General features: G+C 70.9%; 51 protein-coding genes, 1 tRNA gene and 4 pseudogenes (1 of these 56 running past the window's edge). 31 read left to right on the forward strand and 25 right to left on the reverse strand.

Annotated features, from left to right (window positions below):
• The 3 genes from ACXAHD_RS03010 to ACXAHD_RS03020 all read right to left on the reverse strand — a co-directional run.
• Positions 1-292: helix-turn-helix domain-containing protein (locus ACXAHD_RS03010; protein ID WP_475048430.1), on the reverse strand; the 292-nt coding region annotated here is incomplete at its 3' end.
• Positions 289-468 (reverse strand): hypothetical protein, encoded by a 180-nt coding sequence (locus ACXAHD_RS03015; RefSeq protein ID WP_282230161.1) that lies wholly within the window; start codon positions 466-468, stop codon positions 289-291. The genes ACXAHD_RS03010 and ACXAHD_RS03015, both read right to left, overlap by 4 nt.
• 609 nt (positions 469-1077) lie before the next feature.
• Complete coding sequence (locus tag ACXAHD_RS03020) at positions 1078-2304, reverse strand: helix-turn-helix domain-containing protein (protein ID WP_282230160.1); 1227 nt, start codon at positions 2302-2304, stop codon at positions 1078-1080.
• A gap of 392 nt (positions 2305-2696) precedes the next feature.
• Between ACXAHD_RS03020 and ACXAHD_RS03025 the strand changes: the two genes are divergently transcribed.
• Positions 2697-4817, forward strand: coding sequence for a DEAD/DEAH box helicase (locus ACXAHD_RS03025; RefSeq protein WP_475048434.1), 2121 nt, complete (start codon positions 2697-2699; stop codon positions 4815-4817).
• Between the two features lie 77 nt (positions 4818-4894).
• Positions 4895-5566, forward strand: a complete 672-nt coding sequence (locus ACXAHD_RS03030) for a hypothetical protein (RefSeq protein ID WP_475048436.1) — start codon at positions 4895-4897, stop codon at positions 5564-5566.
• Positions 5567-5633: 67 nt separating this feature from the next.
• On the opposite strand, the gene ACXAHD_RS03035 is transcribed toward ACXAHD_RS03030, so the two are convergent.
• On the reverse strand, positions 5634-5768 hold the full coding sequence (locus ACXAHD_RS03035; protein ID WP_282230157.1) for a hypothetical protein: 135 nt from the start codon (positions 5766-5768) through the stop codon (positions 5634-5636).
• Positions 5769-6033: 265 nt separating this feature from the next.
• Between ACXAHD_RS03035 and ACXAHD_RS03040 the strand changes: the two genes are divergently transcribed.
• Positions 6034-6405: a DUF805 domain-containing protein gene (locus ACXAHD_RS03040; protein WP_281554221.1), complete on the forward strand. Its 372-nt coding sequence runs from the start codon at positions 6034-6036 to the stop codon at positions 6403-6405.
• A gap of 83 nt (positions 6406-6488) precedes the next feature.
• On the opposite strand, the gene ACXAHD_RS03045 is transcribed toward ACXAHD_RS03040, so the two are convergent.
• The 9 genes from ACXAHD_RS03045 to ACXAHD_RS03085 are packed head-to-tail and all read right to left on the reverse strand — an operon-like array spanning position 6489 to position 17129.
• Positions 6489-7712, reverse strand: coding sequence for an MFS transporter (locus ACXAHD_RS03045; RefSeq protein ID WP_289212580.1), 1224 nt, complete (start codon positions 7710-7712; stop codon positions 6489-6491).
• A 44-nt stretch (positions 7713-7756) separates the two neighbouring features.
• Positions 7757-8890 (reverse strand): sugar kinase, encoded by a 1134-nt coding sequence (locus ACXAHD_RS03050; protein WP_475048441.1) that lies wholly within the window; start codon positions 8888-8890, stop codon positions 7757-7759.
• Positions 8887-9648 (reverse strand): hypothetical protein, encoded by a 762-nt coding sequence (locus tag ACXAHD_RS03055; protein WP_281554218.1) that lies wholly within the window; start codon positions 9646-9648, stop codon positions 8887-8889. Before ACXAHD_RS03055 ends, ACXAHD_RS03050 begins: the two co-directional genes overlap by 4 nt.
• Entirely contained in the window at positions 9636-11687 is a 2052-nt protein-coding gene (locus ACXAHD_RS03060; protein ID WP_475048444.1) for a hypothetical protein, read from the reverse strand. Before ACXAHD_RS03060 ends, ACXAHD_RS03055 begins: the two co-directional genes overlap by 13 nt.
• Positions 11687-13261, reverse strand: a complete 1575-nt coding sequence (locus tag ACXAHD_RS03065) for a heparinase II/III domain-containing protein (RefSeq protein ID WP_475048447.1) — start codon at positions 13259-13261, stop codon at positions 11687-11689. The genes ACXAHD_RS03060 and ACXAHD_RS03065 overlap by 1 nt, the downstream gene beginning before the upstream one ends.
• A complete protein-coding gene (locus ACXAHD_RS03070) occupies positions 13258-14025 on the reverse strand; it encodes an SDR family NAD(P)-dependent oxidoreductase (protein ID WP_281554215.1) in 768 nt (255 codons plus the stop codon). The genes ACXAHD_RS03065 and ACXAHD_RS03070 overlap by 4 nt, the downstream gene beginning before the upstream one ends.
• A 12-nt stretch (positions 14026-14037) precedes the next feature.
• The gene (locus tag ACXAHD_RS03075) at positions 14038-14901 is read right to left on the reverse strand and encodes a carbohydrate ABC transporter permease (RefSeq protein WP_281554214.1); all 864 of its coding nucleotides are present in this window, start codon (positions 14899-14901) and stop codon (positions 14038-14040) included.
• Complete coding sequence (locus ACXAHD_RS03080; protein WP_281554213.1) at positions 14891-15820, reverse strand: carbohydrate ABC transporter permease; 930 nt, start codon at positions 15818-15820, stop codon at positions 14891-14893. Before ACXAHD_RS03080 ends, ACXAHD_RS03075 begins: the two co-directional genes overlap by 11 nt.
• 22 nt (positions 15821-15842) lie before the next feature.
• Entirely contained in the window at positions 15843-17129 is a 1287-nt protein-coding gene (locus tag ACXAHD_RS03085) for an ABC transporter substrate-binding protein (RefSeq protein ID WP_475048452.1), read from the reverse strand.
• Between the two features lie 255 nt (positions 17130-17384).
• Here ACXAHD_RS03085 and ACXAHD_RS03090 point away from each other — a divergent pair, with 255 nt between their 5' ends.
• The 3 genes from ACXAHD_RS03090 to ACXAHD_RS03100 all read left to right on the forward strand — a co-directional run bounded on the left by ACXAHD_RS03090 (position 17385) and on the right by ACXAHD_RS03100 (position 20470).
• Positions 17385-18446, forward strand: coding sequence for a LacI family DNA-binding transcriptional regulator (locus ACXAHD_RS03090; RefSeq protein ID WP_281554211.1), 1062 nt, complete (start codon positions 17385-17387; stop codon positions 18444-18446).
• Between the two features lie 10 nt (positions 18447-18456).
• Entirely contained in the window at positions 18457-19209 is a 753-nt protein-coding gene (locus tag ACXAHD_RS03095; RefSeq protein WP_281554210.1) for an IclR family transcriptional regulator, read from the forward strand.
• A 142-nt stretch (positions 19210-19351) separates the two neighbouring features.
• Positions 19352-20470, forward strand: coding sequence for a polysaccharide lyase family 7 protein (locus tag ACXAHD_RS03100; RefSeq protein ID WP_475048455.1), 1119 nt, complete (start codon positions 19352-19354; stop codon positions 20468-20470).
• 140 nt (positions 20471-20610) lie between these two features.
• Here the strand turns inward: ACXAHD_RS03100 and ACXAHD_RS03105 are convergent, their stop codons facing one another.
• From ACXAHD_RS03105 to ACXAHD_RS03115, 3 genes are all read right to left on the reverse strand, one after another.
• The gene (locus ACXAHD_RS03105) at positions 20611-21465 is read right to left on the reverse strand and encodes a fumarylacetoacetate hydrolase family protein (protein ID WP_475048458.1); all 855 of its coding nucleotides are present in this window, start codon (positions 21463-21465) and stop codon (positions 20611-20613) included.
• Between the two features lie 363 nt (positions 21466-21828).
• Positions 21829-21903 (reverse strand) — tRNA-Val (locus ACXAHD_RS03110).
• A 60-nt stretch (positions 21904-21963) separates the two neighbouring features.
• Entirely contained in the window at positions 21964-22449 is a 486-nt protein-coding gene (locus tag ACXAHD_RS03115; protein ID WP_475048460.1) for a TIGR02611 family protein, read from the reverse strand.
• Between the two features lie 384 nt (positions 22450-22833).
• On the opposite strand from ACXAHD_RS03115, the gene ACXAHD_RS03120 reads away from it, so the two are divergent.
• The 5 genes from ACXAHD_RS03120 to ACXAHD_RS03140 all read left to right on the forward strand — a co-directional run bounded on the left by ACXAHD_RS03120 (position 22834) and on the right by ACXAHD_RS03140 (position 25763).
• Positions 22834-23265, forward strand: a complete 432-nt coding sequence (locus tag ACXAHD_RS03120) for an SsgA family sporulation/cell division regulator (RefSeq protein WP_281554208.1) — start codon at positions 22834-22836, stop codon at positions 23263-23265.
• Positions 23266-23455: 190 nt separating this feature from the next.
• Positions 23456-24442, forward strand: coding sequence for a helix-turn-helix transcriptional regulator (locus tag ACXAHD_RS03125; RefSeq protein ID WP_475048462.1), 987 nt, complete (start codon positions 23456-23458; stop codon positions 24440-24442).
• A complete protein-coding gene (locus tag ACXAHD_RS03130) occupies positions 24397-24852 on the forward strand; it encodes an RrF2 family transcriptional regulator (RefSeq protein WP_123600883.1) in 456 nt (151 codons plus the stop codon). Before ACXAHD_RS03125 ends, ACXAHD_RS03130 begins: the two co-directional genes overlap by 46 nt.
• A gap of 89 nt (positions 24853-24941) precedes the next feature.
• Entirely contained in the window at positions 24942-25121 is a 180-nt protein-coding gene (locus tag ACXAHD_RS03135; protein WP_281554206.1) for a DUF4236 domain-containing protein, read from the forward strand.
• Positions 25122-25211: 90 nt separating this feature from the next.
• A complete protein-coding gene (locus tag ACXAHD_RS03140; protein WP_289212574.1) occupies positions 25212-25763 on the forward strand; it encodes a potassium channel family protein in 552 nt (183 codons plus the stop codon).
• On the opposite strand, the gene ACXAHD_RS03145 is transcribed toward ACXAHD_RS03140, so the two are convergent.
• Positions 25714-26679, reverse strand: a complete 966-nt coding sequence (locus ACXAHD_RS03145; protein ID WP_475048466.1) for a hypothetical protein — start codon at positions 26677-26679, stop codon at positions 25714-25716. The two genes, ACXAHD_RS03140 and ACXAHD_RS03145, sit on opposite strands and share 50 nt — an antisense overlap.
• A gap of 108 nt (positions 26680-26787) precedes the next feature.
• Positions 26788-27309, reverse strand: a complete 522-nt coding sequence (locus ACXAHD_RS03150) for a VOC family protein (protein ID WP_281554203.1) — start codon at positions 27307-27309, stop codon at positions 26788-26790.
• Between the two features lie 50 nt (positions 27310-27359).
• Here ACXAHD_RS03150 and ACXAHD_RS03155 point away from each other — a divergent pair, with 50 nt between their 5' ends.
• A complete protein-coding gene (locus ACXAHD_RS03155; RefSeq protein WP_475048544.1) occupies positions 27360-27833 on the forward strand; it encodes a MarR family winged helix-turn-helix transcriptional regulator in 474 nt (157 codons plus the stop codon).
• A 103-nt stretch (positions 27834-27936) separates the two neighbouring features.
• A pseudogene (locus tag ACXAHD_RS03160) lies at positions 27937-28794 on the forward strand (tetratricopeptide repeat protein); the annotation flags it as partial.
• A gap of 1671 nt (positions 28795-30465) precedes the next feature.
• Here the strand turns inward: ACXAHD_RS03160 and ACXAHD_RS03165 are convergent.
• Both ACXAHD_RS03165 and ACXAHD_RS03170 read right to left on the reverse strand, forming a co-directional pair.
• Entirely contained in the window at positions 30466-31920 is a 1455-nt protein-coding gene (locus tag ACXAHD_RS03165) for an ATP-binding protein (RefSeq protein WP_475048546.1), read from the reverse strand.
• 47 nt (positions 31921-31967) lie between these two features.
• Positions 31968-32624 (reverse strand): response regulator transcription factor, encoded by a 657-nt coding sequence (locus ACXAHD_RS03170; RefSeq protein ID WP_281554202.1) that lies wholly within the window; start codon positions 32622-32624, stop codon positions 31968-31970.
• A gap of 136 nt (positions 32625-32760) precedes the next feature.
• Here ACXAHD_RS03170 and ACXAHD_RS03175 point away from each other — a divergent pair, with 136 nt between their 5' ends.
• The 3 genes from ACXAHD_RS03175 to ACXAHD_RS03185 all read left to right on the forward strand — a co-directional run bounded on the left by ACXAHD_RS03175 (position 32761) and on the right by ACXAHD_RS03185 (position 36170).
• Positions 32761-33972, forward strand: coding sequence for a LolA family protein (locus tag ACXAHD_RS03175; RefSeq protein ID WP_289212573.1), 1212 nt, complete (start codon positions 32761-32763; stop codon positions 33970-33972).
• 257 nt (positions 33973-34229) lie between these two features.
• A complete protein-coding gene (locus ACXAHD_RS03180; RefSeq protein WP_281554200.1) occupies positions 34230-35594 on the forward strand; it encodes a cellulase family glycosylhydrolase in 1365 nt (454 codons plus the stop codon).
• A 135-nt stretch (positions 35595-35729) separates the two neighbouring features.
• Positions 35730-36170, forward strand: a complete 441-nt coding sequence (locus tag ACXAHD_RS03185) for an NUDIX hydrolase (protein ID WP_281554199.1) — start codon at positions 35730-35732, stop codon at positions 36168-36170.
• A 31-nt stretch (positions 36171-36201) separates the two neighbouring features.
• On the opposite strand, the gene ACXAHD_RS03190 is transcribed toward ACXAHD_RS03185, so the two are convergent.
• Both ACXAHD_RS03190 and ACXAHD_RS03195 read right to left on the reverse strand, forming a co-directional pair.
• The gene (locus tag ACXAHD_RS03190; protein ID WP_281554198.1) at positions 36202-36900 is read right to left on the reverse strand and encodes a DedA family protein; all 699 of its coding nucleotides are present in this window, start codon (positions 36898-36900) and stop codon (positions 36202-36204) included.
• Positions 36901-37359: 459 nt separating this feature from the next.
• Positions 37360-38025, reverse strand: coding sequence for an HAD family hydrolase (locus ACXAHD_RS03195; protein ID WP_281554197.1), 666 nt, complete (start codon positions 38023-38025; stop codon positions 37360-37362).
• A 143-nt stretch (positions 38026-38168) separates the two neighbouring features.
• Here ACXAHD_RS03195 and ACXAHD_RS03200 point away from each other — a divergent pair, with 143 nt between their 5' ends.
• From ACXAHD_RS03200 to pflA, 8 genes and pseudogenes are all read left to right on the forward strand, one after another.
• The gene (locus ACXAHD_RS03200) at positions 38169-39029 is read left to right on the forward strand and encodes a universal stress protein (protein WP_281554196.1); all 861 of its coding nucleotides are present in this window, start codon (positions 38169-38171) and stop codon (positions 39027-39029) included.
• Between the two features lie 109 nt (positions 39030-39138).
• A pseudogene (locus ACXAHD_RS03205) lies at positions 39139-41566 on the forward strand (pyruvate, phosphate dikinase).
• A 33-nt stretch (positions 41567-41599) separates the two neighbouring features.
• Positions 41600-41782, forward strand: a complete 183-nt coding sequence (locus tag ACXAHD_RS03210; protein ID WP_475048472.1) for a hypothetical protein — start codon at positions 41600-41602, stop codon at positions 41780-41782.
• A gap of 96 nt (positions 41783-41878) precedes the next feature.
• Positions 41879-42169: pseudogene (locus tag ACXAHD_RS03215) on the forward strand (helix-turn-helix transcriptional regulator); the annotation flags it as partial.
• Between the two features lie 206 nt (positions 42170-42375).
• Positions 42376-42825, forward strand: coding sequence for a universal stress protein (locus ACXAHD_RS03220; RefSeq protein ID WP_281554195.1), 450 nt, complete (start codon positions 42376-42378; stop codon positions 42823-42825).
• A 16-nt stretch (positions 42826-42841) separates the two neighbouring features.
• Entirely contained in the window at positions 42842-43714 is an 873-nt protein-coding gene (locus tag ACXAHD_RS03225; protein WP_281554194.1) for a universal stress protein, read from the forward strand.
• A 90-nt stretch (positions 43715-43804) separates the two neighbouring features.
• Positions 43805-46060: a formate C-acetyltransferase gene (gene pflB / locus ACXAHD_RS03230; RefSeq protein ID WP_475048476.1), complete on the forward strand. Its 2256-nt coding sequence runs from the start codon at positions 43805-43807 to the stop codon at positions 46058-46060.
• Between the two features lies 1 nt (position 46061).
• Entirely contained in the window at positions 46062-46793 is a 732-nt protein-coding gene (pflA, locus tag ACXAHD_RS03235) for a pyruvate formate-lyase-activating protein (RefSeq protein WP_281554192.1), read from the forward strand.
• Positions 46794-46823: 30 nt separating this feature from the next.
• Here the strand turns inward: pflA and ACXAHD_RS03240 are convergent, their stop codons facing one another.
• Both ACXAHD_RS03240 and ACXAHD_RS03245 read right to left on the reverse strand, forming a co-directional pair.
• Positions 46824-48131: an FAD-dependent oxidoreductase gene (locus ACXAHD_RS03240; RefSeq protein ID WP_281554191.1), complete on the reverse strand. Its 1308-nt coding sequence runs from the start codon at positions 48129-48131 to the stop codon at positions 46824-46826.
• A gap of 227 nt (positions 48132-48358) precedes the next feature.
• A complete protein-coding gene (locus tag ACXAHD_RS03245; protein WP_281554190.1) occupies positions 48359-48892 on the reverse strand; it encodes a cyclic nucleotide-binding domain-containing protein in 534 nt (177 codons plus the stop codon).
• Between the two features lie 244 nt (positions 48893-49136).
• Between ACXAHD_RS03245 and ACXAHD_RS03250 the strand changes: the two genes are divergently transcribed.
• The 6 genes and pseudogenes from ACXAHD_RS03250 to ACXAHD_RS03275 all read left to right on the forward strand — a co-directional run bounded on the left by ACXAHD_RS03250 (position 49137) and on the right by ACXAHD_RS03275 (position 55039).
• Entirely contained in the window at positions 49137-50117 is a 981-nt protein-coding gene (locus ACXAHD_RS03250; RefSeq protein ID WP_475048481.1) for an Acg family FMN-binding oxidoreductase, read from the forward strand.
• A gap of 43 nt (positions 50118-50160) precedes the next feature.
• Positions 50161-50688 (forward strand): annotated as a pseudogene (locus tag ACXAHD_RS03255) (P-type ATPase actuator domain-containing protein); the annotation flags it as partial.
• Between the two features lie 85 nt (positions 50689-50773).
• Positions 50774-51244: a cation transporting ATPase C-terminal domain-containing protein gene (locus ACXAHD_RS03260; protein ID WP_281554188.1), complete on the forward strand. Its 471-nt coding sequence runs from the start codon at positions 50774-50776 to the stop codon at positions 51242-51244.
• A gap of 24 nt (positions 51245-51268) precedes the next feature.
• Positions 51269-52369, forward strand: coding sequence for an Acg family FMN-binding oxidoreductase (locus ACXAHD_RS03265; protein WP_281554187.1), 1101 nt, complete (start codon positions 51269-51271; stop codon positions 52367-52369).
• Complete coding sequence (locus ACXAHD_RS03270) at positions 52366-53244, forward strand: universal stress protein (RefSeq protein ID WP_281554186.1); 879 nt, start codon at positions 52366-52368, stop codon at positions 53242-53244. Before ACXAHD_RS03265 ends, ACXAHD_RS03270 begins: the two co-directional genes overlap by 4 nt.
• 118 nt (positions 53245-53362) lie before the next feature.
• On the forward strand, positions 53363-55039 hold the full coding sequence (locus ACXAHD_RS03275; protein ID WP_475048549.1) for a sensor histidine kinase: 1677 nt from the start codon (positions 53363-53365) through the stop codon (positions 55037-55039).
• Positions 55040-55102: 63 nt separating this feature from the next.
• On the opposite strand, the gene ACXAHD_RS03280 is transcribed toward ACXAHD_RS03275, so the two are convergent.
• Positions 55103-55741, reverse strand: a complete 639-nt coding sequence (locus ACXAHD_RS03280) for a response regulator (RefSeq protein WP_123600861.1) — start codon at positions 55739-55741, stop codon at positions 55103-55105.
• A 177-nt stretch (positions 55742-55918) separates the two neighbouring features.
• Between ACXAHD_RS03280 and ACXAHD_RS03285 the strand changes: the two genes are divergently transcribed.
• On the forward strand, positions 55919-56720 hold the 5' portion of the coding sequence (locus ACXAHD_RS03285) for an Acg family FMN-binding oxidoreductase (protein ID WP_475048485.1). 176 nt of this gene lie beyond the right edge of the window; only the first 802 of its 978 coding nucleotides appear in the window; it begins with the start codon at positions 55919-55921; the stop codon falls past the right edge of the window.

The following is a 56720-nucleotide window of genomic DNA, read 5'->3' on the forward strand; positions in this document are numbered from 1 at the left end:
CCCCCACAAAACCACCTCCCCCCCCCACCTCCCCCCCCCTAGGGTTCCCCCCCCCCCCCCCCCCCCCCCCCCCCCCCCCCCCCCCCCGCAGCACCTGAGCGATCTGGTGGATCACCGAGAACCTGTCCAGCCTGCGGACACCGCGTTCGACCTTGTCGACCCAGCTCTTCGACTTGCCGATCCGGTCGGCGAGCACCTGCTGGGTCATCCGCCGCCGGGCCCGCCACTGCGCCACCCGGCGACCGATCGGCAGGTCGGCGCGGAACCGAACGGCACCACCGTCGACCGTCATTGCCGCTTCACCTCGGGTGCCGGTGCGGCCGCGCCGACGAACGTCCACGAGACGAACCGTTCGTGCAGCTCCGCCGGGTCGACGATGCCGGTCTCGTCGGCAACGCGCGGGAGCATCGCCGCCAGGTCGGCCGCCAGACCGATCGGATCAACGGCGTACGCCTCGGTCAACTGCACCCGCGCCGGGGAACACGGCCACGGCGTGCCGTCCGGGCACACCGTGCAGGTCCATGCGGGCCGGCACGGTTCGTGCGCCGGCTCACCCGACCCGAGTGGTCGCGGTGGCTCCGACTGTCGGGAAGCCTCCGGCCCGGTCACGGCAGGTAGTGCCGGCCAGCGTTACCACCCCGCCGCGACGCCCGATCAGTACGGGTCGCCGGCCGCCGATCCACCGGCGGCACCGTACAGTCGGCGAAACGCCGTCGGCCCGGCACCGGATACACCACATCCACCGGCGCGTCCGCACGCTGAAACCACTTCCCGAACACGATGCCCCCTCGGCGAGAGTTGGAAGGGCGGCGACCCCGAGGTGGCTCTCCACGACAACCCCGAAGCCGCCGCCGCAGGCGGGCCCGACGCACGGAAAGGGCGATCACGGGATGCGACGCCGGGCCCAGATGAAGCGGACGGCGGGCCGGGCGGTGTTCCGCGTGTGTGATGGTGCGGGACCCGGCACCGCCGTCCTACATAGAAGGATGCCGAGTTGATCACCGAGAGTGAATGCAAGGGTGGTGCCCGTTGTGCGGCAGACCCCGAAACCGGTACTTCCGGTGCTGGTTGTGCAGGTCAGGCCGCCTGGCCGTCCATCAGTGCGGCGAGCTTCGCCAGCTCCTGGCCCATCGCCCGCCGCCGACTGGTTGTGATCATGCGGACGGTGTCGCGGGCGTAGCGTTGATGCCGCAGCCACACTGGAGCGTCAGCGGCCAGCTCACTGAGCACCGCTGTCGCCTCCGACCAATCCCGCAGCTCGGCGTGCGCGCGGGCGACGTCGAGCCGGTGCCGCCGCCAGGAGGTGATCGGCGCACCGCCCCGGCGGACGTTGGCCGCCAGATCGAGCGCGCGACGCGGCTCGCCAGCGACTACCGCCGCCTCGACCCGCGTCATGTCGACCCTGCTCGACCGCATCCCACCGACGACGAGCAGATGGTCGGGACTGACTGGTCGGGTGCCCAGCCGGGCCGTCGCGGCCGCCGCCACGTCGAGCTGGGCGGCCGCGTCGTCCGGCCGGTTGTCCCGGGCGGAAGCGGCGGCTGCACTCACCATCAGCCAGCCCCACACCGCCAGCTCATCCGGAGTGGCCCGGGAGATCCGGGGCTCGACGCTGTCAGCGGTGGCGATCGCCAGCCGCTCCGCGTCGGTCAGCCGGCCCTGGCGTAGCAATAGCCAGGTCATGCGCTTGACCGTCACCGCGCTGAGCAGCTCGTCCCCGGCGGACGCGGCAGCGTCCAACGCCGAAGTCACCGCCTGGTAGGCGAGGTCGACCGCCCGTACCTGGATCAACAGGCTGCCGGCCACCTCGTAGGCGCGGGCCAAGGTCCGGTAGGCGGCCGGCCTGTTGGCGTCGTCGGCGTGCTCGGCGGCGTGTCGGGCTCCGGCGATCAGCGGCGGCAGCACGGCCAACGCGGCGGCGTAGTCGCCCCGGTGGTAGGCACGGTCCGCCTCGGCCAGCCGACCCGGCACGCCCGCCGCCGGCAACGCCGGCACCTCGTCAGCAACGTACCCGGCCGGCCCTCGCGCCGGGATCAACACCCGACGCAGATCGAGCAACGCCAACGGACGATGACCGGGCTCCCGGCGCGCCGCACCCGTGCTCACATCCCCGAGCAAGGTCGTCGTCGGTACGCCCAACGCCCGCGCGATCGCATGCAGTGTCGCGATCCGGGGCGTCGTGCGCTGATTCGTCTCCAGCTTGCGGATCGTCTCCGTGCTGACCCCGGCGGCCGCCGCGAGCTGCTCCTGAGTGATCGACTGCCGGCGTCTGACCTGCGCGATGTTGTCGCCGATGGTGGCCATGGAGAATCCTCCCCGCTGCAACGGTTACCGGGCAGCAGCATGCCGTGCGCAGAGCCAGGCATGCCGCCAGATAAGACGGTACTCGCATACCTGTCCGGTACCGGAACCTGTGGATGGCTGCGGCTTGGCCCTCTCAGGCCCTGGACTCATCGTCCTTGTGGGATATTCTCCAGATCCTGCGGTGCTCCGTCGTGGGGGAGCCGGCATGGGGTGATTGGATCATCTCCGTCGGTCACCGGGTGGAGTCCGAAATGGCGAGGCTTCACGGCTCGGTCATCGAGGCGCAGCGGGTCGCAGCCGAAGCGCTATCGGTGCTACCCGAAGAGGACCAGTTGTGGGGAGTAACCAGATCGACATGACAAACCAATCCCTATCGATGCAAGGCGTTCTGCATGCGTGAACTCACCGCCACGGAGCGGCTCACGCTGCATCAACTGCGGCTGCGGGACTTCTGGACGGCCCGCCTGCCGGTTGCCGAACCCGACGTGACGGCAGAGCCCACTGTGCCAGTGGCCGACCTGCCCCACCACTGGAATCTGACCCAGCAGATCACGCTCGCGCCCTGGCAGCTCGAGGCCGTAGATGCTTGGTTCACCGCAGGCCGGCGGGGAACGGTCAAGGTTGTCACCGGGGCTGGGAAGACCATCCTCGCGCTCGCCATAGCGGAAAGACTCCAGCGAGAGGAACCGGACCTTCGAGTCGTCGTCATCGTCCCGACGATCGTCCTGATGCAGCAGTGGTACGACGTGCTCGCACAGCGCTCGAACCTGCCAACGGCGGCGATCGGCCGGCTGGGCGGCGGCTACTCCGACGAGTTTGACGGTCAGCGACGGGTGCTGGTAGCAGTCCTGGCGTCGGCACGCAAGACGTTGCCGGACATGGTGCGCAAGTCCGGAGTCGGCGACCGGTTGCTGTTCATCGCCGACGAGTGTCACCGGCTCCGAGCCCGGGAGATGTCGGCGGTTCTGGAGACTCCACGACACCATAGCCTCGGCTTGTCCGCCACGCCCGAACGCGACGATAACCAGGACCTGCCGGAAGCAGTTGACAACGCGGCAGCTGACCGGGAGATCGGCCGCGTGGTTTACGAGATGACGTTTGCGCAGGCAATCGAGTCCGGTGTGCTGCCGCCGTTCGAGGTACATCACTTCGGCCTGTCGCTGAACCCGGACGAGGCCCAGCAGTACCAGGCGCTGACTCGCTCCATCAACGAAGCGCGCCGTGAGCTGTCTGTCGCGGCACCGCCCGCACAACGGCAGAGCTTGCTGTCGTGGGCCCGGCGGGCCTCCCAGAAGCGGTCTGGGAGCATCGCAGAGGTCGCGGCGCGGTTTGTCGCCGAAACCCGCCGCCGCAAGCAGCTCATCTACCGGACGGGCAGCCGGCTCGACGTGGCCCAGGCTCTCGTGGTCAATGCGTTGGCGGAGCGGCCGGACACTCGGATCGTCCTGTTCCACGAGAGCATTGACGAGGTCGCCGCCCTGTTTGACCGTCTGGAATCTGCCGGCGTACCGGTCGTCATGGAGAACAGCGAACTTGCACCCGAACTGCGCGATCGGAGTCTGGAGCTGTTCCGGCGAGGCGATGCCAAAGTCATCGTTTCCGCCCGATCGCTGATCGAGGGCTTCAACGTCCCCGAAGCCGACCTGGGCATCATCGTCGCCTCGTCCAGTTCACCTCGCCAGCGAATCCAGAGCATCGGCCGAGTGCTGCGACGACACCGCGACGACAGCGGCTCCGAGAAGGCGTCGCGGGTCTGCGTCCTGTTCGTGCGCGATTCGGTCGACGAAACCATCTACGAGCGGGAGGACTGGGGAAAGCTCATCGGGGTCGAGCGCAATCGCTACTTCAGGTGGGATTTCCCAACTTCGCCGGTCGAACTGCCCGGTCCCCCACGCTCGCCATTTCCCGACGACACCGAGATCGACCTCGGCCAGCTCAACATCGGCGACGTCTATCCCGGACGTTACGAAGGTGACGAATATTCAGTGGACTCAGCCGGCAACGTGAGCGACGCCGACGGGCGGATCGTGACCAATCCGCAGGGTGTGCCCGCGGCCGTGTCCCGGCTCAAGGGCCAGCCGGGCCGGTTTCGGGTAACGCGCAACGCCCGCGCGGTTCTGGTCCTGTCCCGAGATGACGGCGACTGGGTTACCCTTTACGGAGGCATCCTCGCCTCGCCATTCCGTCCGCGCACGCCGTTACAGCACGACGCCGAAGTGGACGCTTCCCTGCTGAAACCAGGGGATGTCTACCCGGGACCGGTCGAGCCGGCGGTCGAGTTCCGGTTCCGGCAACGCGGCGGCGGCGTCATCGCCAAACGCGTTTCCCGTGGCGAGCTGTTCGCTAACGGACCCGCCGCCGAGCACCTGACCGCCCAGATCCGGCGACTGTCCCGGGCAGGTGGTTCCGTCACCCGGATCCTCGTCAACGAACTACGGCACGCCTTCTGGTTCGAGGGCGGTCAGCCCAGATTCATCACCGAGTTGCCGGGGGACCTCACCTTTCCCGCGTAGCAGCTCAGCCCGTACGAAGTTTCGCCGCACCGCCCCCGCATCACCCCCGTAGCCGTACCCGAGGAGGACGCCCCGCCATGAGCATCGCATTCGCGCCGTTCCACGGCAATTGCCCGAAGAACGTCTCCAAAGATGCCAAGTACGCAATCCGGACTGGAGCGCGCGGACCGGTGGTCGCCCTGACCTACCACAGTTCCAACCAGGAGCGGTGGCTGGCAACCACCGAAGACCACCCGGACCTCGTAAAGATGGTCAACGCCGTTAAGGTCAACGTAGGCGCCGCCCCAAATGGACCCTTCTACATCAATGAATACAGTCAGGTCATCGTACCGGTCGGCCCGAACGCCACCTACTACCTGGCGGGCGACTACGACCTTGCCTTGGAGTTCGAGTTCGAGGGTACGATCCTAAGCGGGGTGGCGAACGAGTCGCTAAAGCCGCGCGATCCGTGGACCGGACCCCACCCAGGAATTCCATACGTTCTCAAGGCCGGGGATCTGGACATCTACCACACCGCGCAACCCCGCCCGAACGTGGAGCGAAAGGTGTTCCTGAGCGAACATGTTGGCAAGGACCGTGCGCGCCCCGTCGCCGACCGGGTCCGCGCTGTCAAGGGCTGGAACGGTGGCCGATTCTACATCAACGAGTGGCGCGAGATGTTCGCGCCTGTAAGTAGCGCCAACGGCCTGCAGTACGAGTACATCGGCTACCTCGACGAAAACGATCCATGGTTTCCCAAGCCGATCTGAGCTTGTGACTCAACCGCGTCTCCCCTGCCGGCCACAGTACGCATCACCCGGTGGATGCAGTGTCACATCACCGGGTCAGCCTGAGCGTCGCGGCCATCCCGGCAGCCGGCGGTGCGCACCGGGCGACCTCGGCGACCACTGTACGGGCGGACGGGCGTAGCCGGACCTCGGCGGACGCGACCCGGGCGGTGTCGACCAGCAAACGGCCCGCCGTGCAAGAACGTTTGGTACAGCGGAGTACGGAGAAGGTGGACAAGCTATCAGCACCAGCAGACGGCGAGGCGGTGTTCCCAGCATCCAGGTGAACACCTTCGAGATCGACGCTGCGACCGAAGGGACCGAGGGCTCGATGTGCGGGGAGATCATCCCGGACAGGGTTTGACGGATCAGACGCCAGAGCGCGGCGGACGCTCGCGTACCCTGATGCCGCACCGCTGCTCGTATGTCCACAATGCTGGAGTAACGTCATGTCGTTCACCGAAGCTGTCCGTTCGGCCCTGACCCGGTACGTAGGGTTCAGCGGCCGGGCTCGCCGCGCCGAGTACTGGTGGTTCGTCCTGTTCTCGACCGCCGTCGCCATCGTGGGGTCGATCCTCGACCTCCTGCTGGGGACCGGTTTGGACGGAGGCAACCTCGGCATTCTCTATGTGGTTGCCCTCCTCGCGCTCGCACTGCCCTCGCTGGCGGTCGCCGTCCGCCGCCTGCACGACACCGAACGATCCGGCTGGTGGGTGCTGATCTCGCCGATCCCGCTTATCGGCCCCCTCGTGATGCTGATCTTCACCGTGCAGGACGGCACCCCCGGCCCGAACCGCTTCGGTCCCAGCCCGAAGTACTAGTCAGCGTACGGCTGCACCCGGTCCGGACCGTCGGGGTGCAGGAGCGCCGGTGCGGCCGGCCAGGTGGGCCGCCGCATCGACGCTCAATCGCTCCTGACTGGTGTCGACGGTCGGAGCACCAACAGGTAAGCGACCGCAGCCGCCGCGCCCCAGCCGCCGAACACCGTCCACGGTAGCCAGTTCACGGTGTCGTCGCCGAGGTCGAGCAGCCACCCGCCGCCCAGGTTGCCGATCAGTCCACCGAGGGAGAGCACCAGTCCGTTCGCACCGAAGTACGACGCGACCGCGCCCGGCGGGGCCAGCCGCGAAACGGTGCCGTTGACCGTCGGTAGCAGCAGGACCTGCCCGAGCGTGAAGACGACGACACCGGTGACCACTCCAGCCGGTCCCGGCAGCACACCCAGCAGCAACAGACCGGCAGAGAGCATGACCGTGGCCACGGCGAGCGTCCGGCCCGTCGTCAGATACCGCTCGGCAAGGCGGGTCGACGGGACGGTCGCCACGACCATGACGACCGCCGCGACGGTGTAGACCAGGCCCAGCGACGTCGCTCCCGGCAGAACCTGCCCGACCCGCACCGGCACGGCGAGGTAGAGCTGACTGAACAGCGCCCATGCGAAGGCACTGACCACAACGAACCGTCGAAACCCGCGATCTCGGGCAACGGTCCGCAACCGGTGCAGGGAGGACATCCGTACCGACGTTTCGGCGGTAGGAGGGTCGGGTCGCAGTCCGATCCAGGTGATCGCACCGGCGAGCAGAAACAGGCTGGACGCGACGATGCACAGTGCCGGGAAGTTGGTGGCCGCGAGGAGGCCACCGAGTGCGGGCCCGAGGACGAAGGACGCGTTACTGGCCATCTCCCGCACGGCGTAGGCACGGGTACGCAACGGCGCCGGTGTCAGCTCGGCGTACAGGGCATAGCTGGCCGGGTGAAAGAGGGATCCGCCCAGGCCGGCCAGGACCGAGGCGACCGCAAGTCCGGGTACGGCGTCCACGACACCGAACGCGGCGAAGCCGGCGGCACGCAGCAGCACACCCACGCAGATCGCCCGACGGTGACCGAACCGGTCGGCCAGCATCCCCGACCAGAGCATCATGCCCTGCTGACTGGCCGACCGTACCCCGGCGAGCAACCCGGTGAGCGCGATGCTGAGCCCCAGGTCGTTCAGGAGGTGGTACGCCAGCAGCGGGACCAGGGCGTAGAAGCCGAGCCCCATGAGGAACGTGTCGGCGACCATGATCCGCAGGCCGGACGACCACCGCATGCGCCGGCGGCCGGCCGGCGCGTCCCCCGAGGAGGACACCGGCTGCCCTCGCCCTGGGACGACACTCGTACGACGGGTGGTACTCAGCGGAGTGCCCGGGCGTTGGATCCGGCGGCCAATGCCTCGACCTCCGCCAGAGCGGCCATCGATGCGTCCCCCGGCGTGGTCATCGCCAACGCGCCGTACGCCGCACCGAGCTCGACACCGATGCGCAGGTCGCCGAGCCGCAGCAGGCCGTAGACAAGGCCAGCGGCGAAGCCGTCGCCGCCGCCGACCCGGTCCAGAAGCTCCAGACCCGGTCGGTACCGGGCTGCGACGGGGCCGGCGTCAGCGGACCAGGCGACGGCCCCCCAGTCGTTGACCGAGGCGGACCGCACGGTGCGCAACGTCGCCGCCACGATCGACAGATCGGGGTAGCTCCGGGCTACCTGCTCCAGCGACGTCTGGACATCGCCCAGGTCGGGACGGACCCGGTCGCCGGGCACCTCCCACCGGCCTTCGCAATGGTCCACGCCGGAGTCCGATCGGCCGGCGCCGAGAACGGTACGGAAGTGTTCATCGTTGCCGATCAGCACGTCGACCGTCCGGGCGATGCGGTGGTTGACGAGTCGGGCCCGGTCCTGGCCGCCGATGTCGCGCCACAGGCTCGACCGGTAGTTCAGGTCGTACGAGACAACTGTGCCGTGCCGGCGGGCGGCGGCGGTGGCGGTGGATGCGGTCTCAGCGGCGGCACCGGACAGGCCCGCGTAAATGCCACCGGTGTGCAGCCAACGGACCCCGAGGGTGCCGAACAGGTGGTCCCAGTCGATCTGGTCGGAGCCGAGTTGACTGACCGCAGTGTGGCCGCGGTCCGAGGTGCCAACCGCGGCGCGCACACCCTCGCCACGTTCGGTGAAGTTGAGCCCGTTACGGACGGTACGGCCGACTCCGTCGTAGGGCACCCACCGGATCAACGAGGTGTCCACTCCCCCTTGACGTACCAGGTCCTCGACGAGCCGGCCGATCTCGTTGTCGGCCAGAGCAGTGACGACGGCAGTCCGCAGGCCGAAGGCCCGGCGTAGCCCACGTGCGACGTTGTACTCGCCACCGCCCTCCGAGACGGCGAAGGTGCGTGCGGTCCGTACCCGGCCCGCACCGGGATCGAGACGAAGCATCACCTCACCGAGAGAGACCAGATCGAACTGACACTCGGCGGCGGGACGGATCGTCAGGGTCATCGAACCCGCTCCCTGGGTCTGCCGTTACGCTCCGTCGCCCGCGCGACAGCCGCATCGGACCGGTCGCCGGTCGTACCGACCCACGCCGTGACGGTGCCTCGTCGTCGTGTGCTGTCCGCGAGCCGCAGGCCGAGTAGCAGCGGCAGAGTGGCACCGAGCAGCAACGGCCCGAAGGCGAGCGGCGCGGTGACGAGCGGCACCGCGACAGCAGCCGCGAGCAGGGCCAACCCACGTCGGGGAGCGGCGAAGGCGAACAGCAGCGCGGCACGTCCCCAGCGTCCGGCTTCCCCGTCGGGGTCACCGGCGGCGGTGACGGCCAGTGCCAGGTGGTACGGCACCAGTGCCAGGATCAGCCCGATCTGCAGGGCCAGCAGGGCTGCGGCGTAGGCACCTGAACGGGTGGCCAGGAAGACGATGTTGGCCGCCAACAGCGCAGCGGCAACCGTGGACAGGATCGAGTGCCGCCACAGCCGCCGCCAGTAGTGCCCGAACATGGCCAGCGCACCGACGAACGGCCGGGCCCGTCCATCCGTACGCCACTGCTGCAGCGCGTGTGCCGTGGCGGCCAGCGCCGCAAGCCAGGTGACGACGCCCAGACTCAACAGGAGCAGGGCACAGCCCGCCAGCGCCGGGTAGGCGCCGAACTCCAGCACCCGCAACGTGGTGGCCGCCCAGCCACCTTGGACGGCCGCCACCTCGCTTCGGCGCCGGGCCGTCCCCCGTCCGGTGGCGGACGGCGCGGCGCTCAGGCCGGCCACGGCAGCACCCCGGTCACCGGTTCGTCGCTGCGTACCAGATCGCGACCAGCGACGTCCACGTGGGTCGCCGCGACCACCCCCACCTGTGCCGGGCGGTCGGCGGAGCCAGGCAACAGGATCACCGCGGCGGCGGCGGCCCGCACGTCGGCGCCGTCGATCCGACGGTCGGCCGGCGCCAGCAGCACCGTCTCGCCGTCGGTCCCGAACCGCACCCCGACTCCTTCGACACAGCCCACCGGCTCGGCGACGGCCGCGCGCGGGGCCAGCGCGCAGGTCGGTTCGACGCTGGTGAGGATCCGGGTACGGACGACCGGCGCCACCTGGACCCGAACGGTGTGCAGGGTGCGGACGATCCGCAGACTCGGCGTACTGCCGGTGGGGTTGGCCTCGATCTCCGTCGTCGCCTGACTGACGGTGGCGGCGTCCGGGACGACCTGGCGGACGTACGCCTGCGCCGGTCCGGACCGGAGCACGATGTCGCCGCCGACGAGCTCGGCCGGCCAGTCCGAATGCAGCAGAAAGGTCCACTCGCGTGGCTGGTCGGCGGCGAGGAGGTCGAGCACGACCAGCCGGCCGGCCGGGGTGAAGACAAGTGTCCGGTCGACGCGCCGGACGCCGAGCGCCGGATCGAACATCGCGGCAGACTCGGCCGTCGCGTGCACCAGCCCGTCCCCGGTGAGCACGTCCCGCAGGCGGGCCTGGCGCTCGTGGGGCAGGTCCTGGTAGACCTGGTAGCGGTCCTCGCCGGCCCAACCCTGCCCGTCGACCAGGACGAGGTTGTGGTAGGCGGCCCGCTTACGGTTGCAGTACCCGTCGTCGACGGCGAGGAACTCGCCGTGCGCGCCGAACACGAACGCCCCGGCGTCGGGGTGGTGGTGACCGGCGTTGAGGGTCTGCCAGCCCTTGTCCCGGCGGAACCGCTCGGCGGTGTCCCATGCGGTGTGTCCCCCGCCGGGGGCCGCCTTGAAGCTGACGAAGGCCGCGCCCGACTGCCAGCTGGTACGGGCGGTCACCTGTCCGAGGTCGGGAAAATGAGCGGAGGTCGGCACCGTGTCGGCGGGTTCCACGGCCGGCACCTGCGGGTCGTACCAGAGCAGTTCGTAGCCGGCCTCCGGCATCACGCCCGGTCTGACGCCGGAGGCGTACGCCTCCCGCCAGAAGTGCCGATCGGCGACGTGGTCGGCGAGCCAGCGGGCGCGGCCGTCGCGGTACGCGGCGGCGAGCTTGTAGTAGAGCGCGACGCTGTGCCCGGACCGGCGGTCGTGGCAGTCCCCGTGGTCGATGTTCTCCTCGAAGCCGGGGGCGCACTGGTGCAGCCGCCATTCGAAGGTGCGACTCAGAAAGTCGCCGCGCCGCCACCAGTCGATGCCTTCAGCGTGTTGCAGCAGGTCGAGGTGGATGGCCAGCCAGGGCACGCCGTACCGCCAGTAGACGACACCCTCGGAGTCCGATCCGTCGCCCGGCATCAGGTCCAGCACCGTCGCGAGGTTCTCCCGTGCCCGGTCGCTCCATCGTGGTTCGTCGAGGACGTATCCGGCGGCGGCCAGGCCGGCGTAGCAGATCCAGTTGTGGTTCTGCCAGTAGCTCGACGACCACCAGGAGCCTTCGGTCTCGACGGCGAAGGCGTACAGGCGCTCACCCTGCAGAGTGAGCTTCGCCCGCAGCGCCGCCGCCTCGTCGTCGGGCAGGTCGTCGCGCAGCCAGGAGTACGCCAGGGACAGCCCGTGCAGCAGCCAACCCGCGTCGAGGTCGTGGTCGGGCATCTTCGCCTTGCCCCAGTGCGGGTAGGACACGGCGGTACCGATCCAGCGGCGGGCTTCGAGCAGGTAGCCGGGCTGGCCGGTGAGGCGGTAGGCGAGGGCCAGGTTCATCGCGGCCGGGCCGAGGTAGGTGATGCTCGCGGTCGGATGCTCGGCGGGCGGACTCTGTCCGCGGTACCAGGCGCATTGCTCGTACAGCCGCCGCCACTGGGCGGCGTGGGTGGTGGTGAGCGCCGCGCGCAGTTGCCCGAGGCGGTCACCGATGAGCAGGGGTTGCATCAGCTCTCCATCCGGTAGATCGATCGGAACGTCACCGTGGTCGCGTCGTTCGCGGTCCAGTCGACCCAGCGGCGGACACGCTGCGGGTCGTCCGCCGGTCCGGGTCCGGGACGGCAGACGACATCGGCGTCGACCGAGACGGTGTGCCGGCCGCGCAGGGTCTGCCGGCCGGGCCAGACCGTTTCCAGGGTGCGGTCGGCGGTAGCCCGAACCGACAGGTCGACATCCGGTCTGAGCTGCGCGCTGATCCGGCGGGGCCGGTCGGTCTCCACCCGCAGCTCGTCGACCAGCACACCGCCGCGCAGGGTCAGGTGGCGCCGGGCGGTCACCCCGGGATACGCGGTGTCACAGCCGATGGCGACCGAGCTGCTGTCGTACCCGATCAGATGCCCGGTGCACTCCGCCTGCTCGAGCCCGTCGACTGCGAAGGTGGGATGGGCGGCGGTCGAGGCGTAGTGGTGCCGCCAGCCACGGTGGCCGTACGGCACCTGACCCGGGTCGGGCTGCCAGGGAGTGTCGGCACCGTACAGGTACAGGGCCAGCTTGTCGCGGTGCCCGTGCGGGCCACCGTGCGGGCCGAAGTCGGCGACAGCGTGCAGCCCCGATCCACGCAGCACCACATAGCCCCCGTCGGGAAAGATCGTCACCGGCTGCGGCTCCGTCGGCCCCCGGTCCAGCAGGGGCAGCAGTTCCCGGAGTTCGTCCAGCTCGTACCGGGCCGGTGGCCGGTCGTACGGGCCGTCGTGCAGGGCTGGTAGCAGACCTCCGTCGGTGGCCAGGGTCTCGAGCACCGTGGCCATGGCGGCGAGTCGGCTCTGCGTCTGCGGTGGCACCGGAGTCTGCGGCAGTGACTGCAGCGTCAACAGGTACGCCCGCAGGACGAAGCCGTGGTAGTAGGTGGCTGCCTCCCACTCCCACCCGTCCGGACGAATCGCCGTCGAGACGTGGTCACACAGCCCGTGCCGACCGGTCAGCCAGTCGGGGCGGCCCGAGCAGACCGCGCCGGCGGCAATCAGCCACGCGGTGTAGTTGGACTCGAACTTGCCGGCGTCGACCAGCGTTTGGCGGGCCTGCCCGGCCGCCTCGACGAGGGCTTGGAGCAACTCGTTCACCTCCATGGGCAGTGGTTCACCGCCCGCCCGCAGCGCTGCGGCGGCCTGGCCGATGGTCACCGCCCAGATCGCCTCGGTCAGCGCCTGATGGAACAGCCGACCACGCAGCATCCAGCCGGCGGCTCCGTCGTGCGGTGCCGCGCCGAGTGCCGCGTACTGGCGGGCGTACGCGGTCAGCAGGTCGACAGCCGTGCGGCGGTCGTCGTCCCGGGGTGACCGGGCGAGCAACCGGATGCGCCGGGCACTCGCCTGATGCGCCAGGACGGTCCAACCACCCCGCACCGACGGATCGTCGATCCGGCAGCCGTGGCGGCACCGCGCGCCGGCATCCGGGAACTCACCGTCGAGCAGCCGGTCGTGATCGAGTTCCACGCCGTGCGCGGGGCAGACGTACGCGTGCCACCAACCGCCCCGCTCGGGCGGGAGTACCGGCGGACGCAGGGTCGGCGTCGGCACGGTCACCGGAACCAGGCTCCACCGTCGATGTCGATCGTCGCCCCGGTGACGTAGGAGGCCGACTCGGAGGCGAGCCACACGACTGCGCCGGCGACGTCCTCGGACCGGCCGCCACGACCGAGCGGCACCCCGGCGATGATCGTTTCCTGAGTCTGTGCCGGGGTGAACGTCTCGTGGAAGGCGGTGCCGCCGATGAATCCCGGGGCGACCGCGTTCACCGTGGTCCCGGTCGTCGCCAACTCCTTGGCGAGCCCCTTGGTCAGGCCCCGCACCCCCGCCTTCGCCGCCGCGTAGACCGCTGATCCGGCACCGCCACCGTTGTGCGCAGCCAACGACGACATGGTGATCACCCGCCCCGCCGTACCGGCGGCCCGCAGGTGCGGGATCGCGGCCCGCACCGTTCGGAAGGTGGCACCCAGGTTGAGATCAACGACCTGGGCGTAGTGCTCGTCGGTCATCTCCGCCACCGGGCTGCGGCCGACCATTCCACCCGCGTTGCAGACCAGGATCTCCAGACCGCCGAGAAAGCTGGTGGCCTCCCCGACAAGATCGGCCACCTCGCTGGTCCGGGTGAGGTCGGCCTGCCGGACGACAGTCTTGCGACCCAGCGTCTCGATGGCCGAGGCCACTTCGGCGGCCGGACCGGCGGAGTGTCCGTGGTGGACGGCCACGTCCGCACCGGCCCGGGCGAGTGCTACGGCGATAGCGGCTCCGATACCGTGGCCGGCACCCGTGACCAGGGCCCGACGCCCAGCTAGATCGATATTCATCGAGATACCCCTTTACTTGATTCCGGCGGTGGCAAAGCCCTGCACGAAGTACCGCTGGGCGAACAGGAACAGCACGATCATCGGTACGGTGGCCAGCGTCGATCCGGCCATCAGGTAGGACCATTCGGTCCGCTCGGCCTGTTGAAAGGCCGCCAGACCGACCTGGATCACCCGCAGGTCGTCGCGGGTGGTGACCAGCAGCGGCCAGAGGAAGTTGTTCCAGCTGTTCTCGAAGGTAACCAGGGCGACCGTCGCGACGGCTGGTTTCACCAACGGGGTCATCACCCGGGCGAAGATCCCGAACTCCCCCATACCATCTATTCGGGCGGCCTCCTCCAGCTCACGGGGCAGAGAGAGGTAGAACTGCCGGAACAGAAAGATCGCGAACGGGGTGAGCGCGCCCGGAACGATCAGGACCCACCACGAGTCGAGCCAGCCGTAGCCGCCCCGGCCGAGGTGGTCGTTGCCGCCGAAGAACGGCATCCCCTTGGCGATCAGATACTGCGGGACGATCTTCGTGTAGGTCGGGATCATCATCATCGCGAGGATGGCCATGAACAGCACGGTCCGACCCCGGAACGAAACCCGGGCCAGCGCGTAGCCAGCCATCGTTGCCAGCATCAGGTTGATCACCGTGTGCCCGATGGCGATCAGCAGGCTGTTGCGGAAGTACGTCCCGAACGGGGCGTAGTCCAGTGCTGCCTGGTAGTTGCTCCACACCCATTCGGTCGGCAGCAGTTGTGGCGGGTAGGCGGCGATGTCGGCGCGGCTCTTGAGCGACGTCAGGATCATCCAGACGAACGGAACGACCATGATGAGTCCGCCGAGGCCAAGCAGTAGGTGCAGCACCCAGCGGGCGTCGAACTTACGCTTCATCGCCGTCCTTCCCGGTCAGTCGGCGCCCGATCACCGTCAGGACGAGCAGGAAGGCGAAGAGCACCACGCTCTGCGCACAGGCCGCCGAGATGTCGAACTCGCCGAACGCCGTCCGGTAGATCTCGTACGTCATGACGGTCGTCGAGTTCGCCGGGCCGCCGTCTGGAGTCAGCACGTACACCTGGTCGAAGACCTGGAACGCGTCGATCATGGAGACGATGAAGACGAAGAACGTGGCGGGTTTCAGCAACGGCAGGGTGATCGCGAAGAACTTGCGGGGGCCGGAGGCACCGTCGAGATTCGCCGCCTCGTACAGGTCGTGCGGAATGTTCTGCAGCGCTGCCAGGTAGATGAGCATCTTCAGGCCGATGCCTTTCCAGATGCTGACGAGGATGACCGCCGGCATCGCCCAGTCGGGGTCCGACAGCCAGGCCGGCCCGTTGACCCCGATCCAGCCCAGCAGCAGATTGAACAGTCCCAGGTTGGGCTCGAACATCCACATCCAGACCAGTGCGATCGCGACGGTGGCGGTGATGTGCGGCATGAAGAACGCCGCGCGGTACCAGGCCAGCGCCTTGATCCGCTGGTTGAGCAGCACCGCGATGACCACCGCGATCGCCATCGCCACCGGAACGGTGAAGAAGGTGAAGACGACGGTGTGCCAGATCGACAGGTTCCAGATGTCGTCGGCGAAGATCTGACGGAAGTTGTCCAGGCCGGCCCACTCGACGGTGCCGGCGATGATGTCGTAGTCGGTGAAGGCCAGGCCGAACGTGGCCACCACGGGTAGGCCGATCCACCAGATCAGGTGGATGACCGACGGGGCCAGCATCAGGTACGCCGCGCGACGACGTTCGGCACCCAGCCTTCGGCGACGGCGGGGCGGGCGTGGCGCCCGACTCGCGGACGCCACGCTCACGGTCTCGAGGGTGCTGGTCATGTCAGCCCTTGACGATCGCTGCCTGGGCCTTGGCCACCAGCTCGTCGAGTGCCTGCTGCGGGTCCTTCTGGCCCAGCAGGACGGACTCGATGGCCGCTTTGAAGTCGCCCCGGATCTCCAACCAGGCCGGCACACCGCCTTCGGAGTAGGCGGCGTCGAGGTTCGCCATGGCGAACTGCGCGGCCGGGTTGCGCTGTACGTAATCGGAGTCGGACAGGCTGTTGAGGGCCGGCACGTTACCCCGCTGCTCGTTCGCGGCGAGCGACGCCTGTTCGTCGGTGAGGAAGCTGACCAGCGCCTTGGCCGCCGCCGGACGCTGCGACTTGGCCGAGACCGTTGCCAGCGTCCCACCCTGGAACATCGCGGGACGCTCGTTGCTGATCATGAAGAAGCCGATCTTGTCTTCCTCGATCAGCTCCGGTGCCTGTTCCTCGATCGCCAGCAGGTGGTTGTTGTGCCCCACCATCATCGCCGCCCGCCCCTGGGCCAGCGGCAGGCCGGTGGCACCGGGCTGAGTGAAACCGAAGTCCTCGCTCTTGTCGGTGAGGATGATGTCGGCCATCAGTTGCAACGCCCCGACCGCCTCCGGGCTGTTGAAGGCCGGTTGCCCATCCGAGGTCCACAGCTCGCCGCCGTTGGCCCACATCAGCGGGAGGAACGTCTGGCGCAGATCGTTGGAGAGGATGTCCACGCCGGCGCGGGTAAGCTTGCCGCGTGCGTCTCGCACGGTCAGCTGGCGCCCGATCTCCCGCAGCTCGGCGAAGTTGCTCGGCGGGGCGGCGATGCCCGCCTCGGCGAAGATGTCCTTGCGGTACAGACCGAACCGGGTGTCCAACATGATCGGCAGGCCGTACACCTTGCCCTGGTAGATGCCAGGCTCGACGACCCGCTCGTTGTACCGCTCGGCGAGCTCCTGCTGGTTCTCGTCCAACTCGGCCAGGGCGCCCTTGGCTGCGAACGGCGGGATCCAACCGACCCCCATGAGCATCACGTCGTACGGCCGACCGCCTGCGATCGACGTGGTGAGCTTCTCGTTCAGCTTGCCGTACGAGGTGTAGTCGACCTCGACGGTGATGTCCGGGTACTCCTCCTTGAACGCGTCGAGCTGCTCCTCCAGCACGGTCTTGCCGTCGGCGCCCTCAAAGATCGGCGTCAACAGCCGGATCGTGCCGCTGGCCTGGTCGTCGCCCTCCGTTGTGCCCGCCGGTCCGCCGCACGCGGTGGCGAGCAGCGCGGCGACGAGCACCATCGTCACCGCACGGGTCCGACTCCCCCGGGTTCTGGTCATCCTGGCCTTCTCTCCCGCGGCGCGCTCCGCCGCTTCTGGGTAGCTGCGACACCACGATCTAGCTCGTGGCAGGAAGGACTTTGCATCGATTTACTGGTGGATCGTTGCAGCAAGGCTAGGAGCGAGGTACAGACATGTCAATGGCTAGACACGGCACCGAAACACCGGCTTTACTGGTAGGCCCAGGGGCGGTCACGAGCTGGTAAACCTCTACACTCGGCTGGTTCAGATCGCCAACAAGGGGGAGCACGCGACGTGAGCGGTGTGACGATCTACCAGGTAGCCCGCGAGGCGGGCGTCTCGCCCAGCACCGTGTCGAACTTCCTCAACGGACGCCCCGGCCGCATGCTCCCCCAGACCCGCATCCGGGTGGCCGCCGCGATCGACCGGCTCGGCTACCGGCCGAACCGGGCGGCCCGGCAACTGCGCACCGGCCGGATCCAGGTGATCGGGCTCGTCGTACCGTCGGTCGCCAATCCGTTCTGGGGCAGCTTCGCCCGCTACCTCGAACGGGCCGCGTTGAGCGACGGCTACCACGTCCTGCTCTGCAACAGCGAACGGGAACCCGACCGGGAACGGCGCTACCTCGAGGAGCTCTGGGCCGACGGCATCCGGGGCGTCGTCCTCTGCTCCTCGCTGCCCTCGCTGGATCACGTACTGCCACTCGTCGAGACCGGGCTCAGCCTGGTCGCGTTCGACCGCACCGCTCAGGCCGGTGACCCGGGGACCTTGGTCAACATCAGCGTCGACAACGTGGTGGGCGCCCACCTGGCCACCGCCCACCTGCTACAGCTCGGCCACCGACGCATCGCCTTCGTCTCGGGGTCGCTGCGCAGCGTGAACCGCCGGGAACGGTTCCGGGGTTTCACCGACGCACTCGAGCAGGCCGGCCTGGACCCGGCCGAAACGATCGTCTGGTCCGGTGGCGCAGAGCAGGAGCCCTACGGAGATCTCGACGCCGCCGGGCTCGGTCGCACCGCCGCGAACGCGCTGCTGCGGACCTCGGACCGCCCCACCGCCATCGTCGCCATCAACGACATGTGCGCCCTCGGAATCAGCGCCGGCATCCGGGACGCCGGGCTCCGGGTAGGCCAGGACATCTCAGTCGTCGGCTTCGACGACATCGTGCTCGCCGACCTCGCCGCACCACCACTGACGACCGTACGTCAGCCGGTCGCGGAGATGGCGGCAGCCGCGTTCCGGCACCTGCGGGACCGGATCGACAACACCGAATCCGGCCCGAGCCAGTCGCTGCTGCTCCGCCCAGAGCTGGTGGTCCGCACCTCGACGGGCCCGGTACCGGAAGTGAGGAAGTAGGGGTACCACGATGACGACAGGCGGCGTCCCCCGGGTCAAATCGGCAGACCGCACCGTCGAGCTGCTGGAGCTACTCGCCGCCACCGCGGACCGGCGCACCCTCGTGGAACTCGCCCGCGCCCTGGGTATCCCCAAGAGCAGCATGCACGGACTGCTCCACACCCTCGTGCAGCGCGGCTGGGTTGAGACTGACACCGCAGGATCCCGCTACGGGCTGGGCGTCCAAGCACTGCGGACCGGTGCAGCTTACCTGCGTACCGACCGCGCGGTCCGCCGGCTCACCCCGGTCGTGGACCTGTTGCACCGCCGGCTCAAGACCACCGTGCAACTGGGCCGGCTGGTCGGTGGCCACATGGTCGCCCTGCTGACGCGGGAAGAGGTCGACGTGGCACCGATGCTTCGGACGGGCTGGCCGGCCCCGGCGTACGCCACGGCGATCGGCCGCGTCGTACTGGCCCGAGTGGCCGACGACGACGAGTCACTGGCACGGATGCTGTCCGCCTCACCAACCCTGCCTCCCGACGCTCTCGCAGCGCTCCGCGAAGAGCTCCGGCGGGTGGTCGAGCGTGGACATGCTGTCGACCAGGTGCCGGCCGGCCCGAACGGCGGCCGCGGCGTGGCGGTCGCCGCCCCGGCCAAGCTCGGCCCGCACGACGCGATCGGCGTCTGCGTCACCGACGGCGAGCTGACCGAGGCGCATGCCAGTGAACTCGCGGACGCAATCCGGGCAGCGACCACCGCCGGCCTGACGGGTCGGATCTAACAACTTCGAAATACGCCGTTGACCATCCAGTCATCTTCTTCTATGGTCACTCGGCACTAGTGCGACGTAGTTCACATATAGGAACTCTCACTACTGAGGACCCCTAATGAGACGTATCGCAATCCTCGCGCTGCCCGTAGCCGTGGTCGTCGCCAGCTCCACACTGACCGCACTGTCCGCGCACGCCACGACCGGCCTGCCCGTTACGGCAGCGACTGCCAGCTCCCACGACGGCAACGTGCCAGCCAACGCCATTGACGGAAGCCTCTCCACTCGCTGGTCCGCCCAGGGCGACGGCTCCTGGCTCCGACTCGACCTCGGTGCCAACCAGCAGATCGGATCGGTCGGCATCGCCTGGCACAAAGGCGACCAACGCCGGGCCACCTACACCGTTCAGACCTCAACCGACGCCAGTTCCTGGATCACTGTCGTCCCCCAGCGACAGAGCAGCGGCAGCACCTTACAGGTCGAGGACCACGACTTCACCGACCGGTCGGCCCGGTACGTACGCGTCGTTGGCTACGGCAACACGGCCAACAGTTGGAACAGCATCACCGAGATGCAGGTCTACGGCGCCGACGGGGGCGGTGGCGACTGCACCGTCCCGGCAGACGTACTCGACCTGACCAATTGGAAGATCACGCTGCCGACCGGCTCCTCCGACAGCCCGACCGAAATCAAGCAACCCGCCCTGAACGACTTTCAGATCTCCCCCTATTTCGTCGCTGCGGACTCGTGCCAGTCGGTCCAGTTCCGCTCCCCCGTCAACGGGGTGACCACAGGCGGCTCCAGCTACGCTCGGTCGGAGCTGCGTGAGATGGCGAACAACGGAGCCGCCCACGCGAGCTGGTCGTCGACCTCCGGCACACACACGATGGTCGTGGACGCCGCGTTCGACAGGCTTCCATCGACGAAGCCACATGTGGTCGTGGCCCAGATCCACGATTCGGACGACGACGTCACGGTCTTCCGATTGGAGGGCACCAGCCTTTACGTCACCAACGACAATGACACCCATCACAAGCTGGTTACCAGCAACTACCAGCTGGGCACCCGCTTCGAGGCCAAGTTCGTGGTCAGTGGCGGGCAGGTGAGGGCGTACTACAACGGCGTCCTGCAGACCACCATCGCCAGAAACTTCTCCGGCGCCTACTTCAAAGCCGGCGCCTACACCCAGGCCAACTGCTCAAACTCTTCGCCGTGCAGCGGCGACAACTACGGGCAAACCCGAATTTTCGATATCACCGTTACCCACTCCTGAAGCCGGCCGCCGCCCGGGGGCTCACACCCCGGGCGGCGCGGCGTCCTCGCGTCGCTTCCGACCCCGGCGCCGCAGGTCAGATCGGGCGTATTTGCAGAAGCGCCCAGCATCGGCTCCGATAACCGGCACCGACGGCGGAGTCAATCGGCGGCGCGACAGACTTGGCGCTGCTCGCCCAGCCCTTCGATGCCGACCCGCACCACATCCCCCACGCGCAGATAGGGAAACTGGCCAGACAACGCGACACCCTCCGGCGTACCGGTGTTGACGACGTCACCTGGCTCAAGCACCAGATACTGGCTCAGATACCAGATCAGGTGACGCACATCAAAAATCATGTCCTGTGTGGTGGAATGCTGACGAGGCTGGTCGTTCACAAAACTGCGCAGCGTGAGGCGTTGCGGATCATCAAGTTCATCGGCAGTGACCAGCCATGGTCCCAGCGGGTTGAACGACTCGCAACTCTTGCCCCTGACCCACTGGCCGCCGGCATCACCCATCTGGTAGTCCCGCTCGGACAGATCATTGGACACGGCGTACCCCGCTATGACGTCGCCCGCCTCGGTGGGTGACGCGAGGTAACGTGCCCGCCGGCCGATGACGACCGCCAACTCCACCTCCCAGTCGGTCTTCACCGCACCCTTCGGGATCACGATGTCATCGTAGGGCCCGACCACGGTGTTCGAAGCCTTGAGGAAGACGACCGGCTCGGCCGGCGGAGCGGTGCCGGACTCCGCAGCATGCCGGGAGTAGTTCAGCCCGATGCAGGCCACCGTGCCCGGCCTGGTGATCGGCGCACCGACGCGGACACCCCGGACATCGACCTCTGAAAGATCCCCGGCGGCCAGGGCAACGCGTACCCGGTTCATGCCGTCACCGCCGAGAAAGGCCTGGTCGATGTCGGCGGTGACGCTGGTCAGATCGAAGTGACGGCCCCCGACGAGGAGTACCGGTCGCTCGCTGCCCTTTGGGCCGACCCGCATGAGCTTCATCATCAATTCCCTTCGGAGCAGGACGAGTCCCCGCAGACCGGGACGGCACCATCGGAATCAGCCAGGCTGTGCGCAGTAAATCGATACACTGTCCAGTCTCGCCAACACCAGCGTGGTCTGTCAATCGTCGACGCGCACCCTCGAAGCAGCCTGTGGACTGATCAGCCGGGCGGGCAGGGTGGTCGCCACCCGTACGACACCGTGCCGCCGGCCCGTCAATCAGTGCGGATGGACCGGGACACCGGTCCGGCGGCGGATCACCGCCGGATCAGGGGATCGGCACGCCATACGCCGAACCGATCGGACCGCCCGTGCGCGGATTCCTCGTGACAAGGCCGCCACTGCCGGCCCCGCTCGTGCAAAAAATGGTGGGCGATACTGGGATCGAACCAGTGACCTCTTCGGTGTGAACGAAGCGCTCTCCCGCTGAGCTAATCGCCCTCAGCGTGGATGACTGTACCCGATCGTCCCGCCCGGGCGCACATCCGGGTGGCGGTCGGCTCAGGTGGTGGCGAGGTAGCGCAGGAAGCTGGCGATCACGTCGATGCCGAGGCCGACCTTCAGCGAGAAGATCACCACGACCGCGACGAAGACGAGGCCCACCCCGGCGATGCCCAGCCGCACCGGCCAGCTCTGCCGGGTAACCCACCGGGTCCATCCCTGGACGTGCCGTCGGGCGAAGGCGAGCAGCCGCTTGGCCCAGTGGAACTCCACGCCCCAGACCGCCAGTCCGCCGAAGACGATCAGCCAGCCCGGCCCGGGTAGCGGGATCAGCACCAGGCCGAGGACCACGATCAGAGCACCGAGCAGGCCGACGCCGACCTTCAAGGCGATCCGGCCAGTGGGATTGGAGCGGATCAGGGCGAGGGTCACCCGAATCCGTTGGCGCAGCCCGGACAACGTTCGCGGTGCCTCCGGCTCGGGACGATCGGTGACAGCGACCGGAGCGCCGCGCCCACTCGGACGTCCGATCGGGTCACTGCCCACCTGGTCTCCCCCCGACTCGGCGTGTCCGACAGTCTCATCCGCCGGGTCGTACGACGCATGACCCGGTGTTGAATTCTCGGTCATCCGCTTGGCGGAGGAGGGTTTTATGGCCATTTTGCCCCTCATTGTCGCCCGCCCCGTCACCACAGGGCACCACTGGACGTTACCGGAGTGAGTCGACGTCTGAACCACCCGACGCCGGGCACGTCCCAGTACCCAAGCAGAACCGGACAAGACACCCAAGATGGACATTTTTGGTGCATCCCGGAACCGCTTCCCTCTACTGGGTGAGATCAGCGATAGACGGAGCGTAGTCAAATGCAAGGCCGGAGTATGGGGAAAGCGGGGCGGGCGTCCCGCAGCGGTGCCGGGGGGAGAACGTCCATGAGTGTCATCCGACCAACGACCGTCGAGGTCGAGACGTCACTACGGCTCATCGCGCCTGACGCTACCGCGCTGCCGGTACGAGCCAGCCTGCGCTACGAACCGAGTGATCCGTACGCGGTCCACGTACTCTTCCACGCGGAGTCGGCCGGCGGTGAAGCGGTCAGCTGGTCGTTCGCCCGAGAGCTTCTGGTGACCGGTCTCGACGAACCGGCCGGGATCGGTGATGTCCGGGTCTGGCCCTGGACGACTCCCCGAGGCGACTTCGTGGCGCTCGCGCTGAGCTCCCCGGATGGCAACGCGCTGTTCGAGGTGCCGCGCAGCGTGCTGGTCCGCTTTCTGCGCCGCACCTACGTGGTGGTGCCCCGCGGCCACGAGTCCGACCACCTGGACGTGGACACCGCGGTGAACCGGCTGCTGGCCGGGCGCTGATCGGAACGGCCCGACTCCGCCCGACCCGGCGGGGACTGCGGCTGTTTCGCGTGACGGGAGTACGGCGATGCGCCGTACTCCCGCCGCTGGTGCGGCCACCGGCGCACCCCGGCGCCTCCGCTGGGACGACGCGACGATCCGCCGGTGGTCGGGATGCGGTTGCGGCGCGCTGCGGTTACCGTCGAAACCGATGGTTCAGCCCGATCAGCTCGCCCGCCGGATGTCCGACCCGGATCCCCTGAGGCCAGCGATCAGCGCAACTACTCTCGGTAACAGTCTGACTGCCGACGTGCCACCCCGACCACGGTTGCTCCCCCACGACGAACTGCTACTGGTCACCGCCGGTCACGGCAGCCACGAGATCGACTTTGTCGCCCACCCATGCCGACCCGGCACCCTGCTGTGGGCCCACGCCGGGCAGGTGGTTCGGGCCGGCGGACAGCACGGTCTGGACGCGATCCTGGTGCGATGGACCGCGGCACCAGGCATGCCGGACCGGCCCACCTCCCGCGCCCACTGGCAGCTCACCGGTGAGGACGCCGACGCCATCATCAACGAGGTCAGCCAACTCGTCGTGGACAGCCAGCGGCCCCGGCGGACGGCGCTCGTCGACGAACTCCTCCGCCATGAACTGCGGGTCCTGCTGCTCCGGGTCGCCCTGCTGCCGTACGACTCCCCGCCAGCGCTCGATGCCCCGACCACAGATGATCGCCCCGGTGACTATCCCGCATGGGCGGACGAAGCCACCGGGGCGGGTTCATCGAGGTGGGACACCTTCCGGCGGTTCCGGGCCGAGGTGGAGCGGGACCACGCGCGTAGCCGACGGGTCGAGGAGTACGCCGAACGGCTGTCCTGCGCGGTCCGCACCCTCACCCGGGCCAGCCTGACCGTGACCGGGCGGACCGCCAAACAGGTGATCGACGACCGGGTGGCGCTGCAGGCCAAGCGGTTACTCGCGGCGACCAACCTGCCGGTGGCCCAGGTCGGTGCGCGGCTGGGCTTCCCCGAGCCGACGAACTTCGGCCGTTTCTTTCAGCGCGAGGTGGGGTGCAGTCCGGGGAGCTTCCGCGCCGACCTGCTGGAACGCCCACCGGTGACCGACCGGGTCGCGGCAACCGGCATGATGGTGGCGTGCAGATCTCCGCGCGCGGCGACTACGCGGTACGAGCAGCGCTGATCCTCGCTGCCGCGTACCCGACGCTGATGTCCACCCAGGCGATCGCCGCCGAGCAGGACATGCCGCGCAAATTCCTCGAGGCGGTGCTGGCCGACCTGCGCCGGGGCGGGGTGGTCCGGGCACAGCGCGGCGCGGAGGGTGGCTACACGCTGAGCCAACCGCCCGGGGACGTCACCATCGGCATGATCCTGCGGGCGGTGGACGGACCGCTGGCCGGGGTGCGCGGGCTACGTCCGGAGGAGACCCGGTACGCCGGTGCTGCGGAGAACCTGCCCCGGCTCTGGATCGCGGTACGCGCCGCGTTGCGCGAGGTGGTCGACGAGGTCAGCCTCGCCGAGGTACTCACCGGCCGGATGCCGGCGCACGTCCGCAAGCTGACGCTGAAGCCGGACGCCTGGGAGTCCCGCTAACCAGGCATGTGGACGGTCGGGTTTGCCGATCGACGCGACGGGGAACTGAGCAGCCCACCTGCTGACGGTCGACGGAGGGAGCGCGAGCGATGGGCGTCATGTTCCGCAAGCGGAAGCGGTTCGGCCCGCTCCAGTTGAACTTCACCGAGAACGGGTTCTCGTCCTGGACCATCCGGATCGGCCGATGGTCGTGGAACTCGCGGGCGAAGGCGCACCGGTACGACCTGCCCGGCCCGTTCTCATGGAGGCAGGACAAGTCGCGTAGCTGAGCGCGCAGGCGCAGGCGCAGGCGCAGGACAATAATCGAAGGCTCGGCGGGATCGCCCGCCGAGCCTTCGATCTGCAGGAATAATAATATTATGTCCGATATAGCTGGAGATGATGCCCTGTCCCGTACTCGGAATCCCCGCCGGGCCGAGGTACGGCGTACCACCGCCATCTGCCTGCTGATGGTCCTGCTCTACTACCTGGTCCCGGTGGAGCCGGGGGTGACGGGGATGCATCTCGCGGTCCGCGCCGTGATCACCGTCGTCGGCGTGACACTGGTGGCCGCGCTGGTGCTACAGCAGATCCGCGACCAGATCACCGCCGATCCGTCCGACGTACGCCTCACCCGGCTGGCGATCGCGCTGGTCGGCGGAGTGGTCGTGTTCGCGCTGGCCGACCTGGTCATCTCGTTCAGCGACCCGGCTCAGTTCATCGACATGACGACGAAGACCGACGCGCTCTACTTCGCGATCGGCACGCTCACCACCATCGGGTACGGCGACGTACACGCCAAAGGCCAACTCGCCCGCGCGGCGGTCTGCGTCCAGATGGTGTTCAGCGTCGGAGTGCTCGCCACCGGCGCGTCGCTGCTGGTCAGGCGGTGGACGGAGTACGCCCGCCAGCAGCCGGGGCGGTCGGGGTGATCTTTACGTCGCCGGCCAACCGTCCGTCCGCCGGCCAGCGCCGCACCTGGTCGGCGGCGAGCAGACCGGCCAGCGCCCGGTTGGCGTCGGAGGCCCGGTGGACCGTCCCGGTCACCGTGAAGCTGCGCAGCTCGGCGACGGTCCGGGAGCCGCACTCGACGAGGTGGGCGTACAGCCGGTCGCGCAGCGAGGCGAGCCAGTGGTCCGGCTCCTGCCCGGCGACGGCCGCGTCCGGCTCCTGCCGGGCGACGGCCGTCGCCTGCGGATCGTCGGCGGCACGCAGCCCCCACCCCGCCGGACCGACCTCCCAGAGCGCCTCCTTGAACGCCTCGATGCGTTTGCCGGACCCGGTGGCGAAGGCGACCGGGTACGACGTGCCGCCGTCGACCTGCCCGGCCACCCCGGCCGGCACCAGCTCGACGACGCTGACCAGCGGAAAGCCGGCTGCGGTCAGCACCCGGCGCAGTTCAGCTGGTGAAGCCGCTCCGACCACCAGCAGCTCGGCCGGGCGGCCGGCCGTCGACGCGCGCCACACGACGGGTCCGGGCAACGGGCCACCGGCCAGGTCGAGGTGGCACAACAGCGGCGCGTTGGCGGCCGCAGCGGCGGTCACGGCCACCGGGAGCAGCTCCGGACCGCCGGGCAGCAGATGGGCCGTCACCGCCGCCGGCAGCCCGGTCGGGTCCGCCTGGGCACCGGAGGACGTGACGGTGACGACCGTCAGGTGCCGGCCGGTGACCAGTTCCGGGTGGTCGGCGACGGCGCGCAGCGCAGCGTCCGCGGTGGTGCCCGGCGGGCCCTGGTACGCCTGAACGAAGGTGGCGCGACGGGCCTGGCGCAGCGCGGCGGGAACCCAGGTGCTCAGGTGGCGGAGCAACAGGTCGTGCGGGACCCGCCCCGCCGGCTCGACTGTCATGGCGTCCGTTCTACCGGCCCGGGTCGCGGCCCGCGCGGGCGGGGCCGGCCGAGCCGCCGTCGCCGGTCGGAGCCGGAGTCAGCGGGCCGGCTCCGGCTCGCTACGCGGTCAGCCCGGCACCGAGACGCCGACGCCACCGCGGGTCCGGGCGCCGTACCGCTGCTTCTCCCGGGCCAGGTCGAGCGGCCGGATCCGCTTGCGGGCGGCAATCGCCTGCTCGTCGAGGCGGTCGGCGGGGACCAACCAGACGACCTCGAACTCCAGCCCGTCCGGATCCCGGCCGTACAAGCTCTTGGTGGTCCCGTGGTCGGAGGTGCCGACCAGGGCGCCGGCGGCGGCGAGCCGGGTGGCGAGCGCCTCGAGTTCGTCGAGCGTGTCCACCTCCCAGGCCAGGTGGTAGAGGCCGACCATGCCGCGACCCGCGCCGGACCGCGCGGCGTGGCCACCGATCTCGAACAGGCCGAGATCGTGGTCGTTGGTGGAGCCGGGGGCCTGCAGGAAGACCACGCCGGAGAAGCCGTCGGGGGTCATCGGCACGACGGAGAACCCGAGCACGTCCCGGTAGAACGCCAGGCTCCGGTCGAGGTTCGAGATGTACAGCACGGCGTGGTTGAGACGGTGGATTCCCATGTCGTGAAGGCTAGCGCGAGTTAGTTCAACGCTCAACCACTACCGGTATGATGGTGGTCATGACCCGCTGGCTCGACGACGACGAACAGCGCACCTGGCGCGCGTACCTCTACGCCACCAGGACGTTGGCCGCGACCCTGGACCGCGAACTGCAGGCGAGCGCGGGGATACCGCACGCGTACTACGAGATCCTGGTCCGACTCTCCGAGGCACCCCGGCGCACCCTGCGGATGAGCGAGCTCGCCGACGCAACCGACTCCTCCCGCAGTCGGCTGTCGCACGCCGTGTCCCGGCTGGAGCAGCTCGGCTGGGTCCGCCGTGAGGAGTGCCCGACCGACCGGCGCGGGCAGTTCGCGGTGCTCACCGAGCCCGGCTTCACCGCCCTCAGCGCCGCCGCGCCCGGCCACGTCGACGCGGTCCGGCAACACCTGTTCGACCGGTTGACCCCGGAACAGGTCGATCAACTGCGGATCATCAGCGAAGCGTTAGTCAAGCATCTGGCCGGTAACAATCCGCCATCATGAGCGAACTGTCCCACATCAGACCCTTGTACAGACCGTCGTCGGACACGCACGATGGGACGTGTCTCTCGGCCTGGGCGAAATCACCACGCAGGCGCACGGCCTGATCAGCGTCGGCGACCTGCCGGGCGCGCGTAATCTGCTGGCCACGGCGTTGGCCGACACTGACTCGCGTCCCGCACACGCCAGCGCCGAACAGGCGGAGGCCGCCGGACTGCTGGCCCGGGTGACGGTCGCGCTCGGCGAGGCGCCGGCGGCGCGGGCGTGGGCGGCGTACGCGTACTCGGCGAACCAGCGGCTGCACGGCACGGCGGACGAGCGGACCATCGGGGCCGCCGCCACCCTCGCCGCCGTCCTGCACCGGGTGGGCAGCGACGCCCGCGCCGCGCACCTGTACCGCGAGGTGATCGACGAACTCTGCGCCATCGACGGCCCCGAGTCGCTCCGGGTCCTGGCCGCCCATGCGGACCTCGCCACCGTCGAATTCGCTCGCGGCGAGTGCGACGTCGCCCGGGACCGTCTGGAGGATGCCTGGGAACTGCACCGCGAGGTGTACGGCGAGGGGCATCCGGCCGGGATCAAGATGCTGGCCCGGCTCGGCGCGATGCAGCGCGACTGCGGCCGGCTCGCCGAGTCCGACGTCAGCCTGTCGCTCGCCATCGACCTGTGCCGCACCCGCCTGCCGGCCGACCATCCGCTAATCGGGCAGGTCGCCGCGCTGGCCGAGGCGTCAGCGGATCCGGCGCACCGCTGTGGCGGGCAGGGGCCGGTCGACGACGGGCCGGACGACACCGGCGGCCCGGATCCCGACCGCAGTCCGGACGATACCGACAGCCCGGGCCCGATCCTCCGGCCGGACGACAACGGCGGCCCAGGCCACGACGGCGGCTTGGACCAGGGCGGCTGGCCGCCCGGCACCAGGCCGGCCAGTGGGCCAGCGGCTCCGGCTGCTCCGGCGGCCGATCCCGCCGGGCGCGACCGGCTCACCGGTCCGGCCTGGGCCGAGCCCAGCTGGATCGAGCCGGAACCGCCGGTCACTGAGGTAGCCGACCCCCGCTGGTCGGCGGCGTTCTGGACGGAACCGAGCGCGCCGTCAGCGACGCCGACCACCGACCGGTCAAGCGACGACGAGACGGACGGCCATCGGGACGGACGGCACCGGGCCGACCCGCCCTGGCTCGACCCGCTGGACCAGCCGGTGGACCAATCAGTGCCCGACCCGGCGGCTGAGCTGGACAGCGGCCGACCGTGGAGCCAGCACGGCTGGATTGAACGGGAACCGGCGGGCGGCGACGCCGATGACCCGCTCTGGTCGCCCAGTGGTTGGCTGACCGACGACCCCTCCCCTGCCCGGCGGAACACGACCGGGCAGGAGCAGCGAGGCGACCAGCACCAACCGGACGAACCCGACCCGACCGACGGCCGGCCAGCGAGCATCCCACCGCCCCGGGTGCCGGTCGATCTGCCACCGTCCGGCTCCACCAACCATGACGGGGCACCCGGCATCTGGCTCTTCGACGAACCGTGGTGGCCGCCCGAGCAGTCCGGTGCCGGCGATGGCTCCGATCCGGCCGCTGCGGATCGCCCGGACGGACCAGAACGCCCGGACGCCTCGGACGCCGCCGGCCCGGTCAGCCCGTTCGGGCCGGTCCGGTTCCGGCAGGCGACCGGCCCGTCAGCGCCCGACACTCCCACGGCCGGCAGTTCCGTGAGCGACCCGGCGGCCGTGCCCGGCGAGCCGGTGCCGCCGGAGACCCCTGCCTTCGTACCCAACCCACGGGTGCCCGACAGGGCAGGCGCTCGACCGGAGCCGGCACCACCGGTGACCGACGAAGCCTTCGCGGGCCCGGACGCCTCGGTCGATGCCGACTCCGCAGCCCGCCACGCCGAGGTCACGGACGGGCCGGGCACCGGAGCCACGGACGGACCGGCCACGAGCGTCGCAGCCGGTGGAGCCGGCGCGACCATCGGAACCGGCGCCACCGGCACGGGCCGCAGCACCGGGACGCTGTCCCGACTGCCACGGCGTGAACTCAGCCGGATACCCGACCGCCGCAGGAACCTTCCGGTCCGGCGGCAGCGAGGACAGCTGGTGCCGGTACCCAAGCCGGTGGCGACCGCTGCCCGCCCACGCGGGCCGATGCTGGTGTTCACCGGCGTGGTGGTGGTTCTGCTCGGCGCTGCGGCGGTGGTGGCCGGCGTCAGCCTGGTCGACGAGACGTCCTCCGGGCCGACCGCGGCACCAGCCGAGGTCACCTCCCCGACCGGTACGCCGACCAGCGCTGCGCCGCCGGCCACACCGGGTACCGCCCCGGGCGGCGTGGGCCTGCGCGACAACCGGGACAGCGTGACGTTGACCTGGACCTATCCGGCGGGTGCCGAGGGACAGGTGTTGATCTCCGGGGGGAGCAACGATCAGCAGCCCCGAGCCTTCATGACGTTGCCGGCGGGTGCGGACAGCTTCGTCGCGTACGGGCTGAACGAGTCGATCGACTACTGCTTCACGGTCGCCGTGGTCTACTCGGCCGACGTGATCGGGCAGGCCGACCCGGTCTGCACGGACCGGGCAGCGAACGCCCGGTAACCTGTCCGGTCTGCACGGACCGGGCAGCGAACGCCCGGTAACCTGTCCGGTCTATGCCGGGCCGGGCTCGTCGTCCACCGGGTCTGCCGGAAGCCGGACCCGAACCTGAAGTCCGGGACAAGCACCGTGAGGCCCTGCCGCATCACCGTCGTGTCCTGCCGCATCGTCCGTCCGCCCCGCATCGGCCAGTTCGACAGTGCCGCCGTGTCGGCGGACCAACTGCGCGACGATGGCCAGTCCGAGCCCGGCGCCGCCGGCGTCGTGGGCCCGCGCGTCGTCGAGCCGGGTGAACCGGTCGAAGACCCGTTGCCGGTCGGCCGGTGGGACACCCGGACCGTCATCGGTGACCAGGAGCTCATGCCAGTCCGGCCCGTCCGGTCGGGCGGTCACCAGCACCTCGGAGCGGGCGTGTCGGACCGCGTTGTCCAGCAGGTTGGCCAACACCCGGACCAGCGCGTCCGGGTCGCCGGCAATCCACAGCGGCTGGTCCGGCGGCACCACCCGCACCGGCGGCCGTGGATACCGGGCGGCCACCGTGGCGGCCAGCTCGCCCAGTTCCACCGGACCGACCGGGCCGAGCACCACACCGGACTGGTCGGCCTGCTGGTCGGCGCGGGCCAGCAGCAGCAGGTCGTCGACCAGTCGGCTGAGTCGTTGACTGTCCGCCAGCAGGTCGTCGGCGACCGCCAACCAGTCCGTGCGGCTACCGAGTCGCTGCGCCACCTCAAGCTGCGTACGCAGATTGGTCAGCGGACTGCGCAGCTCGTGGGCGGCGTCGGCGACGAACGCGCGTTGCCGGGCCCGCGCGGCCTCCAACCGGTCGAGCATGTCGTTGAGGGTGACCGCCAGCCGCTGAATCTCGTCGCCACCACCCGGCACCGGCAGGTGACCGGCCTGGTCGCCACCAGTGATCTCGGCCGCGCCGGCCCGCAGTTTCTCCACCGGCCGCAGCGTCGCCCCGACGGCCCGCCAGACGATGACCGTGACCGCCGCCACCAACAGTGGGAACGTCATCAGCAGAATCACCCGGACCAGGGCGAGGCTGCGGTTGATGTCGGCCATCGACCGGGCGACCAGCACGGTACGCGGCTGCGCTGGCCCGCCGGCCGGTTGGGCGATCACCCGAACCGGGCCGCGCAGACCGAGCCGGGCACCCGGCACGGTGACCGCCCCGGTCGGTTCGGCGGCGAGCTGTTCCCGCTCGCCCGCGTAGAGCATCGGGACGAGTCGATCGGCGCCAATGGACGCGGCGCGTATCCGTCCCCGCTCGTCGACGATCTGCACCCGTACGTCGTTGCCGGCCACTGGCAACGGGTCGGGCACCGCGTCGGCGGCCACCAGCTGGGCGATCGCGTCGGCGGTGGTCCGGGCGTCGGCGTCGGCGCTGCGTTCCAACGCCAGCGCGAGGACGACGGTGAGCCCGATCGCCCCAGCGGCCAGGCCGGCGGTGAGACCCAGCACGCTGATCGCGGTCAGCCGGGTGCGCAGGCTGAGCCGGACCCGCAGGTGCGCCCGCCACCGACCGGGATGCGCCGCCGAAAGCCGTCGACCTGTCACGGGACCAGCCGGTAGCCGGCACCCCGGACGGTCTCCAGCCGGTCCCGGCCGACCTTGCGGCGCAGGTACCCGATGTACACCTCGACGGCGTTCGGCGCGGTGTCGACGCTGGCGTCCCAGACGTGGTCGAGCAGTTCGATCTTGGAGACGACCTCGCCGGCGCGCCGCATCAGGTACTCCAGCAGGGCGTACTCACGGGCGGTGAGCCCCACCTCGGCATCGGCCCGGGTGACCCTCCGCCGGGCCGGGTCGAGGCTCAGATCACCGGCGGTGAGCACGGCGGGCCGCTGCGGCGCGCCGCGCCGTAGCAGAGCGCGCAGCCGGGCCAGCAGCACCACGTACGAGAAGGGCTTGGTCAGGTAGTCGTCGGCACCGCAGTCGAGGCCGTCCGCCTGGTCGTACTCGCCGTCCTTCGCGGACAGGATCAGCACCGGCAGCCAGTTCTGCTCGGCCCGCAGCTGGCGCACCACCCGGTAGCCGGACAGGCCGGGCAGCATCACGTCGAGGATCATCGCGTCGTACCCGCCGTGCCGGGCCAGTTCCAGCCCGGCCGGCCCGCTCGCGGCGACGTCCACCACGAAGCCTTCCTCCTGCAGGCCGCGCCGCAGGGCGTCGGCCAACCGGACCTCGTCCTCCACCACCAGCACCCGCACCGGTCAAGGGTGCCATCATGAGGGTGCGACCGGGCTACCCGTGACCGTCGTCGCTGAGCGTGTTCTCAGCTTGGCCACCGGCTCTCAGCAACGTCTCAGTACACCCGACGCACGATGGGTGGCAGGAGGTACGAAGATGTCGGTATTCACATCCCGGCCGGCGATGCGCTGGCTGGTCCCCGCCGCATCGGCGGCGGTGCTCGTCGGCGGCGGCGTTGCCGTGGGGGCGCTCGCCGCGTCCGCAGACCCGGTCCTGCCGCCGCGTAGCGCCGAGCAGTTGCTGGTCGACCTGCAGACCGCCGAGGTCGACGGCATGTCCGGAACGGTCGTGCACCGCGCCGATCTGGGCCTGCCGGCGGCGCTCAACCTGGCCGGTCAGATCGGTGCCGGCAACGGGCTCGGCTCGCTGATCAACGGTACGCAGACCTTGCGCGTCTGGTACGCCGGTCCGGACCAGGCCCGGTTGGCGATGGTCCGCACGCTGGGCGAGACCGACGTCATCCGCAACGGACAGGACGTCTGGATCTGGTCCAGCCAGCAGCAGCAGGCCACCCACTTCGAGTTGCCGGCCGAGGGCGATCACGCCGACGCGGCGGGCGAGCGGGCCGGCACCGATCCGGCGTCGGAGCTGCCCGTCACCCCGCAGGCGGCAGCCGACGAGGTGCTGGAGGCAATTGACCCGAGCACCGAGGTGTCGGTGGGCCGCTCGGCGGAGCTCGCTGGGCGGACCGCGTACGAGCTGGTGCTCACCCCCCGCGACGAGGACTCGCTGGTCGAGGAGATCCGGATCGCGATCGACTCGGTCGAGTACGTGCCACTGCGGTTCGCGGTCTATCCGGTCGGCGCCGACCGGGCCGCCATCGAGACCGCGTTCACCCAGGTCAGCTTCGACACACCGGATGAGGAGCAGTTCGTCTTCAACCCACCGCCGGGCACCGAGGTCGTCGAGGCGGGCGAGGACGGTGTCGCGACGCCGGGTGCCGGTTCCCGGGGTCCGGACCAGTTGCCGGGCGACGCCGAGACCGACGGCATGCTGGAGGAGCTGGCGCGGGGCTGGGCGGACAGCGAGGACGCGGTCCGTACGGTCGGCACCGGCTGGGGCACCGTCCTGGTGGTCACGCCGCCGGCCGAGGCGGCGACTGCGGCCGAGGAGCACGCCGGTGAGTCCGCCGAGGGCGCTCAGGTCATGCAGATGCTGGGTGATCTGCCGGCGGTCGACGGGCCGTGGGGCAGCGGCCGGCTGTTCTCCAGTTCGTTGTTCACCGCGCTGATCGCCGACGACGGCCGGCTGTACGCCGGCGCGGTGACGCCGGAGCGGCTGTACGAGGTGGCTACAGAGACCCGCTGACTTGACCGGTCCACTACCGGCGTCGACCCCGGATCACCGAGCGTCGACGCCGGTAGCGGCGTTTGCAGGGCCCGATCAGCCAGCGGTGCAGACCGACACCAGGGGCGGACCAACTTAACCGGTTGCGTAGCGGGATCACGCCGGTCTACTCTGATGCTTGCGCGAAGGGCCGGGTAGTCGCCGACACCGTGCTGGCCAGGTCAGCCGGTGTCTTTCGTCCCCGTGGGTCACCCACGGGTCGCTACCCGAGGTAGGTCATGAAGACACGTCTGAGCGTCGCGGCCGCGGCGCTGCTCGCCCTGGTCACCTCCGTCGTGGTGCTGGCCCAGCCCGCGCACGCCGCCGTCGGCCTGCACGTCAGCGGCGGCCAGTTGGTGGAGGCAAACGGCACTCCGTTCGTCCTGCGCGGGGTCAACCACGCACACACCTGGTACACCGGCCAGACCAGTTCCTTCGTCAACATCAAGTCCCTGGGCGCGAACGCCGTCCGGGTGGTGCTCAGCAACGGCCACCGGTGGAATCGCAACGATGCCAGCGACGTCGCCAACGTCATCTCGCTGTGCAAGGCCAACCGGCTGATCTGCGTCCTGGAGGTGCACGACACCACCGGGTACGGCGAGGAGGGGGCCGCATCCACCCTGGCGTCCGCCGCCGACTACTGGATCGGCCTGGCCAGCGTGCTGCGCGGCCAGGAGAACTACGTCATCATCAACATCGGCAACGAGCCGTTCGGCAACAGCGGCTACCAGAACTGGGCCAGTCACACCACGAGCGCCGTACAGCGGCTGCGCGCCGCCGGTTTCGAGCACGCGATCATGGTCGACGCACCGAACTGGGGACAGGACTGGACCTTCACGATGCGTGACAACGCGCAGTCGGTGTGGAACGCCGACCCGGCCCGCAACCTGATCTTCTCGATCCACATGTACGGCGTGTTCGACACCGCCGCCGAGATCAGCGACTACCTCGGGCGGTTCCGCTCGGCCGGTCTGCCGATCGCGGTCGGCGAGTTCGGGCACGACCATTCCGACGGCAACCCGGACGAGGATTCGATCCTGTCCTACACCCGGCAGCACGGCATCGGCTGGCTCGGATGGTCGTGGAGCGGCAACAGCGGCGGCGTCGAATACCTCGACATGGTGAACAACTTCAACGTCAACAGCCTCACCCCGTGGGGCCAACGGCTGTTCAACGGCACCAACGGGATTCGGGAGACCGCACGGGAGGCGACCGTCTACAGCGGCGGGACGCCACCGCCGACCACCGCGCCCCCGACCACCGCGCCGCCCACCACCGCGCCCCCGACCACCCCGCCGCCGGCAGGGGCGTGCACTGCGACGTACGCGGTGATCGGTCAGTGGCAGGGCGGTTTCCAGGGTGAGGTACGGGTGACCGCCGGCGGTTCGGCGCTCACCGGCTGGCGGGTGAGCTGGACGTTCGCCAGCGGTCAGTCGGTCAACCAGGCGTGGAACGCCACCGTCACCAGCACCGGGGCGAGTGTCTCGGCGACCAACGTCAGCTACAACGGCAACCTCGGCGCCGGGCAGAGCACGACCTTCGGCTTCATCGGCAGTTGGACCGGCAGCAACCCGGTGCCGACGCTGTCCTGCGCCGCGCGGTAGCCGCAGCCGCCACCACAGGTGTGACCGGTGGCCGGGCGGGTATCCGTCCGGCCACCGGCACACCCGGCGTCGTTCACCTCAGACGGCCGGCGGCTGGTGTGGCACTGGCAAGTCGCTACGAGCTGGAGGTTTACGGTGAGCGAAGGTCCTCGTATACGGGTGGGCGCGTACGCGGTGATCGTCCGGGACTCGGCGGTGCTGCTGAGCCGGTTGTCCGAGGCGTCCCCGGTGTTCGAGCCGGGTGCCTGGCATCTGCCGGGAGGTGGTCTCGATCCGGGCGAGCAGCCCGGCGAGGCGCTCACCCGAGAGTTGCAGGAGGAGGCCGGCCTGGAGGTGATGTCGTCGCGGTTGCTGGACGTGCGGTCGTACCTGGCGCACCGCAACGGCACCGACTGGCACGTGGTCGGGCTGCTGCACAGCGCACGGGTGGGGCCGGGCGAGCCGGTGGTCACCGAGGTCGGCGGCAGTGCGGACGCCATCCGGTGGGTGCCGATCGACGAGATCGACCGGTTGCCGCTGTCGCCGCCCACCGCGGACGGGCTGCGGATGGCGGAGCTGCTGCCGGTGCCGGCGTAGGAGTTCGTCGCCGGGCGTGGCTGGTTGGTCGTCAGGCATGGTCACCGGACCGGTCGCAGCCGCCTCGGCCTCGGCCGGGCCGGTGACGACCGGATGTCGGCTGACCGGTCGCCGCGTCGGGTGCACATTCGCGGCGGGCGGCCCGTAGCCGCCAGACGACGAGCGCCCCGAGTGCCAGCACCGCGACCACGACGGCGGCCGCCCGGCCGGCGACCTCCTCGATCGCGGCGTACGAGCTGCCGGCCAGGTAGCCGATCAGCACCGTGCCGATCCCCCAGACCAACGCACCCGCGACGTTGTAGGCAAAGAACCGCCGGTACGGCATGTGTGCCGCACCGGCCAGGGCGGGCATCACCGCGTGGAAGAAGGTCACGAACCGGCCGACGAAGACCGCGGTGCCGCCCCGTACCGCCAACTGGTGTTGCGCCCGCCGCACCCAGGCCTGCCGCTTGCGCAGGAAGCGCATCCGCAGCAGCCGGGGCCCCAGGGCCCGGCCGATCAGGTAGCTGGTGGTGTCACCGGCCACGGCCGCGCTGACCACCACCACGGTGATGCCGGCCAGCGAGATGGTGCCGAGGCTGGCGGCGACGCCGCCGAGCACCGCAGCGGTCTCGCCGGGGAACACGAAGCCGACGAACAGCGCGTCCTCGGCGAACACCAACAGCCCGACCAGCAGGTAGATCAGCGCACCATCCATCGACAGCAACCGCTGCAGCCAGTCGCTCAGCACAGCACCCCCCGCTCGTGGGGGGCCGCGGACCCGACGTTAGCAGTTGTGGGGCGGCGCCCGTGACGGTCCGACGGATGCGGCGTCGGGGCGTCACGGGCGTACTCCCCACCACAGAGAGGTGTCACCCCGATCTCTTAACCGGTTAAGCGTCACGCTACGCGCGCGCCCATCCGCTGTTCCGCTGGGCCGGCGGCTGGGGCATGCCCGCCTGGTTCTGGCGCAATATCGAGGAGCCAGACCGGACGATCTACCGAACCCTGGCTCGGGGCTCAACCCGACTCCACCCTCAGGCCAAGAAGAGATCAGATCCGGTGAGAAGACGACGGCCTGGGGCTTCTCACCGACACTGATCCGCTGCTGGTCGGCTGGCCCGCCACGGATCACCTTTGCTGAGAACCCACAGCCGGCCGGCTAACCGTCGACAGGCCTGCTCGTCACCACCCGTAAACGCCGTGCGGCCTAACGCACCTCGTTGGCGAGGGCGAGCACGCGGTCGACCGTCAGCTCGTCGAGGCGGTCGACGACGAGCGCCACGCCGGCCAGGGCATCGGCCGCCGGCGGGTACCCGGAGTGCGGCACCGCGACCACTACCAGACCGGCGGCCACGGCGGACCGCAGCCCGTTGCTCGAATCCTCAACCGCCAGGCACCGCCGCGGCGGTACACCGAGCAGCCGTGCCGCCACCTGGTAGACCTCGGGGTCCGGCTTGCCGGCCGCGCACTCCTCGGTCGACACGGTCGCTCGGAACGCCTCGGTGAGCCCCGCCGTGGCCAGCACCTGTTCGATCAGGCGGCGGGGTGAGGAACTGGCCAGCGCGAGCGGGAACCGCCCGGCGAGGTCACGGACCACCTCGATCGCGCCCGGGATCAGCGGCAGCTCGACCCGGTACCGCGCCGCCATGGCGTCGATCACCTCGTCGGCGACCCGGTCGGCACCACGCCCGACGCCGAGGTCCGCGTCCAGGTAGCCGGCCCACTCCGGGGTGCTCATCCCCATCAACCGCTGCTGGGCGTCCGGCAGCCACCGACCACCGGCCCCGGCCACGTAGTCGCGCCGGACCTGCTCCCAGACCGGTTCGGTGTCGATGAGTACGCCGTCCATGTCGAACACCACTGCCGAGATCATGACCCCATCCTGCCCGGTCGACCGGAATCGACCCGGAGCGGGGTCACTGAGCGCTATCCTCGCGGGTGAGCTCCCCTTTCTCGATCCGAGCCGGGTCGCTGCAGCGGCCCACGCACCGGACAGAAGCGGTGAAAGGAGTTGCGATGTCGGAGCACGCCGCACCGGCCCGCGACCGGATCGTGGCCGGCCTCCACGACTCGGCATCCAGCTGGGCCGCCGTCGCCCTGGCCGCCCGGGAAGCCGCCACAGCGCACCGGCCGCTGCGACTGGTGCACGCTCTCAACTGGATCCCGGACGACCTGTCCGGCGGCGACGAACCCCAGCCGGACGCCTACCAGCTCGTCGAACGTGCTGTGGAGACCGCCACCCGGACGGCCCCCGGAATCGACGTCACCACCGAAGTGTCCGAGAACGCCCCAGCCACCGCGCTGCTGCGGGAGTCCCGGATGGCGTCGTTGGTCGTGATCGGCGACGGGGACCTGGCCCGGTGGACCTGCCTGCCGCTGGACGCACTCGCCGTACAGATCGCCGCCCGCGCGGACTGCTCGGTGCTGGTCGCCCGGGCCGGTTCCGAGCCGGCCCCCGATCCGGCCGCGCCGGTGCTGGTCGGTGTGGACGGCTCGGCCGGCTCGGAGCGCGCGCTCGGCTTCGCTTTCGACGCCGCCGCGCAGCGGGGCAGCGACCTGATCGTCGTACGCAGCTGGGAGAGCGAGTCGAGCTGGGCCGACGCCTCGGCGTCGACCGCCGACGAACTCGCCGCGGCGGTCACCCCGTGGCAGGAGAAGCATCCCGACGTCGCGGTCCACCAGCAGGTGGTGAACGGACCGCCGGCCCGGGTGCTGATCGAGCGTTCCGCCCAGGCCGGGCTGGTGGTCGTCGGCGCCCGTGGCGATCATCCGCTGCGGGTACCGCTCGGCGCGGTCAGCCAGGCGGTGCTGCACCACGCCGGGTGCGCGACGGCGATCGTCCGCGAAGGCGGCCCCCGGCCGCCCGCCGGCGACTGACCGGGACCTATGCCCTGGGGGGTGGCCCGACCGGCCCTGCCCCGCCCGCACCGCCCACTGCTACCACGGAAGGAGAGAGATTCGCCGACCAGTGCAGGAGGCGGGCGCCATGCCGAAATTCGTCTACGACTTCATCGAAGGTAACCGCGAACTCACCGACCTGCTCGGCGGCAAGGGCGCCAACCTGGCGGAGATGACCCGGCTCGGTCTGCCGGTGCCGCCCGGTTTCACCGTCACCACCGTCGCCTGCCGCGCCTACCTCGCCGACGGCACACCGCCGGCCGGGATGTTCGACGAGGTCAACCGCCACCTCCGGGGCATGGAGGCGCGGCTGGGCAAGCGGCTCGGCGACCGGCACGACCCGCTGCTGCTCGCCGTACGGTCCGGTGCCCGGTTCTCGATGCCCGGCATGATGGAGACCGTCCTGGACATCGGGTTGACCGACACCACCGTGCACGGCCTCGCCGCGCAGAGCGGCGACGATCGCTTCGCCTGGGACTCCTACCGCCGGTTGGTGCAGATGTTCGGCCGGACCGTGTTCGGCGTGCCCGACGAGCTGTTCACCGCCGAGTTGGAGACGGTCAAACGGACCGCCGGGGTCACCGTGGACTCGGCGCTCGGCGCCGAGGACCTGCGCGCCCTGGTCGAGGCGTACCAGAAGGTCTTCCACCAGCACACCGGCCGGGACTTCCCGCAGTCGCCGCACGAACAGCTCGACCTGGCGATCCGGGCGGTCTTCGAGTCGTGGAACGCCGAACGCGCGGTGCTGTACCGCCGGCAGGAACGGATCCCGGCCGAGCTGGGCACCGCAGTGAACGTGATGGCGATGGTGTTCGGCAACCGGGGCCCGGACTCCGGCACCGGGGTGGCGTTCACCCGCGACCCGGCGACCGGGGCACGCGGCGTGTACGGCGACTACCTGGCCAACGCTCAGGGCGAGGACGTGGTGTCCGGGGTCCGCAACACGGTCCCGTTGCAGGATCTGGAGCGGATCGACCCGCGCAGCTTCCACCGGCTGATGACGATCATGGACACCCTGGAGCACCACTACCGCGACCTGTGTGACGTCGAGTTCACCATCGAACGCGGCACCCTGTGGATGCTGCAGACACGGGTCGGCAAGCGGACCGCCGAGGCCGCCTTCGTGATCGCCGCGCAACTGGTCGACGAGGGCGTCATCGACCTCGATGAGGCACTCGACCGGGTCACCGGGGCCCAGCTCGGTCAGCTGATGTTCCCCCGGTTCGACCCGGCAACCGCGCCCACGCCGCTGGCGGTCGGCGTACCGGCCGCTCCGGGCGCGGCCGTCGGCCGGGTGGTGTTCGACTCCGAGGCGGCGGTCGCCGCCGCCGGTCGGGGCGAGCAGGTCATCCTGGTGCGTCGGGAGACCAACCCGGACGACCTGCCCGGAATGATCGCCGCCGCCGGCATCCTGACCAGCCGGGGTGGCAAGACCTCGCACGCCGCCGTGGTGGCGCGGGGCATGGGCCGTACCTGCGTCTGCGGCGCCGAGGCGTTGACCGTCGACACGGCGGCCGGCCAGATTACCGTCGCCGACGGCACCGGGGCGGCACCGACCGTGCTGCACGCCGGGGACCTGATCTCGATCGACGGGGCGACCGGCGCCGTGTTCGCCGGCGCCGTCCCGGTACACCCGTCACCGGTGTTGCGCTACATCGAGGGCGAGCTGGCACCGGAGGCGGATCCATTGGTGTCGGCGGTGCACCGGCTGCTGGGCCACGCGGACGTGGTGCGCCGGCTCGCGGTGCGGGCCAACGCGGACACCGCCGCCGACGCCCGCCGGGCCCGGGCCGAGACACTCGGCGAGGACCCGGGGCACGACGAGCGGCTGCTCGCGGCGGTCCGCCGGATGCACGAGGCCAACCCGATGCTCGGCCTGCGCGGTGTCCGGCTCGGACTGATGGTGCCGGGCCTGTTCGCCACCCAGGTGCAGGCGATCGCGGAGGCGACCGTGGCCCGGCTGCGGGCCGGCGGCGACCCCCGTCCGCAGATCATGGTGCCGCTGGTCGGCGCGGTGCAGGAACTGGAGGCGGTACGGGACCAGGCCGAGGCGCTGCTCGCCGGCTTCGACGGTCTGCCGCCGGTCCCGGTCGGCACCATGATCGAGGTGCCACGAGCGGCCCTGACGGCCAGCGCGATCGCCGAGGTGGCGGACTTCTTCTCGTTCGGTACCAACGACCTCACCCAGCTGGGTTGGGGCTTCTCCCGCGACGACGTGGAAGGGGTGTTTCTTCGGCCGCTACCTGGAGCTCGGCATCTTCCCGGTGTCGCCGTTCGAGTCGATCGACACCGCCGGTATCGGACGGCTGATCCAGATCGCGGTCGCCGACGCCCGGGCCACCCGGCCGGATTTGGAGATCGGAGTCTGCGGCGAGCACGGCGGCGACCCGGACTCGGTGCGGTTCTTCCACGACGCCGGATTCGACTACGTGTCCTGCTCGCCGTACCGGGTGCCGTTGGCCCGCCTGGAGGCCGGCCGCGCGGCGGCACAGATCCGGCCGTGCTCATCCCAGTGAGCAGCGGCGGCCGTGACGGTGGCGGTTGCCGCGGTGAGCGCCGCAGCGGTCGCGGCGGTCGCTCGCCGCCGCCCCGCCGCCGTCGGTACGGTCACCATCGGACCGGGCGGCTGGGTCAGCGTCAGAGGGTTGCCCGGTCCAGCGCCACGGGTCGTCGCCGACGGCCGTCGGCCCTGGTGGGCCCGGCTGCTGCGGGCCCGGCGGTTGCGTCGGTGAGCCCGCCGGGCACGGTAGGTACAGCGCAGCCCGGCATGGTCGGGGACGGCAACCATGTGGACGAAGTTCACGTATTGGTACTCATATGATTACCCTGTGACAACCCCCGACACGTGGCGCCTTCCGCCCTGGACCCTGCTCAGCAACCACGGACACGTCCTGCTCGCCATCGCCCGCGACCCGCGGGCCCGGCTGCGGGACGTGGCGGCGCGGGTCGGGATAACCGAACGCGCGGCGCACACCATCGTCGCCGACCTGGAGGAAGCCGGATACCTCACCCGGCACCGGGTCGGCCGACGCAACGAGTACACCGTCAATCCGCACGTACCGTTTCGACATCCGGCCGAATGCGACCACCTGGTCGGCGAACTGCTCGCGCTGTTCACCGGCGGCCAGCCGGCACCGGCCGGACCGCCGCCGACGCCGCCCGTATCGCCGCCGCCCGGGCCACATCCAACGCCGGCCGGGCCGCCGCCGACACCGGCCGGTCGACCGACGGGACCCCAGTCCCGCAACGGCGGGTCCTTCGCACCTGTCCCCCACCCGTCAACGGAGGTGGACTGTAGTCAGGTGCAACTGAAGGAGTGAGGACCATGAGCGCCAGTCACCTGATCGTCGTCGGTGTCGACGGCTCCGAGGGCAGCCGCCGGGCACTCGACTGGGCCGCCCGGGAAGCCGCCGAGCGGGGCGGCGCGCTGCGCGCCGTCGTCGCCTGGCGGTGGGACGGTGGAACCGCCGTCAGCCCCATCGAGGAGCGGCAACGCGCCAGCGAACTGCTGGACCAGGAGATCGCCGCGCTGACCGCCCGGCTCGGGTCGGCGACGCCGGTCGTCGGCGAGGTGGTCGAAGGCCGCGCCGCCGACGTACTGAGTGCCGCCGCCCGCAGCGCTGACCTGCTGGTCCTGGGCAGCCACGGCCACGGCCGCCTGCAGCACACCGTGCTCGGCTCGGTCAGCGAGGAGTGCATCCGCAAGGCCACCTGCCCGGTCGTGGTGATCCCCGTCCCCGCGCTGGTCTCCTCGGCCACCGACACCACCAACTGAGCCGGAGGTGATCGCCATGGTCAGGCCGATCGTCGTCGGGTACGACGGGTCGTCCAGCGCCGACGCCGCAGTCAGCTGGGCGGTCGCCGAAGCCGTCCGGACCGCCACCCCGGTGGTCCTCGCGTACGCGTTCGAATGGCCGACCGGGGCCGGGCCGCTGGTCCCCGTGCCGACCAGCTGGCCGAACGCGGCATCCCGACGCGACGCGGAGACGATGCTGCGGGTGGCGGCCGCCGAAGCCGCCGAGACGCACCCGGACGCCGACATCAGCACCGTCGTCCTCGACGGACCCGCCGCCCTACGGCTGCGGGAGAAGTCCCGGGACGCGGCGTTGCTGGTGGTCGGCAACCGGGGGCACGGCGGCTTCGCGGACCTGCTGCTCGGGTCGACCAGCGTGGCCGTCTCCGCGCACGCGCACTGCCCGGTGGTGGTGGTCCGCGGCGCGGCGCACCCGACCGCCCCGGTGGTGGTCGGCGTGGACGGCTCCGAGCCGTCGCTGGCCGCGCTGTGCTTCGCCGCCGAGCAGGCGGCCAGCCGGCTGGTGCCGCTGCGGGTACTGCGGGCCTGGCACCTGCCGGCACCGCAGTGGCAGCCACCGGCCTTCGACCCCCGGGAGATCGTCGCCGCCGAGCGCGCCCTGCTCGACGACGAGCTGACCGGGTGGCGGGAGAAGTACCCCGAGGTCACGATGACCGCCGAGGCGGTCGTCGACAACCCAGGCCGGGTCCTGGTCGACGCGTCGCGTACCGCCAATCTGGTGGTGGTCGGCTCGCGCGGCCGGGGCGGCTTCACCGGCCTGCTGCTCGGCTCGGTGTCGCAGCAGCTGCTGCACCACAGTCACAGCCCGGTCGCGGTCGTCCGCGACACCGTCCCGGCCGACGCCCGCTGAGCGGGCGCGCCGACCCCCCGCCGACGCCCACCGCGCCGACGACCACCCCGCCCGGCGGGCCGTCCCCGACCCGCCGGGCACAAACCCCAAATGGAGGCTGACGTGTTCGCCGAGCAGATCCGCGATCCGTGGCGGACCTTCCAGGGACGACGGTGGCGGGACACGATCGACGTGGCCGCCTTCGTTCAGGCCAACTACACGCCGTACACCGGCGACGCCGGATTTGTCACCGGCGCGACCGACCGGACCCGGGCGGTCTGGGACCGGCTGCGGGACATGTTCGTCGAGGAACGCCGCCGGGGCGTCTACGACATCGACGCCGCCACGCCGTCCACCATCACCGCGCACGCCCCCGGCTACATCGACAAGGACCGCGAGCTGATCGTCGGCCTGCAGACCGACGCGCCGCTGCGTCGGGCGATCATGCCGCACGGCGGGCTGCGGATGGTGGAGAGCGCCCTCGCGGCGTACGGCTACCCGGCCGACCCGCAGGTACATCGGATCTTCACCGCGTACCGCAAGACCCACAACGACGCCGTCTTCGACGCCTACCCGGCCGATGTGCTGCGGGCCCGCCGTTCGCACATCGTCACCGGGCTGCCGGACGCCTACGGGCGGGGCCGGATCATCGGCGACTACCGGCGGGTCGCCCTGTACGGGGTGGACCGGTTGATCGCCGAACGCCGGGCCCACCGCGAGGCGCTGGACCTGGTCCCGTCCACCGACGACGTCATCCGCGACCGGGCGGAGCTGGCCGAGCAGATCCGGGCACTCGGTGAGCTGGTCGAGATGGCAGCCGCGTACGGCTACGACGTGACCCGGCCCGCCGCCGACGCCCGGGAGGCGGTCCAGTGGCTGTACTTCGCCTACCTGGCCTCCTGCAAGGAACAAAACGGCGCAGCGATGTCACTCGGCCGGACCGCCACGTTCCTCGACGTCTACCTGCAGCGCGACATCGACGCCGGACAGCTGACCGAGCTGGCCGCGCAGGAACTGGTCGACGACTTCGTGGTCAAGTTGCGGATCATCCGGTTCCTGCGCACCCCCGAGTACGACGAGCTCTTCTCCGGCGACCCCACCTGGGTGACCGAGTCCCTGGGCGGAACCGGCACCGACGGGCGGACCCTGGTCACCCGGACCACGTTCCGCTACCTGCAGACGCTCTACAACCTGGGACCGGCGCCGGAGCCGAACCTGACCGTGCTCTGGTCGCCCACGCTGCCCGATGGGTTCAAAAGCTTCTGCGCCCAGGTGTCGCTGGACACCAGCGCCATCCAGTACGAGAACGACGACACGCTGCGGTCCTGGTACGACGACGACACCGCGATCGCCTGCTGCGTGTCGGCCATGCGCCTCGGCCGGGACATGCAGTTCTTCGGGGCCCGGGCCAACCTGGCCAAGGCCCTGCTGTACGCCATCAACGGCGGCCGCGACGAGGTCACCGGCGAGCAGATCGCCCCGGTGAGTCAGCCGGTCGGCGGGGAGATCCTCGACTACGACGAGGTCCTCGCGGCCTTCGACCGGACGTTGGACTGGCTGGCCACCACCTACGTCACCGCGCTCAACGTCATCCACCACATGCACGACCGGTACGCGTACGAACGGTTGCAGATGGCGCTGCACGACTACCCGGTGCACCGGTTCCTGGCCTGCGGGATCGCCGGCCTGTCGGTGGCCGCCGACAGCCTGTCGGCGATCCGGTACGCCCGGGTCAAGGTGCTGCGCGACGAGACCGGACTGGTGGTCGACTACGTGGTCGACGGTGAGTACCCGGCCTTCGGCAACAACGACGACCGGGTGGACGAGATCGCGGTCTGGCTGGTCGAGACGTTCATGGCCAAGCTGCGCCGGCAGCCGGCCTACCGCGAAGCCGAGCACAGCCTGTCGGTGCTGACCATCACCTCGAACGTGGTGTACGGCAAGCACACCGGGCACACCCCGGACGGCCGGCGGGCCGGCGAACCCTTCGCCCCCGGTGCCAACCCGATGAACGGCCGGGACCGGCACGGGCTGGTGGCCGCGGCGATGTCCGTGGCGAAGCTGCCGTACGACTGCGCCCGCGACGGCATCTCGCTGACCACCACGGTGACCCCGGCGGGCCTGGGGCGCACCCCGGCGGAACGGGTGGCCAACCTGGTCGGTGTGCTGGACGGCTACACCGACGCCGGCGGCTTCCACCTCAACGTCAACGTGCTGGACCGGGCCACCCTGGAGGACGCGATGGCGCACCCGGAGCGTTACCCGCAGCTGACCATCCGGGTCAGCGGGTACGCGGTGAACTTCGTGCGGCTCACCGCCGAGCAGCAGCGCGATGTCATCTCCCGGACGTTCCACGGAGGGCTGTGAGGTGACCACCGGGGCGGTCCACTCGTATGACGTGTCGATCGGGGTGGACGGCCCCGGTACCCGGTTCGTCGCGTTCCTCGCCGGCTGTCCGCTGCGCTGCCAGTTCTGCCACAGCCCGGACACCTGGTTCCGGCGCGCCGGCACCCCGACCACCGACGACGCGCTGGTCGCGCAGGTACTGCGCTACCAGCGGTTCATCTCGGTCGCCGGTGGCGGGGTGACGCTCAGCGGCGGTGAGCCACTGATGCAGCCGGACTTCGTCCGCGCGGTGCTGCGCCGGTGCCACGACGCCGGCCTGCACACCGCGCTGGACACCTCCGGGTTCCTCGGCGCCCGGGCGGACGACGACCTGCTGGACGCCACCGACTTGGTGCTGCTCGACATCAAGTCGTCCGATCCGCTGACCTACCGTCGGGTGACCCGCACCGGGCGGCTCGATCCGACCCTGCGGTTCGCCCGCCGGTTGGCCGACCGGGGCACCCCGATCTGGGTCCGGTTCGTGCTGGTGCCGGGGCTCACCGACGCCGAGGCGAACGTGGCCGGGGTTGCCGAGGTGGCGGCCGGCCTGCCGACGGTGCAGCGGGTCGACGTGCTGCCGTTCCACCGGCTCGGCGCGCACAAGTACACCGAGCTGGGCCTGGACTATCCGCTGGCGGCGACGGCACCGCCGGACGACGCGCGGCTGGACCGGGTGCGGGGCCAGTTCCGCGCCCGTGGACTTACCGTCTACTGAGCGGGCCTACCGGCTGCTGGAACTCACCGGCTACCGCGACCCCCGGCTACCGACCTGGTCGCCGTTGGCCACGGTCACCGGGCGGTCGGCCCGCCACGCCGGTGGCCAGCGGAACCGGTGGGTGACGCCACGCCAGCCCCCGCCGGCTGTCGCGCCGGCCAGTTCGGCCGCGATCTGCCGGACCTGGCGGTAGCCGGTGGCCATCAGGAAGGCCGACGCCCGCCCGTAGCTCTTGATGCCGACGACGAAGTAGCCGGACTCGGGATGACGCAGTTCGTCGACCCCGGGTACCGGCGCCGACCAGCCGCAGGCCGGCCCAGGGTCGAGCACCGTGGCCAGGCCACGGCTGGTGCCGAGCACCGGGTCAAGGTCGAGGCGCAGCTCGGCGGCGATCCGGTGGTCGGCACGGAAGCCGGTGGCGACGACCACCCGGTCGGCGACGATCATCCGTCCGTCGCGGCTGAACAGCCGGACCGGACCGAGATCGGACAGTTGCTCCACCCGGTGGGTGACGAATCCGGTCTCCAGGGTGATCCGGCCGGCGTCGACGAGTTGCCGTAGCCGGGTGCCATTCGCCCCGCGCGCCGGCAACGCGTCGGCGGCGCCCGGCGCGAAGACCGGATCGACGGTCACCCGGCGGACCGCCCAGGTAATCCGGGTGCCGGGCTGCTGGTCGGCCAGCTCGATCAGGTCGAGCAGGGTGGTGGCGGCCGAGTGTCCGGCGCCGACCACGACGGTGTGCCGGCCGGCGTGTGCCGGCCGGTCGACGCCGAGCACATCGGGCAGGGCGAAGTCGAGATGTGCCGCGGCGGCCCGCTCGCCGATCGCCGGCAGGCCCTCACCACCCAGATGGTTGGGGGTGTCCCAGGTCCCCGACGCGTCGACGACGGCGCGGGCGAGCTGTTCGGTACCGTCGGCCAAGCGGGCCACGAACGGCGCGTTGACGCGTCCGGCGCCGCGCAGCCGGTCGATGCCGAGCCGGGTGATCCCGGTGACCCGGGTGCCGTAGCGGATCCGGTCGGCCAGTACCGGCAGCTTCGCCAGCGGCAGCAGGTACTCCTCGATCAGTTCGGCCCCGGTCGGGTGGTACCCGGATTCGGGCACCGACCAGCCGGCGGCGTCGAGCAGTCGGCCGGCAACCGGGTCGATGTTGTCCCGCCAGCTGCTGAACAGCCGTACGTGCTGCCAGCTACGGATCGCGGCACCGGCGGCGGCACCCGCTTCCAGCACCAGCGACGGGACCCGGTGCCCGGCGAGATGGGCGGCGGCGGCCAGTCCCACCGGGCCGGCGCCGATCACGACCACGGGCAGTTGCCGGGCGGCGTACTCGATGCTCATCTGTCTCCTCTCGACGTGGTGGCGGCCAGCCGAGACGCAGCACGCAGCACGGGACGTCCGGGAGCCAGGCCCGTCACCCCATCAGCTGAATCGACGCCTGTCGAGACAGCGCATCATGCTGTACCGCGCCCTGAGCTCCGGCTAGGCGGACAAGCGTCCAACGACCACCCCGCCGCGGCCGCTCGCACACCGGGTCCGATTACCGACCGGTCACCTCGTCGCGGCCATCACCCGTCGCGACCGGGCCGGCGGCCGGCCGGATCCACGTCAGCGGCCGGTCGGGACGAATCCCCGTCGATGGCCGGTGGATAGGCGTACAGCTCGGTGAGCCGGGTCCGGGCGGCGTGCAACCGGTCGACCACGACCCGCATGAATCGAGTGGTCAGCTCCCGGCCCAGGGCGTCGTCCTGGCTGATCATCCGACGGGTACCGGCCGCGTCGAACTCGATCGTCAGGGTCTGGTCCACCGCCACCGCCCCGAACTCCCAGCGGTACGGCGGAAACAGCCACGACCAGCCCAGCACGCTCCCGGCCGCAACCGTCTCAATGTCGATCTCGCCACGGCCCGGCACCTGGAAGTTCAACGCCACCTGCCCGGTCCGCAGCAGCCAGAACCGGTCCGCCGACCGTCCCTGCTGGAAGATCTGCTGCCCGCTGTGCCGGACCCCGGGGCGCGCCTGGTACGACAGCCGCTCCAGCCAGGGCCGGGGTAGGTCGGCCAGGAACGGGTGGGCGTCGAGCAGATCGATGGTCCGGATCATCGCTCCTCCGTCCGATCACGGACACGTACCACGGACTTCCATCGCAGCTGACGGTCCGCCCTGGGCGACAGGGTCGGAGGTCCCGCCCGGGCGGGACGCAGTGCCCGTCGGGAAGCGGCGCAACGCCCCTGCCCCGACGGACCGATCCGGACGAGAGTGGAACCGATGAGGGCGCGACGGGCAGAAGGGGTGGTGGGCGGCGATGAACGCCGGATGGATCAGGAACGGACGGCCAGGTCCGCTGATGGCGGCCTGCCTGGAGGCCGCAGCCGCCGCACCGTCGGTGCACAACAGCCAGCCGTGGCGGTTCCGCCCGCACCCGACCGGCATCGAGGTGCTCGCCGACCGGCGCCGACAGGTCGACCTGGTCGACCCGGCCGGCCGGGAACTGACCATCAGCGTCGGCGCCGCCGTGTTCAACCTGCGGGTGGCGATGCTGGCCCACGGTCGGATGCCGGTCATGCGGCTGTTGCCCGAGCCCGACAACCCGGACCTGCTGGCCCGGATCGCGGTCGGGGCGCCGACCGAGACGGACGAGACGGTACGGCTGCTCGCCCGGGCCGTCGCCCACCGGCGCACCAACCGCCGCCCGTTCGCCGACCTGGCGGTCCCCGGCGAGGTGCTCGACGAGCTCACCGCCGCCGCCCGGACCGAGCACGGTCGGCTGGCCGTCGTCGACCCGATGATGCGCTCGTCGGTGCTGGCGCTGATCGGCACCGCCGAGGACCGCCGTCGGGTCGACCCGGCGTACTGGGCGGAGCTGGAACGGTGGACCCGGGACCGACCGGGCCGGCTCGACGGCGTACCGCCGCAGGCCTTCGGACCCTGGCCGGTCCCCCGCACCGTGCCGGTACGCGACTTCGGACTGGTCTGGCCGGCCCCGCGACGGCGGGTCGCCGCGTTCGAGGAGGACCCGGTCCTCGCCGTGCTGTACACCGTCGGCGACGCCCCGCGGGACTGGCTGCGCGCCGGGCAGGCGCTGCAGCGGGTGCTGCTCACCGCGACGGTACGCGGCCTGGCCACCACGCTGCTGACCCAGCCGCTGGAGTTTCCCGAACTGCGTGACCTGCTCGGTCGCCAGCAGGACGGACGGCGGGCGCAGGCGATCATCCGGATCGGCTACGGGCCGCTCAGTCCACCGGTGCCCCGCCGGCCGCTCGCCGAGTTGCTCGAACCCGCGCCGACCCGGCCGGTCGACGCGGTGGGGGTGGCCGGTGCCAGTTGACACGCGACCGGTCGTCGATCCGGGCGTACCTGCCGTCGATCCCGTGCCACCGGTCGATCCGGGTGGACTGGACGCCGCCGAGGTCACCCGGCGGACCATCGAGTACGGGCCGAACATCGTGCCGGGCGGGCCCGACCGCACCGGGCTGGTCCGCCGGGTGGCCCGCCAACTGAGCGATCCGCTGGTCGTGCTGCTGCTCGCCGCCGGGGTGGTCACCACGGCACTCGCCGACTACCCGAACACCGTGGTGATCCTGCTCGTGGTGGTGGTGAACACCAGTATCGGCGTGGTTCAGGAGGTCCGGGCGGACCGGGCGGTCGCCGCGCTGGACCGGCTGGCGGCGCCGGTGGCCCGGGTGCGACGCGACGGTGTCGACCGGGTCGTGCCGGCGGCCGAACTGGTCCCGGGCGATCTGGTGAAGATCACCGCTGGCGACATCGTCCCCGCCGATCTGGTCCTCACCGCCGCGACCCGGCTGCGCTGCGACGAGTCGACACTGACCGGTGAATCGGTGCCGGTGCAGCACGACGACGGTGACCGGGCCCACGCCGGCACCGTCGTCGTCGCCGGCCGGGCGACCGGCATCGTCACCCGGACCGGCGCCGACAGCGCGTTGGGGCGGATCGCGCCGGCCACCCCGACCGCCCACCGAGTCGGTGCTCGGCGCCGGCCTGCTCGCCGGGGTGCTCACCACCGGCACGTTGATCACGGCGGTCACCCTGGCGGCCGGTGTCGCCGCGTACCACATGGGCCGGCCCTGGCAGACGGTGGTCTTCGTCACCCTCGGGCTGGCCCAGCTGGGCGTCGCGCTCGCGGTCCGGGCCCGTCGGGGCACGGCGGCGGAAGGCACTCAACGGGGTACGACGGCGGCCGACGGCCGACGGCGGATGGCGAACCCGGCGCTGGTATTCGCGGTGGCCGGGGCGGGCCTGCTGCAGCTCGCCGGGGTCCACCTCGGTCCGCTGCGGGCGCTGCTCGGCACCGAGCCGCTGGCCCTGACCGAGTTGGCGGCCTGTGCCGCTGTCGCGGCGCTGCCCGCACTGGTGTTACATCTGTCCCGGAGCGGGAACGGACGTGGTTCGGGTCCGGATTCCCCGCGTCCCGTCGGCCACGAGCCGTCGGCGTAGCAGACCCAGACCAGGAGGCAGCAGATGGACGAGGTCACCACCAACGGGACCGGGACCGGGACCGGGACCACCGTCGACACGGCGGTGACCGGCGTCGACGCCGCGACCGCCGACCGGCCGTTGGCCGCCGTACTGGCCGAGGCCGCCGCGGCCGCCGGCTACGCGCCGTCGGTGCACAACACCCAGCCGTGGCAATGGCGGGTCCGGCCGGACAGTCTGGAGCTGCGCGCCGCCCGGGACCGGCAGTTGCCGGCCACCGATCCGGACCGCCGGTTGCTCATCCTCAGCTGCGGCGCCGCGCTGCACCACGCGAGGATCGCGCTCGCCGCTCAGGGCTGGACGGCGCAGGTGCAACGGCTGCCGGACCCGGCCGAGGAGGACCTGCTGGCGGTGCTGCGACCCACCGAACGGATCGCGGTCCAGGCCGACACCGTCCGGATGTTCCAGGCGATGCAGGTGCGACACACCGACCGTCGGCCGGTCAGCGACGAACCGCTACCGGTCGCGGCGGTCACCGCGGTCACCGCCGCCGCCGGCACCGGCGTCCAGCTGCAGATCCTCTCCTCCGACCAGGTGATGCTGCTCGCTGCGGCGGCCAGCCGGGCGGAGGAGGCCGAGTCGGAGGACCCGCAGATCCGCGGCGAACTCGACTACTGGACCGGGCTGGGCACCCCGCCCGGCACCGGACTGCCCGAGGAGGTCCTGCCGGAGCGGGCCGCGCAGACCACGGTGCCCGGACGCGACTTCGGCCGGTCCGGCACCCTGCCGGTCGGCGGCGGGCACGACCGGGCCGCCGTCTACGCCCTGCTCTTCGGTGACGACGACGAACCGACGTCCTGGCTGGCCGCTGGCGAGGCGCTCTCGTCGGCCTGGCTGACCGCGACCGAGCTGGGCATCTCGGTGGTTCCGCTGAGCGGGGCGGTCGAGGTGGCCGCCACCCGGCAGACCCTGCGACACATCCTCGCCGGGCTCGGCTACCCGTACCTGGTGCTACGGCTCGGCATCGCCAGCCCGGACCACGCCGGCCCACCGCACCCGCCGAGGATACCGGCGGCTCAGCTGGTGGACACCAGTGAGGTGAACGCCGCGAACCCCCACGCCACCGACCCCGAGGAGGGTCGATGAATCCCGACGGACCCGTACTGGTCGGCGTCGACGGTTCCAAGGCCGCGGTGCAGGCCGTCCGGCTGGCCGCCCGGGAGGCCGCGATGCGACGGCGCCCGCTGCGGATCGTGCACGCCTTCGTCTGGCCGGCGCTGCAGGCACCGATGGCGTTGGCACCAGCGGTGCCGCCGGAAGGTGAGGTCGAACGGTACACCCGGGAGATCGTCGACGAGGCGGCCAAGGCGGCGGCCGACGAAGCGCCGCAGCTCGAGATCGCCACCCAGGTGGTCGACGGGGCCGCCGCAATGGTCCTGCTCGCCGAGGCACGCTCCGCCGCGCTGGTCGTCCTCGGCGACCACGGATTCGGACCGATCTCCGGGGCGCTGATCGGCTCCGTCGCCTCCCAGGTGGCGACCCACGCCGACGGCCCGGTGCTGGTGGCCCGGGGCGACTGCGACCGCAGCGGTCCGGTCATCGTCGGGGTGGACGGCTCCGAGCTGTCGGCACAGGCCGTCGGGTTCGCCGCCGAGGCGGCCGACCTGCGCGGTACGGAGTTGCTCGCGGTCCACACCTGGACCCATCCGCCGTCTATCGGACCGGGTGACATGCAACCGCTGGTCTACGACGCGGCGGCGCTGCAGGCGGAGGAGGAGGCGCTGCTCGCCGAGTCGGTGGCCGGGGTCCGCCAGCGGCATCCCGACCTGACCGTACGGCAGCTGTCGGTCCAGGGGCGGGCGACGAAGGTGCTGACCGAGGAGTCGGCCCGGGGTCAGCTGCTGGTGGTCGGCGCCCGCGGGCGGGGCGGCTTCACCGGGCTGCTGCTCGGCTCGGTGAGCAACGCCCTGCTGTACCGCAGTCAGTGTCCGCTGGTCGTGGTCAGGCCGGCACGGCACTGAGTGGGCCGGACCGGCGGGCGGCGAGCCGAGCCGGTCCGGCGACGGGCCGGCTAGCATCGTCGCTGTGAGCGCCGCGAACCCCCCGCCGGCCGAGCACCGCGACGCGCCGTCGCTCGGCCTGACCCCACTGTCCCGGGTCCGACTGGACCAGCTGCTACACGAGATGCTCGACCGGGTCGGCGAGGTCGTCACCAGTCGGGAGCGGCTCCGTGCGTTGCTCGACGCGGTGGTCGGCATCGGCACCGACCTGGAGCTGCACAGCACCCTGCGGCGCATCGTCGAGGCGGCGTGCGGGTTGGCCGGAGCCCGGTACGGCGCCCTCGGGGTGATCGGCCCGGACCGCCATCTGGTCGATTTCGTCACCCACGGCATCGACCCGCAGACGCACGCGGCGATCGGTGACCTGCCGCACGGTCGGGGCGTTCTCGGCCTGCTCATCGACGATCCGGCACCGGTGCGGATGCCGGACATCACCAGGCACCCGCGGTCGTACGGATTCCCGCCGCACCATCCGCCGATGCACAGTTTCCTGGGAGTGCCGCTGCGCATCCGCAACCAGGTGTTCGGCAACCTGTACCTGGCCGAGAAGCAGGGCGCGGCCGAGTTCACCGAGGACGACGAGGAGATCGTGACGGCGCTGGCCGCCGCCGCCGGCGTGGCGATCGAGAACGCCCGGCTGTACGAGTTGGCCAACCGACGCGAACGTTGGCTGGCCGCCACCGCAGAGATCACCGGCGTACTGCTCGGCACCGTGCGCCGCACCGACGCGCTGGCCCTGGTCGCCCGGCGGGCACGTGAGGTGGCCGAGGCGGAGATGGTGCTGGTCCTGGTCAACGATGACGAGGCGGCCCAGTTCACGGTCGAGGTGGTGGACGTACCGCGGGGGTCGACCTCCGGGCTGGTCGGCGCGGTGCTGCCGGCTGGTGAGACCAGCTTCGCCGGCGCGATCACCAGCGGTGAGCCGATCATGGTGGAGAGCCTGGCGAAGGCGGCACCGTGGCCGGTGCCGGTCACCGCCGGACCGGCGGTGATCTCTCCGCTGACGGTCTCGGAGACACTGCACGGCGTGCTGGTGGTGGCGCACCGCGCGGACGCTGCCGGGCCGGCCGACGGGGACGCGCCGCTGCTGGCCAGCTTCGCCGGTCAGGCGGCGCTGGCCATCGAGCGGGCCCGGGCGCAGGAGGAACGCGAGCTGCTGGTGGTGCTGGAGGACCGGGAACGGATCGCCCGCGACCTGCACGACGTGGTGATCCAGCGGCTGTTCGCCACTGGGCTGCAGTTGCAGAGCGCCATGCCGCTGTGCAGTGGCCGACCGGAGATCGGAACACGGATCAACACCGCCGTCGACGATCTGGACTCCACCATCAGGGACATCCGCCGGGCGATCTTCGAGCTGCGTACCCCGATGAGCGCGGTCCTGCGTACCGAGTTGCGCGAGGCGGTCGACTCGGCCGCCGACGGGTTGGGCTTCCGGCCCGCCCTGCAACTGGACGGGCCGGTGGACAGCGCCGTGCCTGACCAGATCCGTCCGGACCTGCTGGCGGTGCTGCGGGAGGCGCTGTCCAACGTGGTACGGCATGCCCGGGCGAGCCAGGTCGCGGTACGGGTGTCAGCACTCGGCGGGGAAATCGCGCTGACGGTGACCGACAACGGCGTCGGAGTGGACCCGGCCGCCGCCCGGGGCGGGTTGGTCAACATGCGGGAACGTGCCGAACAGCGCGACGGAGCCTTCTCGGTGGCCGCCGGGGATCCGCGCGGCACCATCCTGACCTGGAAAGTCCCGTTACGGGACTGACCTGACCCGGAATGGTCCCGTTACGGGACTGACCTGACCCGGAATGGTCCCGTTACGGCAGGGTCAGTGACGCGGGCCGAGCAGCCGGGTGGCGAGCACCGCCGCCTGGGTCCGCCGCTCCAGGCCGAGCTTGGCGAGCAGGCTGGAGACGTAGTTCTTCACGGTCTTCTCGGCGAGGAACATCTTGCCGGCGATCTCCCGGTTGGTCAGCCCTTCGGCGACGTACTCCAGGATCCGGCGTTCCTGCTCGGTGAGCGACTTCAGCTCGTGCGGCTCCTCGACGCCGCTGCGGATCCGCTCCAGCACCCGGCGGGTCACCGCCGGGTCGAGCAGCGACTGACCGGCCGCCACCCGGCGTACCGCGTCCACCAGGTCGGTGCCCCGGATCTGCTTGAGCACGTAACCGGCGGCACCGGCCATGATCGCGGCGAAGAGCGCTTCGTCGTCCTCGTACGAGGTGAGGATCAGCCCGTTGATGGACGAGTCGACGGCCCGCACGTCCCGGCAGACGTCGATGCCGTTGCCGTCCGGCAGCCGGGCGTCGAGGATCGCCACGTCCGGGCGCAGCGCCGGGATGCGCCGGGCAGCCTCCTGCGCGGACCCGGACTCGCCGATCACCTCGATGTCACCGCTGCTCTGCAGCAGGTCGGCAAGGCCACGGCGGACGACCTCATGGTCGTCGAGCAGGAAGACGCGGATCATCCTCTGTTTCTACCCTGTCGCGGGGCGCTACAGCCAGGGACCAAAGTCCCGGGCGCCGGGGTCGCCTGGGGCAGGTGACGGCGGGCGAGGCAGTCGAGACGGACGGGCCCGGTGGCCCGGGAGGATCCGGGACGTACGGCCCTGCCGGTGCCGGCCCGGACCGGACACCGTGTAGTCATGTTGACCACCACGTTCACCATGGCCCAGCTGCGCACCGCGGTGACCGCGGCGGTCCGCGCCCCGTCGCTGCACAACAGCCAGCCGTGGCGGTTCCGGCTGGTCGGCAGCGCGATCGAGCTCCGGCTCGACCCGGACCGGCTGCTCACCGCCTGCGATCCGACCGGCTGGGCCGCCCGGATCGGCTGCGGGGCCGCCCTGTTCAACCTGCGGCTTGCCCTGGCCGCCGCCGGCACACCGGCCGAGGTCCGGCTCCGCCCCGAGCCGGCCGACCCGTGGCTGCTGGCCCGGCTGGTGCCCGGACCACCGCGGCCAGTCACGCCGGCCGAGTCCAGGCTGTACGCCGCAGTGCCACGCCGGCACAGCAACCGGCTGCCGTTGCGGCCGGATCCGGTGCCGCCGCCGGTGCGGCGGCGGCTGATCGAGGCGGCCCAGGCCGAGGGCGGCTGGCTGGAGCTGGTGGTCGGCTCAACCGCCGTCACCGCCGTCGCGGAGATCGCCACCAGCGCCAACCGGGTGCTCGACCGGGATCCCGGGTACCGGGCGGAAGTAGCGCGGTGGACCCGGCACTTCCCGGCACCGGACGGGGTGCCGGCGGCCGCCGGTGGACCGGTCGCGGAGCCGCACGACCTGCTTCCCCGGCGACCGTTCGGCAGTGCCCGTCGCACCCCTGGCCGCGACTTCGAGTCCGAGCCGCTGGTGGCGGTGCTCGGCGCGACCGGCAACACGCCGAGCGACCAGCTCACCGCCGGGCAGGCGCTGCAGCGGGTGTTGTTGACGGCCACCGACGCCGGCCTGGCCG

The organism is Micromonospora sp. ABR4_055 (assembly GCF_056160425.1).

Coding starts and splice junctions, on each gene's coding strand:
- ACXAHD_RS03200 (WP_281554196.1), top strand. CDS start 38,169: ATGTCGGAGCACGCCGCACCGGCCCGCGACCGGATCGTGGCCGGCCTC.
- ACXAHD_RS03220 (WP_281554195.1), top strand. CDS start 42,376: ATGAGCGCCAGTCACCTGATCGTCGTCGGTGTCGACGGCTCCGAGGGC.
- ACXAHD_RS03105 (WP_475048458.1), bottom strand. CDS start 21,465: ATGATGAAGCTCATGCGGGTCGGCCCAAAGGGCAGCGAGCGACCGGTA.
- ACXAHD_RS03135 (WP_281554206.1), top strand. CDS start 24,942: ATGGGCGTCATGTTCCGCAAGCGGAAGCGGTTCGGCCCGCTCCAGTTG.
- ACXAHD_RS03155 (WP_475048544.1), top strand. CDS start 27,360: ATGGTGGTCATGACCCGCTGGCTCGACGACGACGAACAGCGCACCTGG.
- ACXAHD_RS03280 (WP_123600861.1), bottom strand. CDS start 55,741: ATGATCCGCGTCTTCCTGCTCGACGACCATGAGGTCGTCCGCCGTGGC.
- ACXAHD_RS03025 (WP_475048434.1), top strand. CDS start 2,697: ATGCGTGAACTCACCGCCACGGAGCGGCTCACGCTGCATCAACTGCGG.
- ACXAHD_RS03020 (WP_282230160.1), bottom strand. CDS start 2,304: ATGGCCACCATCGGCGACAACATCGCGCAGGTCAGACGCCGGCAGTCG.
- ACXAHD_RS03145 (WP_475048466.1), bottom strand. CDS start 26,679: ATGACAGTCGAGCCGGCGGGGCGGGTCCCGCACGACCTGTTGCTCCGC.
- ACXAHD_RS03140 (WP_289212574.1), top strand. CDS start 25,212: ATGTCCGATATAGCTGGAGATGATGCCCTGTCCCGTACTCGGAATCCC.
- ACXAHD_RS03175 (WP_289212573.1), top strand. CDS start 32,761: ATGTCGGTATTCACATCCCGGCCGGCGATGCGCTGGCTGGTCCCCGCC.
- ACXAHD_RS03250 (WP_475048481.1), top strand. CDS start 49,137: ATGGCGGCCTGCCTGGAGGCCGCAGCCGCCGCACCGTCGGTGCACAAC.
- ACXAHD_RS03060 (WP_475048444.1), bottom strand. CDS start 11,687: ATGCAACCCCTGCTCATCGGTGACCGCCTCGGGCAACTGCGCGCGGCG.
- ACXAHD_RS03125 (WP_475048462.1), top strand. CDS start 23,456: ATGGTTCAGCCCGATCAGCTCGCCCGCCGGATGTCCGACCCGGATCCC.
- ACXAHD_RS03030 (WP_475048436.1), top strand. CDS start 4,895: ATGAGCATCGCATTCGCGCCGTTCCACGGCAATTGCCCGAAGAACGTC.
- ACXAHD_RS03050 (WP_475048441.1), bottom strand. CDS start 8,890: ATGACCCTGACGATCCGTCCCGCCGCCGAGTGTCAGTTCGATCTGGTC.
- ACXAHD_RS03195 (WP_281554197.1), bottom strand. CDS start 38,025: ATGATCTCGGCAGTGGTGTTCGACATGGACGGCGTACTCATCGACACC.
- ACXAHD_RS03270 (WP_281554186.1), top strand. CDS start 52,366: ATGAATCCCGACGGACCCGTACTGGTCGGCGTCGACGGTTCCAAGGCC.
- ACXAHD_RS03225 (WP_281554194.1), top strand. CDS start 42,842: ATGGTCAGGCCGATCGTCGTCGGGTACGACGGGTCGTCCAGCGCCGAC.
- ACXAHD_RS03150 (WP_281554203.1), bottom strand. CDS start 27,309: ATGGGAATCCACCGTCTCAACCACGCCGTGCTGTACATCTCGAACCTC.
- ACXAHD_RS03075 (WP_281554214.1), bottom strand. CDS start 14,901: ATGAAGCGTAAGTTCGACGCCCGCTGGGTGCTGCACCTACTGCTTGGC.
- ACXAHD_RS03095 (WP_281554210.1), top strand. CDS start 18,457: ATGACGACAGGCGGCGTCCCCCGGGTCAAATCGGCAGACCGCACCGTC.
- ACXAHD_RS03040 (WP_281554221.1), top strand. CDS start 6,034: ATGTCGTTCACCGAAGCTGTCCGTTCGGCCCTGACCCGGTACGTAGGG.
- ACXAHD_RS03240 (WP_281554191.1), bottom strand. CDS start 48,131: ATGAGCATCGAGTACGCCGCCCGGCAACTGCCCGTGGTCGTGATCGGC.
- ACXAHD_RS03085 (WP_475048452.1), bottom strand. CDS start 17,129: ATGACCAGAACCCGGGGGAGTCGGACCCGTGCGGTGACGATGGTGCTC.
- ACXAHD_RS03070 (WP_281554215.1), bottom strand. CDS start 14,025: ATGAATATCGATCTAGCTGGGCGTCGGGCCCTGGTCACGGGTGCCGGC.
- ACXAHD_RS03120 (WP_281554208.1), top strand. CDS start 22,834: ATGAGTGTCATCCGACCAACGACCGTCGAGGTCGAGACGTCACTACGG.
- ACXAHD_RS03265 (WP_281554187.1), top strand. CDS start 51,269: ATGGACGAGGTCACCACCAACGGGACCGGGACCGGGACCGGGACCACC.
- pflB (WP_475048476.1), top strand. CDS start 43,805: ATGGAGGCTGACGTGTTCGCCGAGCAGATCCGCGATCCGTGGCGGACC.
- ACXAHD_RS03180 (WP_281554200.1), top strand. CDS start 34,230: ATGAAGACACGTCTGAGCGTCGCGGCCGCGGCGCTGCTCGCCCTGGTC.
- ACXAHD_RS03245 (WP_281554190.1), bottom strand. CDS start 48,892: ATGATCCGGACCATCGATCTGCTCGACGCCCACCCGTTCCTGGCCGAC.